At 73.4% G+C, this 56,331-nt stretch carries 57 protein-coding genes (2 of these 57 running past the window's edge); 22 read left to right on the top strand and 35 right to left on the bottom strand.

Annotated features, from left to right (window positions below; all coding sequences use genetic code 11):
• Nucleotides 1-521 carry the 5' portion of a response regulator transcription factor gene (locus AB0D28_RS06010; protein WP_357382684.1) on the bottom strand. Its footprint begins 148 nt before the window's first position, so the window shows 521 of its 669 coding nt (coding positions 1-521); the start codon lies at nt 519-521; its stop codon lies off the left edge, out of view.
• A 439-nt stretch (nt 522-960) separates the two neighbouring features.
• On the opposite strand from AB0D28_RS06010, the gene AB0D28_RS06005 reads away from it, so the two are divergent.
• Nucleotides 961-2,229: a peptidase C39 family protein gene (locus AB0D28_RS06005; RefSeq protein ID WP_357382682.1), complete on the top strand. Its 1,269-nt coding sequence runs from the start codon at nt 961-963 to the stop codon at nt 2,227-2,229.
• On the opposite strand, the gene AB0D28_RS06000 is transcribed toward AB0D28_RS06005, so the two are convergent.
• A complete protein-coding gene (locus AB0D28_RS06000; RefSeq protein ID WP_357382680.1) occupies nt 2,230-3,525 on the bottom strand; it encodes a PQQ-binding-like beta-propeller repeat protein in 1,296 nt (431 codons plus the stop codon).
• Between the two features lie 99 nt (nt 3,526-3,624).
• Here AB0D28_RS06000 and AB0D28_RS05995 point away from each other — a divergent pair, with 99 nt between their 5' ends.
• Nucleotides 3,625-5,478 carry a hypothetical protein gene (locus AB0D28_RS05995; RefSeq protein ID WP_357382789.1) on the top strand — a complete coding sequence of 618 codons (1,854 nt, stop codon included), beginning with the start codon at nt 3,625-3,627 and terminating at the stop codon, nt 5,476-5,478.
• A 9-nt stretch (nt 5,479-5,487) separates the two neighbouring features.
• Here AB0D28_RS05995 and AB0D28_RS05990 read toward each other — a convergent pair whose 3' ends face one another.
• Both AB0D28_RS05990 and AB0D28_RS05985 read right to left on the bottom strand, forming a co-directional pair.
• Nucleotides 5,488-7,272, bottom strand: a complete 1,785-nt coding sequence (locus tag AB0D28_RS05990; RefSeq protein WP_357382678.1) for a hypothetical protein — start codon at nt 7,270-7,272, stop codon at nt 5,488-5,490.
• Nucleotides 7,230-9,146 (bottom strand): hypothetical protein, encoded by a 1,917-nt coding sequence (locus AB0D28_RS05985; RefSeq protein WP_357382676.1) that lies wholly within the window; start codon nt 9,144-9,146, stop codon nt 7,230-7,232. The genes AB0D28_RS05990 and AB0D28_RS05985 overlap by 43 nt, the downstream gene beginning before the upstream one ends.
• 156 nt (nt 9,147-9,302) lie before the next feature.
• Here AB0D28_RS05985 and AB0D28_RS05980 point away from each other — a divergent pair, with 156 nt between their 5' ends.
• A complete protein-coding gene (locus AB0D28_RS05980) occupies nt 9,303-10,493 on the top strand; it encodes a hypothetical protein (RefSeq protein WP_357382674.1) in 1,191 nt (396 codons plus the stop codon).
• Nucleotides 10,494-10,680: 187 nt separating this feature from the next.
• Here AB0D28_RS05980 and dxs read toward each other — a convergent pair whose 3' ends face one another.
• From dxs to AB0D28_RS05960, 4 genes are read right to left on the bottom strand one after another with little or no spacing between them, the layout of a single operon-like run.
• On the bottom strand, nt 10,681-12,624 hold the full coding sequence (dxs, locus tag AB0D28_RS05975) for a 1-deoxy-D-xylulose-5-phosphate synthase (RefSeq protein WP_357382672.1): 1,944 nt from the start codon (nt 12,622-12,624) through the stop codon (nt 10,681-10,683).
• 58 nt (nt 12,625-12,682) lie between these two features.
• Entirely contained in the window at nt 12,683-13,843 is a 1,161-nt protein-coding gene (locus tag AB0D28_RS05970; RefSeq protein WP_357382670.1) for an anhydro-N-acetylmuramic acid kinase, read from the bottom strand.
• Between the two features lie 9 nt (nt 13,844-13,852).
• Nucleotides 13,853-15,154: a TRAM domain-containing protein gene (locus AB0D28_RS05965; RefSeq protein WP_357382668.1), complete on the bottom strand. Its 1,302-nt coding sequence runs from the start codon at nt 15,152-15,154 to the stop codon at nt 13,853-13,855.
• On the bottom strand, nt 15,151-17,202 hold the full coding sequence (locus AB0D28_RS05960; RefSeq protein WP_357382666.1) for an APC family permease: 2,052 nt from the start codon (nt 17,200-17,202) through the stop codon (nt 15,151-15,153). Before AB0D28_RS05960 ends, AB0D28_RS05965 begins: the two co-directional genes overlap by 4 nt.
• A gap of 157 nt (nt 17,203-17,359) precedes the next feature.
• On the opposite strand from AB0D28_RS05960, the gene AB0D28_RS05955 reads away from it, so the two are divergent.
• The gene (locus AB0D28_RS05955) at nt 17,360-18,025 is read left to right on the top strand and encodes a TrkA family potassium uptake protein (RefSeq protein WP_357382663.1); all 666 of its coding nucleotides are present in this window, start codon (nt 17,360-17,362) and stop codon (nt 18,023-18,025) included.
• A gap of 3 nt (nt 18,026-18,028) precedes the next feature.
• Complete coding sequence (locus AB0D28_RS05950; protein ID WP_357382661.1) at nt 18,029-18,718, top strand: TrkA family potassium uptake protein; 690 nt, start codon at nt 18,029-18,031, stop codon at nt 18,716-18,718.
• Nucleotides 18,719-18,728: 10 nt separating this feature from the next.
• Here AB0D28_RS05950 and AB0D28_RS05945 read toward each other — a convergent pair whose 3' ends face one another.
• From AB0D28_RS05945 to dut, 4 genes are all read right to left on the bottom strand, one after another.
• Nucleotides 18,729-19,406, bottom strand: coding sequence for a DUF3159 domain-containing protein (locus AB0D28_RS05945; RefSeq protein ID WP_357382659.1), 678 nt, complete (start codon nt 19,404-19,406; stop codon nt 18,729-18,731).
• Nucleotides 19,403-19,783, bottom strand: a complete 381-nt coding sequence (locus tag AB0D28_RS05940; protein ID WP_030502986.1) for an OB-fold nucleic acid binding domain-containing protein — start codon at nt 19,781-19,783, stop codon at nt 19,403-19,405. The genes AB0D28_RS05945 and AB0D28_RS05940 overlap by 4 nt, the downstream gene beginning before the upstream one ends.
• A gap of 168 nt (nt 19,784-19,951) precedes the next feature.
• On the bottom strand, nt 19,952-20,572 hold the full coding sequence (locus AB0D28_RS05935) for a DUF3710 domain-containing protein (protein WP_357382656.1): 621 nt from the start codon (nt 20,570-20,572) through the stop codon (nt 19,952-19,954).
• A 25-nt stretch (nt 20,573-20,597) separates the two neighbouring features.
• Nucleotides 20,598-21,095, bottom strand: a complete 498-nt coding sequence (gene dut / locus AB0D28_RS05930) for a dUTP diphosphatase (RefSeq protein WP_357382788.1) — start codon at nt 21,093-21,095, stop codon at nt 20,598-20,600.
• 85 nt (nt 21,096-21,180) lie between these two features.
• Here dut and AB0D28_RS05925 point away from each other — a divergent pair, with 85 nt between their 5' ends.
• The gene (locus tag AB0D28_RS05925) at nt 21,181-21,669 is read left to right on the top strand and encodes a DUF3093 domain-containing protein (protein ID WP_357382654.1); all 489 of its coding nucleotides are present in this window, start codon (nt 21,181-21,183) and stop codon (nt 21,667-21,669) included.
• A 20-nt stretch (nt 21,670-21,689) separates the two neighbouring features.
• Here the strand turns inward: AB0D28_RS05925 and AB0D28_RS05920 are convergent, their stop codons facing one another.
• Both AB0D28_RS05920 and AB0D28_RS05915 read right to left on the bottom strand, forming a co-directional pair.
• Nucleotides 21,690-22,418 (bottom strand): hypothetical protein, encoded by a 729-nt coding sequence (locus AB0D28_RS05920; protein WP_357382786.1) that lies wholly within the window; start codon nt 22,416-22,418, stop codon nt 21,690-21,692.
• 307 nt (nt 22,419-22,725) lie between these two features.
• The gene (locus AB0D28_RS05915; protein ID WP_013284790.1) at nt 22,726-23,022 is read right to left on the bottom strand and encodes a DUF4193 domain-containing protein; all 297 of its coding nucleotides are present in this window, start codon (nt 23,020-23,022) and stop codon (nt 22,726-22,728) included.
• A 437-nt stretch (nt 23,023-23,459) separates the two neighbouring features.
• Between AB0D28_RS05915 and AB0D28_RS05910 the strand changes: the two genes are divergently transcribed.
• Nucleotides 23,460-23,975, top strand: coding sequence for a LytR C-terminal domain-containing protein (locus tag AB0D28_RS05910; protein ID WP_357382784.1), 516 nt, complete (start codon nt 23,460-23,462; stop codon nt 23,973-23,975).
• A 71-nt stretch (nt 23,976-24,046) separates the two neighbouring features.
• Here AB0D28_RS05910 and AB0D28_RS05905 read toward each other — a convergent pair whose 3' ends face one another.
• Nucleotides 24,047-24,868: an inositol monophosphatase family protein gene (locus AB0D28_RS05905; protein ID WP_357382652.1), complete on the bottom strand. Its 822-nt coding sequence runs from the start codon at nt 24,866-24,868 to the stop codon at nt 24,047-24,049.
• A 286-nt stretch (nt 24,869-25,154) separates the two neighbouring features.
• Here AB0D28_RS05905 and AB0D28_RS05900 point away from each other — a divergent pair, with 286 nt between their 5' ends.
• Nucleotides 25,155-26,756, top strand: a complete 1,602-nt coding sequence (locus AB0D28_RS05900) for an RNA polymerase sigma factor (protein ID WP_357382650.1) — start codon at nt 25,155-25,157, stop codon at nt 26,754-26,756.
• 244 nt (nt 26,757-27,000) lie between these two features.
• Nucleotides 27,001-27,234 carry a hypothetical protein gene (locus tag AB0D28_RS05895; protein WP_354865457.1) on the top strand — a complete coding sequence of 78 codons (234 nt, stop codon included), beginning with the start codon at nt 27,001-27,003 and terminating at the stop codon, nt 27,232-27,234.
• Between the two features lie 100 nt (nt 27,235-27,334).
• Here the strand turns inward: AB0D28_RS05895 and AB0D28_RS05890 are convergent, their stop codons facing one another.
• The 3 genes from AB0D28_RS05890 to AB0D28_RS05880 form a co-directional block, all read right to left on the bottom strand.
• Nucleotides 27,335-29,056, bottom strand: a complete 1,722-nt coding sequence (locus AB0D28_RS05890; RefSeq protein ID WP_357382782.1) for a DEAD/DEAH box helicase — start codon at nt 29,054-29,056, stop codon at nt 27,335-27,337.
• 190 nt (nt 29,057-29,246) lie between these two features.
• A complete protein-coding gene (locus AB0D28_RS05885) occupies nt 29,247-29,897 on the bottom strand; it encodes a TRIC cation channel family protein (RefSeq protein WP_357382648.1) in 651 nt (216 codons plus the stop codon).
• A 40-nt stretch (nt 29,898-29,937) separates the two neighbouring features.
• Complete coding sequence (locus AB0D28_RS05880; RefSeq protein WP_088946800.1) at nt 29,938-30,156, bottom strand: DUF3039 domain-containing protein; 219 nt, start codon at nt 30,154-30,156, stop codon at nt 29,938-29,940.
• An 88-nt stretch (nt 30,157-30,244) separates the two neighbouring features.
• Here AB0D28_RS05880 and AB0D28_RS05875 point away from each other — a divergent pair, with 88 nt between their 5' ends.
• Together AB0D28_RS05875 and AB0D28_RS05870 are read left to right on the top strand one after the other, a co-directional pair.
• Nucleotides 30,245-31,171: a pseudouridine-5'-phosphate glycosidase gene (locus tag AB0D28_RS05875; protein WP_357382646.1), complete on the top strand. Its 927-nt coding sequence runs from the start codon at nt 30,245-30,247 to the stop codon at nt 31,169-31,171.
• A complete protein-coding gene (locus tag AB0D28_RS05870) occupies nt 31,168-32,064 on the top strand; it encodes a sugar kinase (protein ID WP_357382644.1) in 897 nt (298 codons plus the stop codon). Before AB0D28_RS05875 ends, AB0D28_RS05870 begins: the two co-directional genes overlap by 4 nt.
• Nucleotides 32,065-32,103: 39 nt before the next feature.
• Here the strand turns inward: AB0D28_RS05870 and AB0D28_RS05865 are convergent, their stop codons facing one another.
• Nucleotides 32,104-32,460 (bottom strand): DUF3099 domain-containing protein, encoded by a 357-nt coding sequence (locus AB0D28_RS05865; RefSeq protein WP_357382780.1) that lies wholly within the window; start codon nt 32,458-32,460, stop codon nt 32,104-32,106.
• 106 nt (nt 32,461-32,566) lie between these two features.
• On the opposite strand from AB0D28_RS05865, the gene AB0D28_RS05860 reads away from it, so the two are divergent.
• Nucleotides 32,567-32,878, top strand: coding sequence for a hypothetical protein (locus AB0D28_RS05860; RefSeq protein ID WP_357382642.1), 312 nt, complete (start codon nt 32,567-32,569; stop codon nt 32,876-32,878).
• Nucleotides 32,868-33,179 carry a hypothetical protein gene (locus tag AB0D28_RS05855; RefSeq protein ID WP_013284778.1) on the top strand — a complete coding sequence of 104 codons (312 nt, stop codon included), beginning with the start codon at nt 32,868-32,870 and terminating at the stop codon, nt 33,177-33,179. Before AB0D28_RS05860 ends, AB0D28_RS05855 begins: the two co-directional genes overlap by 11 nt.
• 4 nt (nt 33,180-33,183) lie before the next feature.
• Here the strand turns inward: AB0D28_RS05855 and AB0D28_RS05850 are convergent, their stop codons facing one another.
• The 3 genes from AB0D28_RS05850 to AB0D28_RS05840 all read right to left on the bottom strand — a co-directional run bounded on the left by AB0D28_RS05850 (nt 33,184) and on the right by AB0D28_RS05840 (nt 36,530).
• Nucleotides 33,184-34,416, bottom strand: coding sequence for a low temperature requirement protein A (locus tag AB0D28_RS05850; protein WP_357382640.1), 1,233 nt, complete (start codon nt 34,414-34,416; stop codon nt 33,184-33,186).
• A 67-nt stretch (nt 34,417-34,483) separates the two neighbouring features.
• Nucleotides 34,484-35,059: an HhH-GPD-type base excision DNA repair protein gene (locus tag AB0D28_RS05845; RefSeq protein ID WP_357382638.1), complete on the bottom strand. Its 576-nt coding sequence runs from the start codon at nt 35,057-35,059 to the stop codon at nt 34,484-34,486.
• 250 nt (nt 35,060-35,309) lie between these two features.
• Nucleotides 35,310-36,530, bottom strand: a complete 1,221-nt coding sequence (locus tag AB0D28_RS05840) for a S8 family peptidase (protein WP_357382636.1) — start codon at nt 36,528-36,530, stop codon at nt 35,310-35,312.
• Nucleotides 36,531-36,710: 180 nt separating this feature from the next.
• Between AB0D28_RS05840 and AB0D28_RS05835 the strand changes: the two genes are divergently transcribed.
• Together AB0D28_RS05835 and dtd are read left to right on the top strand one after the other, a co-directional pair.
• A complete protein-coding gene (locus AB0D28_RS05835) occupies nt 36,711-38,195 on the top strand; it encodes a methyltransferase (RefSeq protein WP_357382634.1) in 1,485 nt (494 codons plus the stop codon).
• Nucleotides 38,195-38,617, top strand: a complete 423-nt coding sequence (gene dtd, locus AB0D28_RS05830; protein ID WP_013474500.1) for a D-aminoacyl-tRNA deacylase — start codon at nt 38,195-38,197, stop codon at nt 38,615-38,617. The genes AB0D28_RS05835 and dtd overlap by 1 nt, the downstream gene beginning before the upstream one ends.
• Here dtd and AB0D28_RS05825 read toward each other — a convergent pair.
• Complete coding sequence (locus tag AB0D28_RS05825) at nt 38,614-39,402, bottom strand: sporulation protein (protein ID WP_357382778.1); 789 nt, start codon at nt 39,400-39,402, stop codon at nt 38,614-38,616. The two genes, dtd and AB0D28_RS05825, sit on opposite strands and share 4 nt — an antisense overlap.
• Before the next feature lie 220 nt (nt 39,403-39,622).
• Between AB0D28_RS05825 and sigB the strand changes: the two genes are divergently transcribed.
• Nucleotides 39,623-40,609, top strand: coding sequence for an RNA polymerase sigma factor SigB (gene sigB, locus AB0D28_RS05820; protein WP_357382632.1), 987 nt, complete (start codon nt 39,623-39,625; stop codon nt 40,607-40,609).
• Nucleotides 40,610-40,693: 84 nt separating this feature from the next.
• A complete protein-coding gene (locus tag AB0D28_RS05815) occupies nt 40,694-41,101 on the top strand; it encodes a VOC family protein (RefSeq protein ID WP_357382630.1) in 408 nt (135 codons plus the stop codon).
• 165 nt (nt 41,102-41,266) lie between these two features.
• Here the strand turns inward: AB0D28_RS05815 and AB0D28_RS05810 are convergent, their stop codons facing one another.
• Genes AB0D28_RS05810 through AB0D28_RS05800 form a run of 3 tightly spaced genes read right to left on the bottom strand, consistent with a single transcriptional unit; the run spans nt 41,267 to nt 45,935 of the window.
• Entirely contained in the window at nt 41,267-43,822 is a 2,556-nt protein-coding gene (locus AB0D28_RS05810) for a GNAT family N-acetyltransferase (protein WP_357382628.1), read from the bottom strand.
• Nucleotides 43,823-43,848: 26 nt separating this feature from the next.
• Nucleotides 43,849-45,030, bottom strand: coding sequence for an acetoin utilization protein AcuC (locus AB0D28_RS05805; protein ID WP_357382626.1), 1,182 nt, complete (start codon nt 45,028-45,030; stop codon nt 43,849-43,851).
• A gap of 47 nt (nt 45,031-45,077) precedes the next feature.
• Nucleotides 45,078-45,935: a sulfurtransferase gene (locus AB0D28_RS05800; RefSeq protein WP_357382624.1), complete on the bottom strand. Its 858-nt coding sequence runs from the start codon at nt 45,933-45,935 to the stop codon at nt 45,078-45,080.
• 97 nt (nt 45,936-46,032) lie between these two features.
• On the opposite strand from AB0D28_RS05800, the gene AB0D28_RS05795 reads away from it, so the two are divergent.
• Nucleotides 46,033-46,719: a metal-dependent transcriptional regulator gene (locus AB0D28_RS05795; RefSeq protein WP_269701234.1), complete on the top strand. Its 687-nt coding sequence runs from the start codon at nt 46,033-46,035 to the stop codon at nt 46,717-46,719.
• 74 nt (nt 46,720-46,793) lie between these two features.
• Here AB0D28_RS05795 and AB0D28_RS05790 read toward each other — a convergent pair whose 3' ends face one another.
• Entirely contained in the window at nt 46,794-47,342 is a 549-nt protein-coding gene (locus AB0D28_RS05790; protein WP_357382622.1) for a hypothetical protein, read from the bottom strand.
• Between the two features lie 86 nt (nt 47,343-47,428).
• Nucleotides 47,429-47,662: a DUF5522 domain-containing protein gene (locus AB0D28_RS05785; RefSeq protein WP_357382620.1), complete on the bottom strand. Its 234-nt coding sequence runs from the start codon at nt 47,660-47,662 to the stop codon at nt 47,429-47,431.
• A 164-nt stretch (nt 47,663-47,826) separates the two neighbouring features.
• Between AB0D28_RS05785 and AB0D28_RS05780 the strand changes: the two genes are divergently transcribed.
• The gene (locus tag AB0D28_RS05780) at nt 47,827-48,423 is read left to right on the top strand and encodes an RNA polymerase sigma factor (RefSeq protein ID WP_357382776.1); all 597 of its coding nucleotides are present in this window, start codon (nt 47,827-47,829) and stop codon (nt 48,421-48,423) included.
• On the top strand, nt 48,420-49,373 hold the full coding sequence (locus AB0D28_RS05775; protein WP_357382618.1) for a hypothetical protein: 954 nt from the start codon (nt 48,420-48,422) through the stop codon (nt 49,371-49,373). Before AB0D28_RS05780 ends, AB0D28_RS05775 begins: the two co-directional genes overlap by 4 nt.
• 59 nt (nt 49,374-49,432) lie before the next feature.
• On the opposite strand, the gene AB0D28_RS05770 is transcribed toward AB0D28_RS05775, so the two are convergent.
• From AB0D28_RS05770 to AB0D28_RS05750, 5 genes are all read right to left on the bottom strand, one after another.
• Nucleotides 49,433-50,074 (bottom strand): class I SAM-dependent methyltransferase, encoded by a 642-nt coding sequence (locus AB0D28_RS05770; protein ID WP_357382616.1) that lies wholly within the window; start codon nt 50,072-50,074, stop codon nt 49,433-49,435.
• A gap of 123 nt (nt 50,075-50,197) precedes the next feature.
• Nucleotides 50,198-51,133, bottom strand: a complete 936-nt coding sequence (locus tag AB0D28_RS05765) for a DUF2332 domain-containing protein (RefSeq protein WP_357382614.1) — start codon at nt 51,131-51,133, stop codon at nt 50,198-50,200.
• Nucleotides 51,134-51,182: 49 nt separating this feature from the next.
• Entirely contained in the window at nt 51,183-51,362 is a 180-nt protein-coding gene (locus AB0D28_RS05760; protein WP_357382612.1) for a hypothetical protein, read from the bottom strand.
• A gap of 211 nt (nt 51,363-51,573) precedes the next feature.
• Nucleotides 51,574-51,753 (bottom strand): hypothetical protein, encoded by a 180-nt coding sequence (locus AB0D28_RS05755; protein WP_013284757.1) that lies wholly within the window; start codon nt 51,751-51,753, stop codon nt 51,574-51,576.
• On the bottom strand, nt 51,750-51,938 hold the full coding sequence (locus tag AB0D28_RS05750; protein WP_357382610.1) for a hypothetical protein: 189 nt from the start codon (nt 51,936-51,938) through the stop codon (nt 51,750-51,752). Before AB0D28_RS05750 ends, AB0D28_RS05755 begins: the two co-directional genes overlap by 4 nt.
• A gap of 82 nt (nt 51,939-52,020) precedes the next feature.
• Here AB0D28_RS05750 and AB0D28_RS05745 point away from each other — a divergent pair, with 82 nt between their 5' ends.
• Together AB0D28_RS05745 and AB0D28_RS05740 are read left to right on the top strand one after the other, a co-directional pair.
• Nucleotides 52,021-52,911, top strand: coding sequence for a DUF5753 domain-containing protein (locus tag AB0D28_RS05745; protein ID WP_357382608.1), 891 nt, complete (start codon nt 52,021-52,023; stop codon nt 52,909-52,911).
• A 17-nt stretch (nt 52,912-52,928) separates the two neighbouring features.
• Nucleotides 52,929-53,117: a DUF397 domain-containing protein gene (locus tag AB0D28_RS05740; RefSeq protein ID WP_357382606.1), complete on the top strand. Its 189-nt coding sequence runs from the start codon at nt 52,929-52,931 to the stop codon at nt 53,115-53,117.
• 106 nt (nt 53,118-53,223) lie between these two features.
• Here the strand turns inward: AB0D28_RS05740 and AB0D28_RS05735 are convergent, their stop codons facing one another.
• Nucleotides 53,224-53,460 carry a DUF2188 domain-containing protein gene (locus tag AB0D28_RS05735; RefSeq protein ID WP_357382604.1) on the bottom strand — a complete coding sequence of 79 codons (237 nt, stop codon included), beginning with the start codon at nt 53,458-53,460 and terminating at the stop codon, nt 53,224-53,226.
• Between the two features lie 140 nt (nt 53,461-53,600).
• Nucleotides 53,601-56,331: the 3' portion of a vitamin B12-dependent ribonucleotide reductase gene (locus AB0D28_RS05730; protein WP_269701242.1), read on the bottom strand. The gene runs 167 nt beyond the window's last position; only the last 2,731 of its 2,898 coding nucleotides appear in the window; the start codon falls outside the window, past its right edge — the gene reads right to left on this strand; it ends in the stop codon at nt 53,601-53,603.

Genomic DNA, 56,331 nt, shown 5'->3' with positions numbered 1-56,331 from the left:
AGCTCCTCGCTGGACACCACGGCGCCGCGCGCCTTGAGCAGCTCGGCGAGCACGCCGAACTCCTTGTTCGTGAGGTCGAGCGGCACACCGCGCCGGCTCACCGCCCGGCGGGCCGGGTCGAGCACCAGGTCGGCCACCTCCAGCACCGGCGGCGCCGCCGGGGTGGCGCGGCGGCCGAGCGCCTGCACGCGGGCCACCAGCTCGTCGAACGCGAACGGCTTGGCCAGGTAGTCGTCGGCGCCGAGCTGCAACCCCTCCACCCGGTCGGCGACGGTGCCGCTGGCGGTCAGCATCAGCACCCGGGTCAGCGCGCCGGAGGAGGCCAGGTCGGCGCAGATCCGGTCGCCGTGCACGCCGGGCAGGTCGCGGTCCAGGATCACCACGTCGTAGCGGGTGACGAATGCCGCCTCGTGCCCGGCGTCGCCGTCGTAGGCGACGTCCACGGCCATCCCACGCTTGCGCAGCCCGCGCGCGATCGCGTCGGCGAGGTTGCGCTCGTCCTCGACCACCAGTACCCGCATCCCGGCCTCCCACCTCGTGACCCCTGACAACCTAGTGCGGCAGGCAAAACCGGACCGCCGGGGAGCGCGGTAGTCGCCCCGGACCGGCGCGCGCCGCGCTCCACCTGCTGCCACCGGCCCCGGGTGGTGACTGAACGTCACTCCGTCGCGCCCATCGACACGTCACGCACCGTGATGAGTGCTTGTGGGGGCCGGATGGAACGTCGGCGGAAGCAGAGCGCCGTGAGCAGCAGAAACAGCGAGTCGGCCGGCACCACCAGAGACACCCCAGCGCGCCCTTTGCTCTGCAGCCACCGGCGCAACCGTCGCCCACCGTTACCGCCGCGCATAAGGCTGCAGAGCAAAGGGCGCGCGGGTGATGGTGCCGGGGGCGAGCTCCGGCCACGTTGGGTGACGGCGCGGCGCGACGGTCGGCCGCGCCCGGCGGCACGCGCCGCCGTTGCAGAAAACCTTCGGGTACGCGATGCTCGGCGGCGATGATCGACATGCGCAGCAGCCACAGGTCACGTCCACGCCGGGCGGGTTCCCGGTGACCGGCCGCGACGTCGCGTACCACCGGTTCCGCTTCCCGGCGGACCGGGACCGTGGTCACGCGGACGGGCTGCGTGCCGGGCCGGACGGTCTGACGCTCGACGGCGCGGCGGGCCGGGTCACGCACACCGACCCGCACTCCGGGACCACGGCCGAGTACGCCGCCGGCACCTGGACCTCCCCGGTGGCACCCGCCGGTTTCGCCGTCACCGAGCTGGTGCCCTCCTGGACCGCCGACACCCCGCCCGGCTGCTGGCTGCGCGTCGAGCTGCGCGGCTGGGCCGGCGGCACGGCCGCCACCGGCTGGTACGACCTGGGCCACTGGGCCGCCGACGACAGCGCGGTGCACCGCGCCTCCGTACCCGGGCAGGAGGACGACCGGGCACGGGTCGCCGCCGACACGCTGCGGGTGACCGGCACGACGGTGACCGGCTGGCAGGCCCGCGTGACGATGCACCGCCGGCTCGACGCGCCCGCGGGCCCGGTGCTGCGCACGGTGGGCGTGGTCGCCTCGACCGACCCGCCCCGCGGCGCGGAGGCGGCCGGCGGCGGGGCGGACGGCGCGTGGGGACGGGTGCTGGAGGTGCCGCGCTACGCGCAGCGGCTGCACGCCGCCGGAGAGACCCGCTGGGGTGGCGGCGGCGACTCCTGGTGCAGTCCCACCTGCGTGTCGATGGTGCTCGACTACTGGGGTGCCGGCCCCACCCCGGACCGGTACGCCTGGGTGGCGCCGCCCGGCCCCCGCCCGCAGGTGGTGCACGCCGCCCGGCACTGCTACGACCACGCCTTCGGCGGGCCGGGCAACTGGCCGTTCAACACGGCGTACGCGGCCACGCACGGGGTGGACGCCTTCGTCACCCGGCTGCGCTCGCTGGCCGAGGCGGAACGGTTCGTGGCCGCCGGCATCCCGCTGATCGTCTCGGCCGCGTTCACCGCCGGCCAGGTGCCCGGGCTGGACTACGACACCCGGGGACACCTCATGGTGCTGGCCGGCTTCACCGCCGACGGCGACCCGGTGCTCAACGACCCGTACGCGCCGGACGACGAGCGGGTCCGCCGCACCGTGCCGCGCGAACCGTTCGAGAGCGCCTGGCAGGCGGGCAGCGGCGGGGTCGCGTACGTGCTGCGGCCGGAGTCGACGCCGCTGCCGCCGCCACCGGCACAGGCCAACTGGTGATCAGCGGCCGACCGGCCAGATCACCATGCCACCGGTCGGTCGCAGGCACACCAGCGCGGTACCCGTGTCCGCGCACTCGGACCAGGCACCCGGCAGGATCCCCCGGATCCGCACCTGGCCGGCCGCCACGTCCAGCGCGCCGACGAGCGTCCGGTCCTCGGTGAGCGTGCGCAGTCCGATCAGCGGCGCGGACGGCAGGTCGTTGCCGGAGACGCGCCAGCGGCCCAGCCGGGCCAGCACCCGGCCGGTCGACGGGTCCAGCGCCGACAGTTCCAGCTCCTCCCCCACCCCGCGCTCGGCCGCGATCAGCCGGTCGCCGACCGGGCCCAGCCCGAGCCAGCGCTCGTCCGACCAGGCCGGACGGCCGGTGGCCGGGTCGAGTGCCTGCGCACCGCCCACCTGGTTCCGCAGGCACACCATCCCGGCGCATTCGGCGAACCAGAGCCCGGCGCGGGAGCCGACCGGCACGCTCCACCGCTCGTCGAGCCGGTCCAGCCCGTACGCGGTGACCGAGCCCTGGGCGTCCTCGACCAGCAGGAGATCGGCCACCACCTGCGCGTACCGGTAGGCGGCGCGGTCGGCAACGGACGCCACCCGGCCGGTGTGCGCGACCGCGCCGGAGTCCGCGTCGTACACGGTCACCCGGCCCTGCGGGGTGACCAGGACGAGCTGCGTCACCCCGTGGTCGTCGCGGCGGTAACCCACCTCCTGGCCCGGCACGGGCAGCGTCCACCGCACCGCGCCGGAGGCCGGGTCCACGGCCCGCACGGTGCCCGCGCCCGGTGGGCGCGGATTCTCCAGCAGCAGCCCACCGGACGCGGTCCGCACCGGGTAGCCGGGATGCCGCCAGCGCAGTGTGCCGGTGGCCGGGTCGAGCATGGCCGACACCGAGTCGCCGTCCCCGGCCGGGCTGCTCGTCACCAGCAGCCCTCCGCCCACGGCGGTGAGCCCGAGCACGTGGTCCCCGGCGGTCAGCGCGAACCGCCAGACGGGTTCCCCGCTGGACAGCCGGTGCGCGACGACCACCCGTCCACCGGGGCCGATCGCGGCCGGGCCGTCGGCCACCACCACCCGGTCGGGCAGGATCACGAACGCGGCGCCCTGCGGGGCGGGCACCCGGATCGGCTCGGCCCGGCGCGGCGGCCCGGCGGCGGCGGTCACCACCAGCAGCACCAGGAAGCCGAGGAGCGCCACTCGCGCCGTGGGCCCCGGCGGCCGGCGCGGCGGCGCGACGACCGGCTCGTCGGCGGACTCCCCGTGCCGCATCTCCCCCAGATCGATGACGGTCACGACCATCCTCTCCCGCGCGCCGGGCCGCCGCCCGGCCGTGACCGGACATGTGACGAACCGCCTGTACGATGGCGCGTCGTGGCCGTGCCCGTGGTGGACCCCTCGTTGAACCCCTCGTCCGTCGAGACGGACGCCGTCGTGGCCGATCCGCCGCGCCGCGCCCGTCGCCGGCCGGCCCGCGCCGACATACTGGCCATCGGAGCCTATGTGTTGCTCGGTGTCCTCGTCTGCCTCAACTACTGGGGCGACGTCGAGAACCGGGTCTCCTCGCACCTGCCCACCGACCACAGTTGGTTCGAGTGGCTGTTCGCGCACGGCGCGTACTCCGTGCAGCACCTCGAGAACCCGCTGTTCACCACCCGGCAGAACGCGCCGGACGGGGTGAACATGATGGCGAACACCTCGCTGCTCGGGGTGACGTTGCCGCTGGCGCCGCTGACGCTGCTGCTCGGCCCGCAGGTGATGTACGCGCTCTACCTGGGCGCGGCGCTGTCCGCGACCGCCGCCACGTCGTACTGGGTGCTGTCGCGGCACCTGGTCCGCTCCCGGGCCGGGGCGTTCGTCGGCGGCGCGTTCCTCGGTTTCGCGCCGGGCATCGTGCACCACGCCAACGGGCAGCCCAACTTCGTGTCGAACTTCCTGCTGCCGCTGATCGTGGCCCGGGTGCTGCGGCTGGGCGAGCCGGGCCGCTGGCGGCGCAACGGGCTCGCGCTCGGGCTGCTGGTCACGTACCAGATCTTCATCAACGAGGAGATGCTGCTGCTCACCGCGCTGGCCTGCCTGGTCGTGGTGGTGGTGTACGCGGTGCAGCGGCCCCGCGCGGCCCGGGAGCGGGCCGGGTCGTTCCTGGCCGCACTCGGTCTCGGCGGCGGGCTGGCGCTGCTGCTGACGGCCTACCCGATCTGGTTCCAGTTCAACGGCCCGCAGTCCTACCGGGGGTTGCAGGGCGGTGTCTTCCACAACTGGGGCGAGGACCTGGTCGCGTTCGTCACGTTCGCCCGGGACACGATCGCCGGCGACGAGGCGGTGGAGAAGACCATCGGCCTGACCGAGCAGAACACCTGGTTCGGCTGGCCGCTGGTGCTGGTGGCGCTGGCCGCGCTGGTGCTGCTGGTCCGCCGGTCGGTGCCGGCCCGGATCCTGGCCGTGCTGGTGGTGGTGTTCACGATCGCCTCGATCGGCCCGGTCGTACGGTTCAACGGCGCGGAGACCGACATCGACGGGCCGTGGGCGTACGTGCCGGACGACCTGCCGCTGGTCGAGATGATGATGCCTACCCGGTTGAGCCTGGTCGTGGTGGCCGCCGTTGGCGTGCTGCTCGCCCTGGCGTGGGACACGCTGGCCGGGGCCGGCCGCCCGCCGGTGCCCGCCCCCCGCGCCGCCGCCGACGACGCGGCCGACGGCGACGACGGGACGGCCGCGCGCGACAAGCGTCGCCGGGTGCTTCGCCTGGCCGGGCTCGTCGCCATCGCCGCCGCCGTGGTGCCGCTGATCCCGCGTCCGCTGCCGGCGGAGCGGATCGACCCGCCGCCGCACTTCATCACCGCGGGCGGATGGCGGCCGTACGTGCCGGAGGGCCGCACGCTGGTGCCGGTGCCGATCCCCAGCAACGTGCACGGGCTGCACACGCTGCGCTGGAGCGCGCTGACCGGGCACGAGTTCCCGATCCCGGGTGGCTACTTCATCGGCCCGAACGAACGTGGCGAGGGTGTCTTCGGTGCCCCGAACCGCCCCACCAGCACGCTCATCTACTCCACGATGGACGCCAACGAGGTGCCGGAGATCACCGAGGAGAACCGCCGCCAGGCCGTGGACGACCTGCGTTTCTGGCGTGCCTCGGTGGTGGTGCTCGGTGCCGGCCCGCGCGAGGCGGTGCTGCGTGACCTGATGGCCGAGCTGCTCGGCCCGCCGCAGCGGGTCGACGACGTGTGGATCTGGGACGTGCGCGACCGGTGGTGACCCCGCCGGTCAGCCGGCGAGCGGGCGGACGTCCCACAGGTGCCCGCCCGGCACGTCCCGGCCGGGGCCGACCAGCGCGTCAACAGTGGCGCGGACCGGGTCACCGGGTGTCGAGTCGGCCTGCACCAGCGCCGCCGCCCGCCAGTGCCGCAGGTCGTCGACCGCCTGCCGGCGTTCCGCCTCGCCGACCGGCGGCACCCGGCCGGTCTCGGCGGCCCGGCGCAGCAGCAGCGACGTGGGCCGGTCCGGCGCGCCCCAGCGGGCGGCCTCGTCGGTGGCCGAGCGCGGGCCGATGAAATAGCCTCCGGGCGCGTCGAACGCCAGCCCGGTGCGCGCCGACCAGAACATGGCGGGGCTGACCGCCGCACCGGTCACCGGCGGCACCGGCACCAGCGTCCGGCCCGGTGGCACGTACTCCCGCCAGCCGCCGCCGGACACCACAGCCGGGACCGGCGCGACCGGCACCGTGCGGATCGGCGTCGGCGCCAGCGGCAGCAGCGCGGCGGCGACCGCGCCGGCCCACGGCGCCCAGGTGCGCACGCCGCCACCCCGGACCCGGTCCACTGCGAGCGCCAGCAGAACCCCGAGCACCGGTACGCAGACCAGCGCGAACCGCGCCGGCACCACCAGGTCCAGCAGCGGCACCCCGGCGAGCAGGCGGTACGGGCCGGGCAGCCCGGTGTCGTGCCGGTTCACCACCACGCTCGTGCCGAGCGACAGCAGCGCGAACAGCAGGCCGCACACGGCGAGCGCGCGCACCAGCGGCCGTCGCCACAGCCGCACCACCACGAGTACGGCGAGCAGCGGCAGGAACGGCCCGAAGAACGAGTTCTGCTCGGTCGGGTTCGGCGACAGCAGCCCGGCCCGGTGGGCGTCCCCGGCGACCGTCTGCCGGGCGGTGGCGGCGAACGAGACCACGTCCAGCCGGTAGCCCTCGGTGTGGAACGGCATCCCCCGGTAGTGGCCCGGCCCGGCGAACTGGAACCACAGCGGGTACGCCAGCAGCACGCCCGCGACCAGCGCGCCGATGCCCAGCCGGCGGGCCACCACCGGCGCCAGCCGGCGCGCGGCGGCCCGGTCGGCGAGCGCGTACGCCCCGGCGAACACCCCGGCGGCCAGCGCCAGGAAGACCAGCACCTCCTCGCCGAGGAACACCTGGTACGCGACTGCGAGCCCGAGCAGCACGCCGTCGCGCCGGACCCGGCCGGTGGCGGGCCGGAACACCAGCGCGAGGATCACCGGCACCAGGAACTGTGCGGCCATGTGCAGGTGCGCCCCGGCCTGCGCCACCATGCCCGGGGCGAAGCCGCAGAACAGGCCACCCACCGCGGCTGCGGCCCGGGAGCGGACCAGCCGGCGGGCGAGCAGCGCGTACCAGGCGGTGGCGGTGCCGGCGAGGCTGAGCGTCACGGCGACGAGGAAGGCCGCCTGGGAGCCGAAGACGACGGTGACCGGGGTGAGCGGCACGCCCAGCCCGAGCACCGAGGTGTTCGCCATCAGGTTCACGCCGTCCGGGGCGTTCAGCGCGCCGCTGGCGAGCGGGTTCTCGCCGCCGGTGACCGCGCGGGCGGCCCGGGCCAGCATCCACTCGAACAGCATCTGGTCGCCGGCCTGGTGGAACAGCCGTTCCGGCCGGCGCCACTGGCCGGTGGTGAGCAGCACGGCCAGACCGAGATAGCCGGCCACCACCAGCGCGTCGACCGGGCGGGGCCGGCGACGGCGGGGCGCGAGGGCGGGGAACGCCGGTTCGGTCAGGCGGACCGGCTGGTCAGTTTCCGCACGTCCCACAGCCACACGTCCAGCTCCTGCCGGCCGGGGCCGACCAACTGCTCCACGGTCCGGCGCAGCGGCTCGGCGTTCTGCTCGTCGCGCGGCAGCACCACCAGCGCCGCGTTCCAGTGCCGCAGCTCGTCCAGGTAGCGGCGGCGCTGCCGGTCGTCCAGCTTCGGCGTACGGCCGGTGGAGGACACCTCGCGCAGCATCTCGCCGATGCCGCTGGGCCGGCCGCCGAAGCGCCCGGGGTCGCCGGTGACGCCGTTACGCGGCGCGAGGAAATAGCCGCCGGGGATCTTGAAGTCGAGGTTGGTGCTGGCCGCCCAGCGCATCGGGTCGGTGTTGCCCATCGCGGGCACCGGCACGGAGACGAGCGTCTGGTCGGGTCCGACGTACTTACGCCACCTGTCGGCGGTGATGAACTCCGGCACCGGCTCCCGCGTGGTGACCCGCAACGGCATCGGCGCGATCGGCAGCAGCGCCAGGACCAGGCCGGCGACGGTGAGCTTGCGGGCGGTCCGCCGGTCCACGCCGCGCAGCGCCCACAGGCGCCGGACCGCGTACCCGAGCAGGATCGCCACCGTCACGCCGGTGATCAGGCCGAAGCGGGTCGGCACCACGGCGTCGAGCAGCGGCAGCCGCACCAGCAGCTCCCACGGGCCGGTGGCGATCTCCCGGTCCCACCAGGAGATCCGCTCGCCGAGGGAGAGCACGGCGAAGAACAGCCCGGTGGCGGCGAGCGCGCGGACGATCGCGTCCCGCCGCAGCCACACCACGATGCCCACGACGAGCAGCGACAGGCTCCAGCCGAAGAACGCGTTCTCCTCGGAGTAGTTCGGCGCGAGGTTGACGTTCGCGCGTTCGTTGCCGCCGAAGGTGGGCGAGCCGGGCGCGAAGAACGCGGCGATGTCGTTGCCGTAGTCGCGCACCGCGTCGCTGAGCCCGTGGTACGCCATCGGCCCGGCGAACTGCACCCACAGCGGGTACGCCAGCAGCGCCCCGGCCAGCGCCGCGCAGACCGCCAGCCCGGCGCCGAGCGGCCGCCACGCGGCGGCCCACCGCTCGCGCTGCTGCACCACCACGGCGATCAGGAACACGCCCAGGCCCATCGCGGTGAAGAGCAGGATCTCCTCGTTGATGAACGCCTGCACGGTGACCAGCAGCGCCAGCAGCACGCCGTCGCGGACCGGCCGGGCCGAGCGGATCAGCACCAGCACCCGCCACACGATGAACGGCAGCAGGAACTGGCTGATGATGTTCGGGTGCCAGTTGGCGTGCGACAGCATGGCCGGGGAGAACCCGCAGAACCAGGCCGCCACGGCGGCGGCCGGGCGGTGCCGGATCAGGTGCCGGGACAGCACCCGGTACCAGGCGGCGGCGGTGCCGGCCAGGCCGAGCGTGACCAGCGTGACGAAGGAGACCGCCGGTCCGAACAGGAGGGTCACCGGCACCATCGGGATGCCCAGCGCCAGGATGGCGGTGTTCGCCATCAGGTTGACGCCGTCGGGGTAGTTGAACTGCTCGGTGAAGAACGGGAACTCGCCGTGCAGCACCACCCGCACCGAGTGGGCCAGGAAGAACTGCACCTGCGCCGGGTCGCTGCTGTAGAGCGCGGCGACCCGTCCGGCCGGGTCGACCCAGATGCCGCTGGTCACCCAGATCGCGGCGAGCAGGAATCCGCCGTACACGAGGAGGTCGATCCGGCGGCGCGTCCACCGCCACCGGCGCTCGCGCCGCGCGCCCGGCGTGGCCGGCGCCTCGGGCTCGGTCGCCGCCTCCGGCTCGGCCGGCGCGTCGGCGACGGTCACCGGGCGTGCTTCCAAAGTGACGGCACGGTGGCCCGTCGGGGCGGCGGCGTCCGGCGTCGAGGCGCCGCGGGTCTCGGCAGGCGTCACAGTCGGCGGAGTCTACCGGAGCCGGATATTGATACCCGAATCGCCCGTCACGTTCCGCAGTGGCCGATCGGCCGAAAGGGTGAGCCAGGCGCGGCCGGGTGACCGGCCGTCTCGTACCATGTGGGCTTCCGACCGACGACCGGCGAGGGGATCAGGGTGTTTTCAGCCCGCCGAGGCGCTACGACGGGCACCACGCTGGCAGCTCTGCTGCTGGTCACCGCCGGTTGCGGGCCGGTCGCCGAGCGGCGGCCGACGGACCTGCGGGTCGGCTACGACAGCCTGGACGGCACCCTCGCGGTCTGGCCGCCACGCGGCAGCCTGGCCGGCGACGCCGACGCCACCGCCGCGATCACCACAGCGGTACGTGACTGGCGCTCCCCGGTGGACGACCGGGTGCACGTGCCCACCTCCGGCATCCTCTTCTCCGGTCAGGTGGCCGGGTCGGCGCTCGCGCTGGTCGCCGCCGACGTGCCCGGCGAGGCCGCCTCCTGGCTGCTGCAACTCGACCGGGACGGGCAGCGCTGGCGGGTCGCCCACGCCACCGAGTACACCGACCGCGGCTACCTGGTCTACTCCGACGTGCTGCCGGTGCGGGAGCCGTCCGGCCGCCGTTACCTCACCTCGGCCCGCGTCGAGCGCCTGGCCGGCCCGGACGGCAAGGTGCTCGGCAGCACCGACGGCGTCACCGACCCGGTCGCCGTACCGGAGTGCCGGGCCGTCGAGCTGACCGCGACGCTGCGACCCACGACGTCGCTGCCGCGCGGCCTGGCCGCGGACCGCGTCCTCGACCTGGGTACGGCCACCGAAGCGCCCCGCTACCCCCTGGTACGCGACGAGACGGGCGCCGGCAGGCGCGCGCTGACCGGGTTGGACACCTGCGTGCTCGCCGGCGAACGGGGACCGTTCGGCAGCGTGCCGCGGCGCATCGGCGACCGCGACGCGCCCCGATCCGCGCCGGAGTCCTGGCCGATGGCGAAGATCACCACGCGTTCACTCGGCTCGGTGGCTCTCGGTGAGGGCGAGCCGGGCGAGCTGGAGCAGCTCAGCTGGGAGACCTCGGGCGGGACGATGACGGCTGTGGTCTACCGCCCGGCCGACGGCGGCACCCCGGTGGTCTCCCCCGCCGACCGGTCCACCACGCTTCAGGCGTACCACCTGCCGATGCCGGGCCGCCCGCTGGCGGTGCTGTCCTGGCGTACCCGGGACGTCTCGTTCTCCGCTCCGCCCGGCACGACGCGCCTGGTCGACCGTCCCGGCCTGGTGGTCGTCGAGCACACCGACGCCAGGCAGACGTTCAGCCTGGCCGGCACCGAGAAAACCTGGTACCGCTCCCTCCCCACCCCCTGACCCTCTCCCCCGCCCGCTCCGGTGATCAAGGAGTTCGTGTCCCCCGAAGGACTCCTCGAGCACCCAAACTCCTTGGTCAACAGCGCGAGGTCGACCGGTGCGGCGATCTTGCGGTTGCGGCCCTCCCTTATCGGGCGAAGCCGACATCAGGAGGGCCGCAAGTGCAAGATCAACGCAGCGGGGCGGGTCAGCTCTGGGCTCGGGCTCCGTTGGGGGCGGGGTCGACCGGGGCGGCGTCCAGGCCGGAGATCCAGCCGGTGACGTCGCGGGCCACGTCCTGCGCGGTCAGCCGCAGGTCGGCCAGGATCTGCGCGCGGCTGCCGTGCGGGTGCCAGTCGGCCGGTACGCCCAGGTCCTTGACCGGGACCCGGACGTCGGCGTCGCGCATCGCCTGGGCCAGCGCGGAACCGACGCCGCCGATGCGCACGCCGTCCTCCACTGTCACCACGAGCCGGTGCGCGGACGCCAGCTCGACCAGTTCGGCCGGCACCGGGCGCACCCAGCGCGGGTCGACCACGGTCACGCCGTAGCCCTGCTCGGCGACCCGGGCGGCGACCTCCACGCCGAGGCCGGCGAACGAGCCGACCGCTACCAGCAGCACGTCGGTACGCGCCGACTCGGCCAGCACGTCGACCGGGCCGACCCGGCGTACGGCCGGCAGGTCGGCGGCGACGGTGCCGGTCGGGAAGCGCAGGATGGTCGGGCCGTCGTCGACGGCGACCGCCTCGCGCAGCTCCTCGCGCAGCGTGGCCGAGTCGCGGGGCGCGGCGATGCGCAGGCCGGGCACCACGCCGAAGACCGACATGTCCCAGATGCCGTAGTGGCTGGGCCCGTCCGGGCCGGTGATGCCGGCCCGGTCCAGCACGAACGTGACGGGCAGCTTGTGCATGGCCACGTCCAGCAGGACCTGGTCGAAGGCGCGGTTGAGGAACGTGGCGTAGACCGCGACGACCGGGTGCAGCCCGCCCATCGCGAGGCCGGCGGCGGAGGTGGCCGCGTGCTGCTCGGCGATGCCCACGTCGTACACCCGCTCCGGGTACTTGCGGGCGAGCGTGGCGATGCCGGTGGGCTCGGCCATGGCGGCGGTGATGCCGACCACGTCGGGGCGCTCGTCGGCGATCGCGACCAGCTCGTCGGCGAAGACGTTCGTCCACTTCACCGACGGCACGGCGAGCAGCTTGCCGGTCTCGGCGTCGAACGCGCCGGGGCCGTGCAGGCAGTCGGCCTCGTCATCCTCGGCCGGGCGGTAGCCGTAGCCCTTGCGGGTGACCGCGTGCACGATCACCGGGCCGCCGAAGTTCTTCGCGGCGCGCAGCGCGGCCTCGACGGCCGGCACGTCGTGGCCGTCGACCGGGCCGACGTACTTGATGCCGAGGTCCTCGAACATGGCCTGCGGGGCGACCGCGTCCTTGATGCCCTTCTTGACCGCGTGCAGCACCTCGTACATCGGCTTGCCGACGAACGGGGTGTTGCCCAGCGCGTCCTTGACCGTGTCGAGCACCTTCTCGTAGCCGGGGTTGAGCCGCAGCGACGACAGATGGTCGGCGAGGCCGCCGATGGTCGGCGAGTAGGACCGGCCGTTGTCGTTTACGACGATCACCAGCGGGTTGCCGGCGGTGGCGATGTTGTTCAGCGCCTCCCAGCACATGCCGCCGGTGAGTGCGCCGTCGCCGACCACGGCGACCACCGAGCGCTTCTCGCCGCGCAGCGCGTACGCCTTGGCCAGCCCGTCGGCGTACGACAGGGCGGTGGAGGCGTGCGAGTTCTCGATCAGGTCGTGCTCGCTCTCCGCCTGGCTGGGGTAGCCGGAGAGGCCACCGCGCTGGCGGAGCTTGTCGAAGCCCTCCTGCCGGCCGGTGAGGATCTTGTGCACGTAGGCCTGGTGGCCGGTGTCGAAGAGGAGCCGGTCGCGCGGGGAGTCGAAGACCCGGTGCATCGCCAGGGTCAGCTCGACCACACCGAGGTTGGGGCCGACGTGGCCGCCGGTGCGGGAGACCTTGGCGATCAGGAAGTCACGGATCTCGGCGGCGAGGATGTCCAGCTGCTCGGCGGTCATCCGCTTCACGTCCTGCGGGCCGTGGACGGTGCCCAGCAGCCGACCGTGGTTGGCCGTGCCCTCTTCAACACTCATGACCGGAGAGTCTATCGGCCGCTGAACAGTCCGCAGCTCGGCCGTGCATCGACCCAGGTCAGGCGTCCACCACCAGCCGCCGGGGCGCGGGTGGGCGCGGCGCGGCGGCGGACGGGCCCGCAGGGGTCCAGGAGCCCAGCACGGCGGCCCGCGACGCCCCGGTCACCGAGGGCACCGCGCCGGGTAGCCCGTGCCAGGACAGCCAGCCCAGCAGCGCGAACGCGTACGCCTCCTTGGCCTGCGCCGGCACGCCCAGCTCGTCGGTGGTGCGCAGCCGCCAGCGCCCCGCGCCCAGCGCGGCCAGCCGCGCCCGGAGTGTGGGATTACGCACTCCCCCGCCGGCAGCCACCACCTCGGTGACGCGGTGCCTGTCGCAGGCGTCGGCCACCGTCCGGGCGGTCAGTTCGGTGAGCGTGGCCAGCACGTCGTCGGCACCGACCGGCTCACCGAGCGCGGCCAGGGCGGTGTCCAGGTAGCCGCCGTGGAACAGCTCCTTGCCCGTCGACTTGGGCGGCGGCGCGGCGTAGTACGGCTCGGCGAGCAGCCGGCTCAGCAGCGCCTCGTGCACCCGACCGGCCGCGGCGCGGGCACCGTCGACGTCGCAGGGCCGGTCCAGGAAGCGCCGGGCGGCGGCGTCTAGCAGCGCGTTGGCCGGGCCCACGTCGTACCCGAGGACGGGTGCCCCGGGCGCGACCACAGTGAGGTTCGCGATGCCCCCGAGGTTCAACGCGGCCCTGGCACCGGCCTCCGGGTCGAGCAGCAGCGCGTCGAACGCCGGGACCAGCGGCGCGCCCTGGCCGCCCGCCGCGACGTCCGCCGAGCGCAGGTCGTGCAGCACCGGTACGCCCACCCGGGCGGCCACCCGGGCCGGCGCGCCGAGCTGGAGCGTGCCGCGCACCCGGCCGTCCTCGACCCAGTGGAAGACCGTCTGCCCGGGCGACACGACCGCGTCGGCCGCTCCCCCGGCCAGCTCGACGCCGAGGGCCGCCGCGTCCGCGAACACCTCGCCGAGCCGGTTGTCCAGCCGGCAGACCGCCTCGATGGTGGTGGCCGCCGGGGGCAGCAGCGCGCCGATCTCGGCCCGCAGGTCGTCCGGGTACGCCAGCTCCCGGTGCCCGAGCGGCCGCAGCCGCAGCGTGTCGCCGTCGGCGGTGAACTCGGCCGCGGCCACGTCCACGCCGTCGTAGGACGTGCCCGACATCAGCCCGACGATCTTCATCGGGTCAGGCTAGCCAGGCAGGAACAGCCCGACCAGCTCCACGTGCTGGGTCATCGGGAACAGGTCGAAGCCGCGCAGCGCGGCCAGCCGCCACCCCGCCTCGGTGAACGTGCGCACGTCCCGGGCGAACGCGGCCGGGTCGCAGGCCACGTAGGCGACCGCGCGGGGCCGGGCGGCCACCACACCGCGCACCACGGGCGCGCCCGCGCCGGAGCGCGGCGGGTCGAGCACCACCAGGTCGACCGGTCCGGTGATCCGGCGCCGGGACAGCGCGGCCTCCACCCGGGCCGCCACCACCTCGACGCCGGCCAGGTCGGCCAGGTTCTCCCGTGCCGCGGCCACCCCGTCCGGCGCCGACTCGACGAGCGTCACCCGGGCGCCGCCGACCCGCTCGGCGAGCGCGGCGGCGAACAGCCCGGCCCCGCCGTACAGGTCCCAGGCGGTCTCGCCGGGCCTCGGGTCGAGCAGGTCGAGCACCGCGCCGGTCAGCGCGTCCGCCGCCGCCGGGTGCACCTGCCAGAACCCGGAGGCGGGCAGCGTGAAGGACCGCCCGGCCGCCGTCTCCCGGACCCGCTCCGGCCCGCTCACCGCCGTCGGAACCCCGTCGGCGTACGCGACCACCGCGACGTCACCGCCGGTGCTGGCGACCGTCTCCACCGCGTCGGCGTCCGGCCAGCGGGCGCCGGTGGGCGGGAGCACCGGCAGCTCCTGGATCGCCGGGTGCGCGATCAGGCACCGCTCGATCGGCACGACCTCGTGCGAGCGGTGCTTGAGCAGCCCGGCCCGGCCGGCCGCGTCGACCGCGTAGCGGACCCGGGACCGCCAGCCCAGCTGCCCGCCGGGCAGTGCCTCGACGCGTACGCCGAGCGCGTCGATCTGCTCGGTGGTGAGTCCGCCCAGCCGGGTGAGCTGCTCGCGCACCACTGTGAGCTTCCAGTCGAGCTGGGCGACCGGGGCGACGTGCTGGAGGTCGCAGCCGCCGCACCGCCCCGGCCGGGCGTACGGACACGGCGGTGTCACCCGGTCCGGCGAGGCGTCCAGGATCTCCACCGCGTCGGCGCGGGCGAAACCCCGGTGCAGCTCGGTCACCTCGGCCACCACCCGCTCACCTGGCAGCGCGTGCCGGACGAAGACCACCTGCCCGCCGACCCGGGCCACGCAGTGCCCGCCCGGCGCGACCGCGTCGACGCTCAGCTCGACCCGCTCGGCCTCCTCCAGCCCGGGCCGCTCCGCCGCCGGCACGGAACCGGGTCGCTCCACCGCCGGCGCGGGATCGGCCGGTGCGGGACCGGAACGCTCGCCGTTGATCATGACAGCTCCTCGCGCTCGGCGGACGGCGTGGACGCCACCGGCGGTGGCAGCGTGCTCTGCGGCGCCACCCGGGGGCCGCGCGCCGGGCCCCGGCTGAGCGTCGCGTCCAACCGGTCCAGGTTCTTGCTCGCGGTGGACGCGAGCTGCCACGGCACGCTTGTCACCATCACGCCCGGCTCGAACAGCAGCCGCCCCTTGAGCCGCAGCGCGCTCTGGTTGTGCAGCAGGTTCTCCCACCAGCGGCCCACCACGTACTCGGGGATGAAGACGGTGACCACGTCGCGGGGCGACTCCCGGCGCACCGACGCGACGAAGTTGAGGATCGGGCGGGTGATCTCCCGGTACGGGGAGTCGATCACGGTGAGCGGCACCGGCAGCTCGCGGCGCTCCCAGTCGGCCTGGAGTTCGCGGGTGTCCTGCTCGTCCACGTTGACGGTGACGGCGGTGAGCGTGTCCGGCCGGGTGGCCCGGGCGTACGCGACCGCCCGCAGCGTCGGCTTGTGCAGCTTGCTGACCAGCACGATGGCGTGGTTGCGGGCGGGCAGCACGCCCCGCTGCTCGGTCGGCTCCAGTTCCTCGGCGATCCGGTCGTAGTGCCGGCGGATGCCGAGCATCACCACGTACATCATGGCCATCGCGACGATCGCGATCCACGCCCCGAGCAGGAACTTCGTGGCCAGCACGATGATCAGCACGACGCCGGTCATGACCATGCCGAACGTGTTGATCGCCCGGGAACGGACCATCCGCCGGCGCGCCTCCGGGTCCCGCTCGCGGCGCAGGTGCCGGTTCCAGTGCCGGATCATGCCGGCCTGGGAGAGCGTGAACGAGACGAACACCCCGACGATGTAGAGCTGGATGAGCTTGGTGACCTCGGCCTGGAACCCGATGATCAGCACTACCGCGAAGACGGCCAGGAACACGATGCCGTTGGAGAACGCCAGCCGGTCGCCCCGGGTGTGCAACTGGCGGGGCAGGTAGCGGTCCTGCGCCAGGATCGAGCCGAGCACCGGGAAGCCGTTGAAGGCGGTGTTGGCGGCCAGGAACAGGATCAGCGCGGTCATCCCGGCGACCACGTAGAGCAGGACCGAGCCGCCGCCGAACACCGTCTCGCCGAGCTGCACGGTCACGGTCTTCTGCACGTAGTCGACCGGGCCGGAGACGATCTGCGACCTCGGGTCCTCGACGAACTGGAGGCCGGTGAGCCGGGACAGCCAGATGATGCCGACCAGCATGGCCACCGCGATGCCGCCGAGCAACAGCAGCGTGGTCGCCGCGTTCTTCGACTTCGGGCTCTTGAACGCCGGTACGCCGTTGGAGATCGCCTCCACGCCGGTGAGCGCCGCGCAGCCGGAGGAGAACGTCCGCAGCAGCAGGAACACCAGCGCGAACCCGGTGACACTGTGCTCGGCCTGGATCTCCAGGCCGGCGCTCGGCGCGCGCAGGTCGTCGCCGAGCACGAAGATGCGGATCAGCCCGGTCAGCAGCATGCCGCCGATGACGATCACGAAGCCGTAGGTGGGGATGGCGAAGGCGGTGCCCGACTCGCGCAGGCCGCGCAGGTTGATCGCGGTGAGCAGCACGACCGCGCTGACCGCGATGAGCACCTTGTGGGTGGCCACGAACGGCACCACCGAGCCGAGGTTGGCCACGCCGGAGGAGACCGACACGGCGACGGTCAGCACGTAGTCGACGAGCAGCGCGCTGGCCACGGCGAGGCCGGCCCGGGGACCGAGGTTGACGGTGGCGACCTCGTAGTCGCCGCCGCCGGAGGGGTAGGCGTGCACGTTCTGCCGGTAGCTCGCCACCACGGTGAGCATGACCACGACGACCGCGAGTGCGACCCACGGCGAGAAGAAGAACGCCGAGGCACCGGCGATGGACAGCGTCAGGAGGATCTCGTCCGGGGCGTACGCCACGCTGGAGAGCGCATCCGACGCGAAGACCGGCAGCGCGATGCGCTTCGGCAGCAGGGTGTGCTGGAGGCGGTCGGACCGGAACGGTCGACCGAGGAGGAGTCGCTTCAGCAGCGAGGTGGGTCGGGCCACAACCGCCAAGCGTACGACCACCGGGCGCGGGGCGCGGGGGTGGTCGATCACCGCCGGACGGGCCCGCGCGGTACGGTCGGTCCCCCTGTCCGGGGCGGGACGTGGCAGGCTCGCAGACGACGGGTCGGCGGGCGGCACCGTGGGAGGAGCGGACACCGTGCATGTGGTGATCATGGGCTGCGGCCGGGTCGGGTCGACCCTGGCCCACAGCCTGGAGTCCCGGGGGCACTCGGTGGCGGTGATCGACCAGGACGCGGACGCGTTCCGCCGTCTCGGGCCCGACTTCGCCGGCATCACGGTGACCGGCGCGGGCTTCGACGGCGAGGTGCTGCGTCAGGCCGGCATCGAGCGGGCCGACGCGTTCGCGGCGGTGTCCAGCGGCGACAACTCCAACATCATCTCGGCCCGGCTGGCCCGGGAGACGTTCGGCGTGTCCCGGGTCGCGGCCCGCATCTACGACCAGCGCCGCGCCCAGGTCTACGAGCGGCTCGGCATCCCCACCGTGGCGACCGTCCGGTGGACCGCCGACCGGATGCTGCGCCACCTGGTCCCCGAGGGCAACGTGGAGATCTTCCGCGACCCGACGAGCACGGTCTCGATCATCGAGGTGCCGGTGCACAAGGACTGGATCGGCCGGCCGCTGCGGCAGCTGGAGCAGGCGGTCGGCGCCCGGGTGGCCTACCTGAACCGCTTCGGGATCGGCACCCTGCCCACCGCCTCCACCGTGGTGCAGGAGGGCGACCAGGTCTTCATGCTGGTGACCGACGACATCAACGGCCCGGTCACGTCGGTGGCGGCGGCGCCGCCGGAAGGGGGGCACTGAGCCATGCGGATCGCCATCGCCGGCGCCGGCAACGTGGGCCGCTCGATCGCTCAGGAGCTGATCGACAACGGCCACCAGGTGATGCTGATCGAGCGGCAGCCGAAGATGCTGCGGCCCGACCGGGTGCCGGCCGCCGACTGGGTGCTCGCGGACGCCTGCGAGCTGGCCAGCCTGGAGGAGGCCGACGTGGCCGGGTGCGACGTGGTGGTGGCCGCCACCGGCGACGACAAGGTCAACCTGGTGGTGTCGCTGCTGGCCAAGACCGAGTTCGCGGTGCCCCGCGTGGTGGCCCGGGTCAACCGGGCGGAGAACGAGTGGCTGTTCACCGAGCAGTGGGGCGTGGACGTCGCGGTGAGCAAGCCGAGGGTGATGGCGGCGCTCGTCGAGGAGGCGGTCACCGTCGGCGACCTGGTCCGGCTGATGACGTTCCGGCAGGGCGAGGCGAACCTGGTCGAGATCACCCTGCCGCCGACCGCGCCCTACCTGGGGCAGCCCATCCACGCGGTGCCGATCCCCCGGGACGCGGCGCTGGTGGCGATCGTGCGCGGCAAGCGGGTGCTGGTGCCCACCCCGGACGACCCGATCGAGGCCGGTGACGAGCTGGTCTTCGTCTGCACCGCGGCGGTCGAGGACGACGTGCGCGCGGTGATCCTCGGCCCGGCCCGCACGGACCGTGACCGGGAGCGGTCCTGAGGCGGGGGCCTCAGGCGCCGGGCAGCGGGGTGGGTGCGGTCTCCCGGGTGACCCGGCGCACCACCCAGACCGTGATCAGCAGCAGCAGCGCGTACGGCGGGTAGCCCAGGGCGAGCCGGGCCACGCCCAGCGCGGTGTCCTGGTGGGCCAGGTAAAGCCCGGCCTGCACGCCGACCTTGGCCAGCCACACCACGCCCCAGAGCACGGTGAGCTGGGTGAAGGTGCGTACCAGCCTGGGGTCGTCGCGCCACTCGGAGCGGCCCTTCGCGACCAGCACGGACCAGATCCAGCCGACCAGCGGCTGCCGGATCACGGCCGACAGCAGCAGCGCCAGGCCGTACCCGATGCCGTAGAGGATGCCGGGCAGGTAGAAGTCCCGCTCGTCGCCGGTGCGCAGGGCCAGCAGCGCGCCGATGCCGACGCCGAACAGCCCGTTGACCGCGTGCCGCACCGGCTTGCGCTGGGCCAGCCGCAGCCCGGCGATCAGCAGCGCCACCGCCACCGAGGCGTACACGGCGGGGCGCAGCTCGCCGATCACGTTGGCGATCACGAAGACCATCACCGGGATGCTCGACTCGACCAGGCCGCGCCATCCGCCGAGCTGGTCGGCCATCTGCTCGGCGAGGCTGGGCAGCCGCTCCTCGTCCTGCGGGCCGAGACCCGGCGGGGTGTGCTGTCCGGTCGTCACTTCGGCGACTCCAGCTCGTAGTACGGGTTGTAGATCACCTTGCGGTCGTCGCGCACCGCCACCCGGCCGCGCGCGGTCAGGTGCCGGCCCGGCTCGATCCCGGCGATGTGCCGGCGGCCCAGCCAGACCAGCGTGACGACGTCGGTGCCGTCGTAGAGGTCCGCCTCCAGGGTGGGCAGGTTCGTGCGGGGCGTGTAGACGACGGTACGCAACCGCCCGGCCACCGACACCACCTGACCCCTGTTGCACTGGTGGGCGGGCGTGCCGCCGGACTCGGCGCTCTCCCGGCGCAGCTCCTGCGCCTCGATCTCGGCCTCGCTCGCGGTGAGCCGGTGCAGGAGCCGCCGCAGCGACCCCCGGCTCTCGTCGGTCGTCATGACCTCCGCGTCACCCTCTCCACAGCGGGGCCCCGCATGCCCGGAACCGTCCCGCCAGCGTACGCGCAGTGGCGCGCCGACGGGAGCGCCGTGGCGCGTACCGCCGGCCGGAACCGGACACGCCGCGGGCCCGGCGCCGTGTCGCGCCGGGCCCGTGCACGTTCTGGATCAGACCTCCTGCGCGTCGGCGGCCTGCTGCTCGGCGACCTCGCGGGGCAGCCGCAGCGGCAGCGGCTCGCGCACCGGCTTGGCCTCCTGGCCCCGGTCGACGACCAGGCCGTCCAGGCAGGCCGCGAGCGGGCCGGCGGCGGCCGGGTCGGTGGCGGCCGCGCCCTGGAAGACACCGCGCACCATCCAGCGCGGGCCGTCGATGCCGACGAACCGCAGGTCGGTCGGACCGTCCGGGGTACGCACCCGGGCACGCAGCTCGGGCCCGTGCTCCCCCTCGACCTCCTGGGCGGTGGCGCCGTCGCCGACAAGCGACTGCCGGATCTCCTCGCGCACCTCGTCCCAGATGCCCTCGGAGCGGGGCGCGGCGAAGACGCCGAGCTGGAGGGCGTTCTGGCCGTGCACCAGCACGACCTGCTGGATCACGCCCTGCGGGTCGGCCTGGACCCGCACCTCCACGTCCGGCACCGCCGGGATCCGCAGGCTGCCGAGGTCGAGGCGAGGCGCGTCGGGTGCCTCGCTGACGTCGTACGGGCCGCGGTCCGGCGCCGACGGGGTCTCCTCGGCGTCGAGGACCCCATTGTCACGCGCCTCGTCGGCCCGCTTCCGGGAGAAGATCACTGCGCCCACCCTCCGCTGTTCACACTCACCCTGCCACCTCTTCGCTCTGCCCGCCGGACGGCGCCGGGACCAGCCCGGCGTGCCCGCCGGTGGATCCGTGCCCACCGGCGCCGCGCCGGGAGGCGGGCAGCTCGGCCACCGGCCGGAACTCGGCCCGGGCGACCCGCTGGACCACCAGTTGGGCGATCCGGTCACCCCGGCTGATCCTGGCCGGCGTGTCCCGATCGTGGTTGATCAGGTTGACCAGGATCTCACCCCGGTAGCCGGCGTCGACCGTACCGGGCGCGTTGAGCACCGTCACGCCGAGTCTGGCCGCGAGTCCGGATCGGGGGTGCACCAGCCCGACGTAGCCGTCCGGCAACGCCACCGCCACGCCGGTGGGCACCAGGGCCCGGCCGCCGGGGGGCAGCTCGACGTCCGCGGCGGCCACCAGGTCCGCCCCGGCGTCGCCGGGATGGGCGTACGCCGGCAGTGGCAGCTCCGGGTCGAGCAGCCGTACGGCCACGGGTACGACGTCTGTCACGGTCATCCTCTTCCGTCCGGTCCTGCGGGGTGCCCCTGCCATCCTGCCGGTTGCCGGGCCGCTCGCGCGCCGTACCCTCGTCTGTGTGCGTCAGTCGTCATCTCCCGCCGCCCCGCCGGCCACCGCCGCGTACGCGGAGCGCCTCGGGCTGCCCTGGTGGGCCTGGCCGGCCGGGCTGGCCGTGGCCGGCCTGCTCGCGGTCGAGCTCTGGATGGGTGCGACCGGGGTGCGCGCCTGGCTGCCGTTCGTGCTGCTGATCCCCGCCGCGGTGGCCGGCCTGTGGTGGCTGGGCCGGATCCGGGTCGAGGTGCGCGACGGCGAGCTGCGGGTGGACGACGCCCACCTGCCGGTGCGGTACGTCGCGGACGTGGTGCCGCTGGACGCGGCCGGCCGGCGCGAGGTGCTCGGCGTCGGCTCCGACCCGCTGGCCTTCGTGGTGCAGCGCCCGTGGATCGGCGGCGCGGTGCAGGTGGTGCTGGACGACCCGGCCGACCCGACCCCGTTCTGGGTGGTCAGCACCCGGCGCCCGGTCGAGCTGGCGGCCGTCCTGCTGGCCGCCCGCGACGCGGCCTGACGGTCCGCCCGCGCCGCCGGTCAGGACGGCTTGCCCGGCAGGGCACGCGCGGTACGCCGCAGGTCCTTGCGCAGTTGCTCGCCGAGCGCGCGGGTGGCCCGGCGGTTGAGGTAGCCGGCCACCGCGGCGCCGGTCAGGAACGGCCCGAGCGTGGTGAGGTTGCGCCCGAAACGGCGCATCAGGCTGTCCCGCAGCTCCCGGCGGGCGGCGGTGCCGAGCACCGCGCTCACGCCGACCCCCGGCATCATCGGGTTGACCCCCCGCTGGGTGGCCCAGGACTGCACGAGCGCCACGGCCCGGCCGGTGCCGCCGGCCGGCAGCGGCACCCGGTGGACCTCGTGCAGCTCGCCGATCAGCTTCAGCTCGATCGCCACCACCGCCACCGTCTCGGCGGCCAGCAGGACCGGAGCGGAGAGCAGGGTGGGCGTGACCGCCCACTCGACGGCGGCGACCCCGCCGCCCGCGGCGCCGACCCCGGCGGTGGCGCGGGACGCGTTGCGGACCAGCCGGTCGGCGAGCGCGTCGTCGTCCAGGCCGGGGAAGTGCCGTCGTAGCGTGGCGAGGTCGCGGATGGGCACGTGCGGGGCGACCTCGGCGACCGTGTCGGTCATCCAGCGCACCGCCGCGCGGGGCTTGAACAGGTCGGTGATGCCGCGGGAGCGGGCCTGGCGGACCAGCCGGGCCAGCAGTTGCCGCCGGCGGGCCGGCGCGATGTCGTCGGCGGTCAGTGCCGCGACGGTGGCGCCCAGCTCGGTGCTGTCCGCGCCGGACGCGCCGGACTCACCCGGCGTCGGGGCGGAACCGACCGGCCCGGGTGTCGCGGGTGTCGCGGCCGGGCCGCCCGGTGCCGGTGTCTCGGCCGGGCCGCTCGGTGCCGGGGTCCGGTCCGCGCCGGTCCCCTCGCTGCGCTCGCTCACCCGTCCGCCCTCCTGCTCCGCGCGGCGTGGCAGCCGCCCGTAACGAGTCAAGCAGCATCCGGCCGCCCCCGCACGGCGGCGGCGGCTCGAACAGCGGCGGCCACGTCGAGGCGGCCGCCGCTGGTGTCCCCGGTCGGGATCAGACGCACTCGCGGCAGATGAGGTCGCCGTTGCGCTCGACCGCAAGCTGGCTGCGGTGGTGGACCAGGAAGCAGCGGGCGCACCGGAACTCGTCCTGCTGCATCGGGAGGACCTTGACCGTGAGCTCCTCGTCGGCCAGATCGGCGCCGGGCAGCTCGAAGCTCTCGGCCACCTCGGCCTCGTCGACGTCCACGGCGCCCGACTGTGAGTCGACCCGCCGGGCCTTGAGCTCTTCCAGGCTGTCCTCGCCGAGGTCGACCTCGTCGCGACGCGGGGCGTCGTAGTCGGTGGCCATCGGTTTCACTCTCCAATATCGATATTGTCGCTGCCGGTTGTAACGCCGGACGACGCCGTTTCGGTTCCCCTGACCGGCCACCATCTCTGTCGGGCACCCGACCCGAGGAACGGTGGGCCGGGCTCGCCGGTGCGAAAGCCCCCGGTGAGCGCGGAACCTTACCCCCCTGTGGGCGAGGCATGTATACCGCCCTCGCGGGAGAGATGTACGCCTCCAGGCCCGAAGTTGTTCCCAATGTGACTCAGGCGACACGAAGATAGGGGTAGTCCTACCGGTTCACCGCGTGGCGCGCCGGTATGTCGGACTGTTTCCACGCCTGAGCCGGACAGGCGTTAACCTCAGCGGCGTACTGGACGGCCGACCGGTCGCGGCCCGACCGCGTCGCCCGCCACCACCCAATCACTGTCCGGGGAGCGCCCAGGATGAGTTTTGCGCGAGTGCGGGCACTCGTTGTCGTCGGACTGCTGGCGGTCGTCGCCCTGGTCTTCGTGGTCGTCGCCGTGCTGAAGGACAGTCAGGGCACAGCCGGCACGGCGGCCTCCTGCCCGGACGGCTGGCCGCTGGTCGACCTGCGGCTGCGGGAACAGAAGGACGTCAAGATCAATGTCTACAACGCCACCGACGAGGCCGGCCGGGCCGGCAGCGTCGCGGACGACTTCCGTAACCGCAAGTTCCAGGTCAAGAAGGTCGGCAACGAGAAGAAGGCGTTCGACGGCGTGGCCCAGCTCCGGTTCGGGCCCAAGGCCGTGGGCTCGGCGCACCTGCTGCGTGCGTACTTCCTGAACGAGGCCAACCAGGCCTTCGACGCGAACCGCAAGGACGACGTGGTCGACGTGGTCCTGGGCAACCAGTTCCAGCAGCTCGCCACCACCACCGAGGTCAACCAGTCGCTCGGCGACCTGGGCGCGCCACAGGCGCCGCCGGAGACCTGCCCGATGCCGGTCGAGAAGTAGGCGACAGGCGGCCCGACGACGCGGGGCGGTCTCCCTCGGGGAGGCCGCCCCGTCGCGTGCCCGGCACCCGGTCACGGCCCGCCGGAGGCGTCCAGGTCGACCAGCCGGTCGTGCAGCGGCCCGTGCAGCGCGGGCGGCGCGGCCAGCACCAGGTCCGGGCCGGCCGCCCGCCCGGACAGACCGGTCACCAGCAGCCCGGCCTCCCGGGCGACCAGCCCGCCGGCGGCCAGGTCCCAGTCGGCCAGCCCCTTCTCGAAGTACGCGTCCACCCGCCCCTCGGCGGCCAGGCAGAGGTCGAGCGCGGCGGCGCCCATCCGGCGGATGTCCCGGATGTGCGGGATCAGCTCGGTGACCACGCGCGCCTGGTGCGCCCGGCGGCGGGCGTCGTAGCCGAACCCGGTGGCCACGAGCGCCTGCCCGAGGTCGGTCGCGGTGGAGCCGCTCAGCCGCTGCCCATCGCGCCAGGCGCCGCCGCCGAGCGTCGCGGTCCACTCCTCGCCGGTGACGACGTTGCGCACCACTCCCGCGACCACCTCACCGGCCACCTCGGCGCCCAGCGAGACGGCGTAGTAGGGCAGCCCGTAGAGGTAGTTCACGGTCCCGTCGATCGGGTCGAGGATCCAGCGCACGCCGTCGGCGCCGGCGGGGCCGGTATCGCCCGCGCCGTACTCCTCGCCCAGCACCGCGTCGCCGGGCCGTCGCGCCCGCAGCGCGGCGATCACCTGCCGCTCCACCGCCCGGTCGGCGGCGGTGACCACGTCGGTCACAGTGCTCTTGGTCGCGGCCACCGAGACGCCCTCGACCCGCATCCGGTATGCGGTGGCGGCGGCCTCCCGGGCCACATCGACAGCGATCGCGAGCAACTCCCCCGCCGTGGGCGTCGAGGTGATCATGTTTCTCCCCTTCCGGCGCGATCGGGACCGGCCGTCTCGTGCGCGGGTATCATCCTTACAAAGTCCACATCTGCGCCGAATCTGCGGTCCCGGACCGCAGGTCCGCCGTGCGGCGCGGGATGATCGCGGCAGACGGCGTTACAATTCACCCTGCCCACGCGCCACGGACCGCCAGCGACCGGACGGCCCGGGACACGGGGGTCCTCAACGACTCGCCCGGCGCGGCCGTCCCATGCTGCGCCGGACGACCCGGCCGTGCTCGCTCTTTCGCCTCCGGAAGGTCTTCGTGACAGATCCCCGCCAGACCGGCGCCGACGTTCGCTCGCTCACCGACACCCTGATCGCCCACGCGCAGAGCGCCGGCGGCCAGCTCACGTCGGCCCAGCTCGCGCGCACCGTCGAGTCCGCTGAGGTGACCCCGGCCCAGGCCAAGAAGATCCTCCGCGCGCTCTCCGAGGCGGGTGTGACGGTGGTGGTGGACGGCTCGGCGAGCACCCGCCGCCGCGTCGCCGCCGCCCGGTCCGCCACCCCGGCCTCCCGCGCGACCACCGCCAAGACCACGAAGAAGGCCGCCGCGCCCGCCCCGAAGCAGGCGCCGGCCGCCGAGGAGTCGCCCGCCCCGGCCCCCCGGAAGGCGACCGCGCGCAAGGCCACCACCGCCGACGTGGCGAAGGCCGCGGCCCCGGCGAAGGCCACCAAGGCGACCCGCGCCACCAAGGCCACCGTGGCGGCGAAGACCGCCGCGGCCAAGCCGGCCAAGGCCGGCGGCAAGGCCGAGGGCGCCGAGGGTGAGATCGACCCGGAGGAGCTGGCCGCCGAGATCGAGGACGTGGTGGTCGAGGAGCCGGCCGAGCTGACCCGGGCCGCCGAGGCCGACGCGGCCAGCTCCGCCACCGACAACGACTTCGAGTGGGACGACGAGGAGTCCGAGGCGCTCAAGCAGGCGCGCCGCGACGCCGAGCTGACCGCCTCCGCCGACTCCGTGCGGGCGTACCTGAAGCAGATCGGCAAGGTGCCGCTGCTCAACGCCGAGCAGGAGGTCGAGCTGGCCAAGCGGATCGAGGCCGGCCTCTACGCCGCCGAGCGGCTGCGCGCCGCCGACGAGGGCGAGGAGAAGCTGGTCCGCGACCTCCAGCGCGACCTGATGTGGATCTCCCGGGACGGCGAGCGCGCCAAGAACCACCTGCTGGAGGCCAACCTCCGCCTGGTGGTCTCGCTGGCCAAGCGCTACACCGGTCGCGGCATGGCCTTCCTCGACCTCATCCAGGAGGGCAACCTCGGCCTCATCCGCGCCGTCGAGAAGTTCGACTACACAAAGGGCTACAAGTTCTCCACCTACGCCACCTGGTGGATCCGCCAGGCCATCACCCGCGCCATGGCCGACCAGGCCCGCACCATCCGCATCCCCGTGCACATGGTCGAGGTGATCAACAAGCTCGGCCGGATCCAGCGCGAGCTGCTCCAGGACCTGGGCCGCGAGCCCACCCCGGAGGAGCTGGCAAAGGAGATGGACATCACACCGGAGAAAGTGCTGGAGATCCAGCAGTACGCCCGGGAGCCCATCTCGCTCGACCAGACCATCGGCGACGAGGGCGACAGCCAGCTCGGCGACTTCATCGAGGACTCCGAAGCTGTCGTCGCTGTCGACGCGGTGTCGTTCTCGCTGCTCCAGGACCAGCTCCAGCAGGTCCTCCAGACGTTGTCCGAGCGTGAGGCGGGCGTGGTGCGCCTGCGTTTCGGCCTCACCGACGGCCAGCCGCGCACCCTGGACGAGATCGGCCAGGTGTACGGCGTGACCCGGGAACGCATCCGGCAGATCGAATCCAAGACCATGTCCAAGTTGCGGCACCCCTCGCGTTCCCAGGTGCTCCGCGACTACCTGGACTGACCGCGTACGTCAACAAATCGTGCCGGTTTGATCACCAGCCGTAGAACATTGATCGATGATCGGTCGATTGCCTGTTTGTGATCGTTGACGTGGCACCCTTGGTGCACGGCACACTGTCCTCCACGCCAGGTGTGACCTCGGTCCCCCGCGGGCACACAGGGAAGGCAGGGCCCGAGATGGGTGTTGCACGATAGGTGAGCAACCGAAGAGAGTGTTCATCGGTGACGACCAGAGGAGGAAGGCGATGACCCCGACCCTCACGCCGCCGCCCGAGACGGTGAGCCCCCCGGCCGCCGATGAACGGTGCGACCGCTGCAATGCTGCCGGCAAGCTCCGGATCACCCTCTCGGGTGGGAGTGAGCTGGTGTTCTGTGGGCACCACGCGAACAAGTACGCAGAGGATCTCGTGAAGATCACCGTGCGTTTCGTGGCGGACCCGGAGTTCAGCTGGCGTGGCGCCGATCTGATGGCGAACTGAGGTCCGACAAGAAGTCCACAACCCGACATGACCGGCCGGAGGCACCCGCAAGGGGAGCCTCCGGCCGGTTTTTCGTGTCCGGTCGAGCCCGGTTGACCCGTCAGAGGGTCTGCACGGTGGCGATGCGCTCCTCGAGCTGCTCGATCGTGGCCTGCGCGCTGGGCGGGCCACCGCAGATCCGGCGCAGCTCCGCGTGGATCTTGCCGTGCGGCTGGCCGGTGTGGTGGTGCCGGGCGGCCACCAGAGCGTTCAGCTGCCGCCGTAGCGCCACCCGGCGCTGGGCGGCGCTCATCGGTGGGGGCACCGCCGCCGGGGCCGCAGCGGCCGGCTCAGCGGTCCGCTGGGCGGCCCGGCGCTTCTGCGCGGCGAGCTGCTCGGCCTGCCGCTTGGTCAACAGCAGCGAAACCTGGTCGGCGGTGAGCAGACCGGGCAGCCCGAGGTATTCCTCCTCCTCGGGCGTGCCGGCCTGGGCGGCGGTGCCGAACGAGGCCCCGTCGAAGATCACCTGGTCCAGCTCGGCGGTGGCGGAGAGCGCGGCGAAGCGCTTCTCCAGCTCCCCGCTGGCGCCGTCGTCGCGCTGGGCGCGCTCCAGCAGGTCGTCGTCGAAGCCCTCGCGGTCCTTCGGCTTGCCGAGCACGTGGTCCCGCTCGGCCTCCATCTCGCTGGCCAGCCCGAGCAGGTGCGGCACGCTGGGCAGGAACACCGACGCGGTCTCGCCGGAGCGGCGGGCCCGGACGAACCGGCCGATCGCCTGCGCGAAGTACAGCGGGGTGCTCGCGCTGGTGGCGTACACGCCGACGGCCAGGCGGGGGATGTCGACGCCCTCGGACACCATCCGCACCGCGACCAGCCACCGTTGCTGCGAGGCGGCGAACGTCGCGATCCGCGCGGACGCGCCCTGGTCGTCGGAGAGCACCACTGCGGCCTTCTCACCGGTCACCTGCTCCAGCAGCTTCGCGTACGAGCGTGCCACCTGCTGGTCGCTGGCGATGACCAGGCCGCCCGCGTCCGGCATGCCGTTGGCGCGCAGCACGCTCAGCCGGGCGTCGGCGGCGCGCAGCACCTGCGGCATCCAGTCGCCGGCCGGGTCCAGCGCGGTACGCCACGCCTGGGCGATCAGGTCCTGCGTCATCGGCTCGCCGAGGCGGGCGGCCAGCTCCTCGCCGGCGTTGGTGCGCCACCGGGTCTCCCCCGAGTACGCCAGGAACAGCACCGGCCGGACCACGCCTTCGCGCAGCGCGTCGGAGTAGCCGTAGACCGAGTCGGCGCGGGAGCGCAGCAGCCCGTCGCCGCCGCGCTCGTAGCTGACGAACGGGATCGGGTTGTCGTCGGAGCGGAACGGCGTACCGGTGAGCATCAGCCGGCGTACCGCGGGCTCGAACGCCGCCTTCACGCCGTCGCCCCAGGTACGCGAGTCGCCGGCGTGGTGGATCTCGTCGAGGATGACAAGCGTCCGGCGGGTCATGGTGCGCCGCCGGTGCACCTGCGGTGCCATGCCCACCTGGGCGTAGGTGACCACCGCGCCGTGGAAGTCGGCGGCGGAGTGCAGGTCGGCGTTGCGGAACGCGGCGTCGAGCTGGATGCCGACCCGGGCGGCGGCCTGCGCCCACTGGGTCTTGAGGTGCTCGGTCGGCGCGACCACGGTGACCGCCTCGACGGTGCCGTCGGCGAGCAGTTCGGCGGCGATGCGCAGGGCGAAGGTGGTCTTACCGGCGCCGGGGGTGGCGACAGCGGTGAAGTCCTCGGTCCGGCGGCGCAGGTATTCCACGAGCGCCTTGCGTTGCCAGGCGCGCAGGGGCGGGAACGTGTCGAGCGCCGGCATCCGCGGTGGCACGCGTAGCTCCTCTCCGCCGCGGACGGCGGCGGGCCCGACCGGGGCCACGGGAGCCGCCGCCCATGAAAACGCCCTCGCGCATCCGGTGCCGCGAAGGCCGGTTCAGCATAACCAGCGCCGGCCGTGCGCCCCACTCGACGCCACGCCTGTCACATCCGCCCACCCCGGCGCACGGCGGTCAGGGCAGTGGTCCCCGGGTGCCGGTGCGCGGGGGCCGCAGCGTCGCCACCGGTGCGGACCAGCGGCGGCGCAGCGCGATCAGGCGCAGCCCGAACACGAGCAGGGCGGCGGCGGTGAGCGGCACGGCGGTTGCCTGTCCGGACGCCGACAGCAGCGCCACCGCGACCGACCCGGCGAGTGCGGCGAGGGCGTAGATCTCGCGGCGCAGCACCACCGGGATCTCGCCGGTGAGCAGGTCCCGGCCGAGCCCGCCGCCGATCGCGGTGAGCATGCCGATCATGCAGGCGCCGACCGCCGGCACCGCGGCGTCGAGGGCCTTGAGCGTGCCGATGACGGTGAACAGGCCGAGGCCGGCGGCGTCGAGCACCAGCACCGTCGTACGCAGCCGGGCGAGCTGGGGGTGCAGCCAGAACACGGCGGCGGCGGTGACGGACGCGGTGGCCGTGTACCGCCAGTCGGCGAACGCCAGCGGCGGAACCTCGTCGATCACCAGGTCACGGGCGATTCCCCCGCCGAGCGCGGCGACCACACCGACGAAGACGACCCCGAACAGGTCGAGCCGTTTCGCCACCGCCGCGGAGGCGCCGGAGGCGGCGAAGACCGCCACGCCGGTCAGGTCGGCGAGAAGAAGGGCGGTGGAGGTGGTCACCGCCGCAGGTTACGTGCACGGGCGGCGACGCCGCCCGTGGTCACTCGCGGTACGAGTCGTAGATCTCCTTGCACTTCGGGCAGACCGGGGAGCCCGGCTTGGCCGCCTTGGTGACCGGGAACGTCTCACCGCAGAGCGCGACCACGTAGGTGCCCATGACGGCACTCTCGGCGATCTTCTCCTTGCGGACGTAGTGGAACATCTCCGGACCAGTGTCCGCGTCCTTCAGCTCGGGACGCTCGAGAACCTCTGTGCTCACGACTACACCTCCGGCGTTCCAGTTTTGCAGGTCGGTCCGCCCCGGTCCACCTGGGCCCCGGCCGGAAGCGGCCCGTACGGTAACCGACGTGACCAACTTTCACATCAGTCTCGGTAGTGAGGTGGCCGACGCCCTGCGGGACGGCCACCCGGTCGTGGCGTTGGAGAGCACTATCGTCTCGCACGGGCTGCCCCGGCCGGACAACCTGCGCGTGGCGCGCGAGATCGAGCAGGCGGTACGGGACGCGGGGGCGGTGCCGGCCACCATCGGCATGGTCGCAGGCGAGCTGCGGGTGGGGCTGGACGACGCCCAGCTCACCCGGCTCGCCACTGTCGACGGCGTGAGCAAGCTCTCGGTCCGCGACCTGGCCCCGGCTGCGGCGACGGGCGCGGACGGCGCCACCACCGTGGCGGCCACCAGCGCGGTCGCGGCGGCGGCCGGGATCGGCGTGTTCGCCACCGGTGGGCTCGGCGGCGTGCACCGCGAGGCGGCGCAGACGTTCGACGAGTCGGCCGACCTGGTCACGCTGGCCCGCACGCCGATCGCCGTGGTCTGCGCCGGGGTGAAGTCGATCCTGGACGTGGGCGCCACGCTGGAGCGGCTGGAGACGCTCGGCGTGGGCGTGGTCGGCTACCGCACCCGCCGCTTCCCCGGCTTCTACCTCACCGACGCCGGCTTCGACCTGGACTGGTCGGTCGAGTCGCCGGAGCAGGTGGCGGACGTGCTGGCCGCCCGCGCGGCGCACGGCGTGCACCACAGCGGCCTGGTGGTGGCCAATCCGCTGCCCGCCGACGAGCAGCTCGACCCGGCGCTGCACGACCGCACGCTCGCCGAGGGACTCGCCGCGCTGGCCCGCGAGGGGATCACCGGCAAGGCGGTCACCCCGTTCCTGCTGTCGCACTTCCACTCCGCCACCGAGGGCGCCAGCCTGGCCGTGAACGTGCGGATCATCCTGCGCAACGCCGACCTCGCGGCCCGGATCGCCGTCGCCGCCGCGGCCCTCCCCGCGGCATGAGCACCAGGCCGCGCGTCGTCGTCGTCGGCGACATCATCACCGACGTGCTCGCGGTGCTGTCCGGGCCGCTGGCGACCGGTTCGGACACCGCGGCCGGGATCCGGTTCAGCGGCGGCGGGCAGGCGGCGAACACCGCCGCGTGGCTCGCCGGGCAGGGCACGGCGGTGACGCTGGTCGCCGCCGTCGGCGACGACGAGACCGGCCGGGAGCGGGTGGCCGAGCTGGCCCGGATCGGCGTCGACTGCGCGGTGGAGCGGCACGAGGGCTACCCGACCGGCACCGTCATCGTCCTCACCCACGACGGGGAGCGGACCATGGTCAGCCAGCGGGGCGCGAACCTGCGGCTGACCGCCGCGCACGTGGACGCGGCGCTGGCCGCCGCGCCCGACGCCGGGCATCTGCACCTGTCCGCGTACACCCTGTTGGACGTCGGGTCGCGCGGCGCCGGCCTGCGCGCGCTGGCCACCGCCCGCGAGCGTGGGCTGACCGTCAGCGTCGACGCGGCGTCCGCGGCGCCGTTGCGGCGCGTCGGCGGCGCGTTCCTGACCTGGGTACGCGACGTCGACCTGCTGCTCGTCAACACGGACGAGGCGACTGTGCTGGCCGGTGGGCTGGACCCGGCGGCGCAGGCGCGGGCGCTGACAGCCGTGGCGCACCGGGTGGTGGTCAAACGGGGCGCGGCCGGTGCGGTGTGGGTGGAGCGCGGCGGCGTGGTGGAGTTCGCCCCGGCACCCGGGGTGGACGTGGTGGACGTGACCGGCGCCGGGGACGCGTTCGCGGCCGGGCTGCTCACCGCGTGGCTGGACGGCGCCGATCCGCGCGCCGCGCTGGCCCGCGCGGGTGATCTGGGCGCGCTCGCCGTGACGACGGTGGGCGCCCGCCCGGCGCCCTGACGGCGGTGGCCGGTCCGGGCGGTGCTCCGCCCGGGCCGGTCAGGGCTCGGCGTCGATGATCTTGTGGGGGTTCTCCTCGGCGGTGAGGGCCGTGGGCGCGGGCTCCTCGCGGTGCCGGTTGCGGAAGCGGTTCGCCAGCCGGTGCTCCTCCTTGGGCGGCCGGTCGTTGGCGAGCAGCACGGCGAGCCAGGGCACGAGCACCATGCCGAGCGCGCACAGCGGCAGCCAGAGCCAGAGCAGCGGGGCCTTGGCGCCGACCAGGATCGCGCCCGCCACCAGACACGCGACCCGGATGGCCATCATCAGCACGTATCGCTTCTGCCGGCTGTTGAGCTGGTCGTCCTGGCTGCGCGGGGCGTCGGTGATCAGGATCGGCTGGTACGCCTGACGCTTCACCACGGACCTCCTACGAGGGGATAGGGCCCATCCTGTCACTCCGGACGGATGATCGGCGAAATTCGTGACAGCCGGGTACGTGTTACGTGCGTGGTACGCTTCGCCGGTGGCCAACCGGTTCAGCTTCACCGACGAGGCGCTGGCGAACCTGCGGGTCTACGACGTCACACCCGGGGAAGTCTGGGAGGCCCTGCACAGCAGGCGCCGGGTCATCCGGCACCTCGGCGACGACGTCATGGTGGTCTACGCGACCGACCACCGGGGCCGGCGGCTCGCCGTGCTGCTGGCCGAGGCCGACGGCACCGACAACGATTGGGACATCCTCTCCGCCCGCGAGCTGAGCGACGTCGAGGCCAAGCGCTACGACGAGGCGGTGCGGAGAGCACGCCGACGAGGAGGCGGTCACGATGCACCGTGACGAGGCGACCAAGCGGTTCCACGCCGGAGGCGACGCGTTCGCCGATCTGATCGACGACACGTCACCGGCGCAGCTGCCCACCCCCGACACCGACGTGCCGATGGTCAGCCGGTCGGTGCGGCTGCCGCTGGAGACGTACGAGCGGGTCCGCGCCGCCGCCGACGCGCGCGGCATCGGGGTCACCACGCTGATGCGGCAGTGGATCGAGGCCGGCCTGGCCGACCTGGACGACTCGGCCACTGTCTCGCTGGCCGACGTGCGCCGCGCGCTGGCGTCGCTGTCCCGCCCGACCGCCGCCTGACGGCTCACGCCTCGGGGCCGGCCTCGCCGGGCGCCTCCCGTCCGATCGGTGAGGCGGAGGACTCCGGCGGGTGGTGCCAGGCCCGGCGGGCGTCGGCGAACGCGACGAGCGCCAGCACGACGGCCACCGCGCCCAGCGCCAGCATCGCCGGCAGGGTCGCCAGAGCGGGCACGAGCAGCACCAGGGCCAGCAGGCCGGCCAGCCGGGAGCGGGACACCCGGCCGAAGATCTCGTACTCGAACCGGGACCGGGCGGCCAGGAAGAGCGCCGGACCGCCCGCCACGAAGACCAGCCAGCTCGGCGGGGCCGGATCGTACGGGTGGGCGATGACCAGCTCGTAGCCGACCGCGGCGCTGAGCACGCCGAGCACCATGAACAGATGGGTCTGCGCCGCCGACTCGGCCAGCCGCCCCGGCGCGCCGGCCGTCCGCAACGCCTCCGCCAGCAGGTGACCGGCCCGGTAGAAGTAGATCCGCCACAGCAACGCGGTGATCACGAACGAGATCGCGAACGCCGCGGCCGCCTCGCCGGAGAACTCCTTCCCGCTGTAGGTCAACCCGATGACCAGGATCGACTCGCCGAGCGCGATGAGGAAGATCTGCTGGTAGCGCTCGGCCAGATGCTCCCCGATGATCAGCCACTTCCGGGTGCGCGACGCCCCGATCCGGGGCAGCGGCCAGCCCAGCAACACGCCCAGGTGGTCCACGGCCAGCGCGACCACCCACAGTGCCAGGCGCGGGCCGGGCAGCAGCGCGCCGGCGATCCAGAGCGGGGCGCTGAACCCCGCCCAGGCAGCCAGCCGCAGCGGGACCAGGCGGCGCGGGTGCCCACGCAACGCCACCCCGATCGCCAGCGGCCGGCCGACCATCACCACCACGTACGCGAGCGCGAACGGCAGCGCCCGCTCCTCCAGCGCGCGCGGCAGGGTCACGCCCAGCACCAGGCTGCCGAACATGGTGCCGACCACCACGGCCTGGATGACGGCGCGCTCCGGCTCGTAGCGGCTGGTGACCCAGGTGGTGATCGTCCAGACCTGCCAGAGCACCAGGAACAGCAGCAGCGTCTTGCCCACCTCGGCGGCGACCGCCAGGGCCGAGCCGTCGACGCCGTTGATCAGACGCTCGGAGACCCGGGTCAGCGCGAACACGAAGACCAGGTCGAAGAAGAGCTCCAGGAACGTGGCCCGCCCCGGGCTGGAGGCGCTCCGCAGCAGCGCCCCACCTCGCTGCTCGGTCATCGTCCGCCCCCGCCCCCGTCCTGGCGACCAACGACAAGGGCTGCGACCGGTTGCGGCGGCACGGGGGTCAGCCCTTCGCGGCCTTCGCCTCCGCCTTCATCCGCTGCTTGAACTCGCGTACGCGGCGCAGCGACTCCGGGTCGGTCACGTCGGCCACCGACCGGTGGGCGTCCGCGTCGCCGTAGTCGCCGGCGGCCTCGCGCCAGCCGTCCGGGGTGACGCCGAACCGCTTGCCGAGCAGCGCGACGAAGATCTGCGCCTTCTGCCGGCCGAACCCGGGCAGCTCACCCACCCGGCGCAGCAGTTCCCGGCCGTCGGTCACGTCGGACCAGAGCCGGGCCGGGTCGCCGTCGTAGCGTTCCACGAGCACGCGGCACACCTCCTGCACGCGGGCCGCCATCGCCTTCGGGAAGCGGTGCAGCGCGGGCGGCCGGGCGAAGACCTCCACCAGCGCCTCCGGGTCGTACCCGGCCAGTTCGGCGGCGTCAGGCTCGTGGCCGAGGCGCTGCGCCAGCACGTACGGGGAGGAGAACGCCTTCTCCATCGGCACCTGCTGGTCCAGCACCATGCCGAGGAGCAGGGCCAGCGGGCTGCGCCCCAGCAGCTCGTTGGCCTGCGGGTCGATGGGCAGTGACAGCGTCATGGGGCCATCCTGCCGCCGATCGGGCGGCTCCGTGCACATCCTTGCCGGACGGCGCGTGATGTCCACCGGCCGCGGCTTCGCGATCCGGCTGCCAGTTCGGATCCGTGGGCACCAGGCGGATGTAGTCGTCGCTCACCCGGCTCAGTCTGCCCGGTGAACCGCGGACATCTCCGTGACGTGACGCGGCCCGGTGGATCCCTGGGAGGTCCACCGGGCCGCGGCCCACGGTGCGGTCAGGTCACCGTCGTCGTCAGTTGACGACGAAGAGCAGCCGGTTCGGCGAGCCCGTGCCCGGGCTGGTCACCTTGCCGGTGGTGGCGTTGCTGGTCAGGTAGCTGGCCACCTGAGCCGGGGTGTAGGAGGTGTTCGCGGAGAGCACGAGCGCCGCGGCGCCGGCCACGTGCGGGGACGCCATCGAGGTGCCGCTGATGGAGTTGGTGGCGGTGTCGCTGGTACGCCACGCCGAGGTGATCGACGAGCCCGGCGCGAAGATGTCCACGCAGGAGCCGTAGTTCGAGTACGAGGCACGGGCGTCGGTGCTGGTGGTGGCGCCCACGGTGATCGCCGAGGCGACCCGGGCCGGCGACGAGTTGCAGGCGTTGGCGCTGGAGTTGCCGGCCGCGAGCGCGTACGTGATGCCCGAGTTGATCGAGTTGGCCACCGCGTTGTCCAGCGTGGTGCTGGCGCCGCCGCCGAGGCTCATGTTCGCCACGGCCGGCTTCACCGCGTTCGAGGTGACCCAGTTGACGCCGCTGATCACGCCGGCGGTGGTGCCGCTGCCGGAGCAGTTGAGCACCTTGACGGCCACCAGGCGCACGCCCTTGGCCACGCCGTACTTGGTGCCGCCGACCGTGCCGGCGACGTGCGTGCCGTGGCCGTTGCAGTCGGTGTTGTTGGTGTCCACCGTGTTGGTGCCCCAGGTGGCCCGGCCGCCGAAGTCGCTGTGCGTGGTGCGGATGCCGGTGTCGATGATGTAGGCGCGCACGTTGGTGGCGGTGTTCGGGTAGGTGTAGGTGCTGTTCAGCGGCAGGTTCCGCTGGTCGATCCGGTCCAGGCCCCAGGTGGCCCCGGTCTGGGTGCCCTGGGTGGTCATGACGCGGTCCTGCTCGACGTACGCGACGGCCGGGTCGGCGGCCAGCCGGCGGGCCTGGGCGGGGGTCATCTTGGCGCTGTAGCCGGTGAGAGCGGAGCTCCACACCGTGCCGACGTTGCCGCCGTAGCGCTTGGCCAGGCCGGCGGCCCGGTCCGGCACCGCGGTACGGGCGGCGAGGGTGTTCGCGGTGCCGACCGCGTCGCCCTTGAGCACGACCACGTAGCTGCCGCTGACGGCGTCGGCGGCACCGGCGTACCGGATCTCCCCGGTGGGCGCGGCGAGAGCGGGCGTGGAGGCGGCGGCGGCGAAGGCCGCGGCGGCGGCCGTGACGGCGAGCGCACGCAGCGCGCGCCGCCGGGGAAGGGACACGTCGGGCATCGTCTGGCTCCCTACCGGGGCGGCCCGGTTTGTGTCCGGATCACCCCATCGACGGATGTTGGCAGGAATGCTAACCAGGGATCGACACACATGAAAGAGATAGTTGCCGATAGATACGGTTCACGTTATGGATCGGCGGGTGCGCGTCACGGCGGACGGCGTCCGAGGCAGGATGAGCACGTGGACCGTCACGACATGCTGCTCTCCCCCGCCGGGGTCGACGCGCTGCGCACCGCGCTGACGCTTGCCCGCTTCACCGCCAACGGGATCGCCGACCGCCTGGGCCCGCAGGGCACCGGCGCGGTGGCCCGCAACGACTACCGGGCCGCGCTGCGCGCCACCGAGGACCGGGACCGGCTGGCCACGCTGATCCGGGTCTTCATCTGCGACCAGACCGAGCCGGAGACGGTGGTGGCCGCCGCGCTGGCCCCGCTGACCGTGGACGAGGCGCTGGCGGGGGGCATCGTCGAACGGCACGGCGACGGCCTGCGCGCCGGGGTGGACCTGGAGCCGTACGGGGACGACTGGTGGGTGCTCGCCGACGTGCCCGCCAGCGCCCGGCCCGGACGGCCGCTGCACGCCGAGCACGTGCTGGGCATCGGCGGCGCCACCCAGACGCTGATCTCGGCCACCGTCCGCCCGACCGTGGACACCGCGCTCGACCTCGGCACCGGCTCCGGCGTCCAGGCGCTGCACCTGGGCACCCACGCGCGCCGGGTCACCGCCACCGACGTCTCCGAGCGGGCACTGCGGTTCGCCGCGACCACCGCCGCCCTCAACGGGCAGGACTGGGAGCTGCTGCGCGGCGACATGGTCGCCCCGGTGGCCGGGCGCCGCTTCGACCTGGTGGTCAGCAACCCGCCGTTCGTGGTCGGCCCGGGCACCACCACGCACGTATACCGCGACTCCGGCCGGGTCGGCGACGCGATCGGCGCGGAGCTGGCCGCTGCCGCGCCCGACCTGCTCACCGAGGGCGGCACCATGCAGTACCTGGCGAACTGGGTGCACGTCACCGGCGAGGACTGGGCCGAGCGGGTCACCGGCTGGTTCGCCGGCACCGGCCTGGACGCCTGGGTGATCCAGCGCGAGGTGGCCGACCCGATGGCGTACGTGAACCTCTGGCTCACCGACGTCGGCGAGAGCGCGGACCCGCAGCGGATGGCGGCGTGGCTGGACTGGTTCGACGCGCACAAGGTGGAGGCGATCGGCTTCGGCATCGTCTCGCTGCGCCGCTCCGGCCACGACCAGCCGATCGTCCGGGTGGAGGACCTGCGCCAGCGGGTCGAGCCGCCGCTCGGCGACCGGATCGGCGAGTGGTTCACCAGGCAGGACTGGCTGCGCGCCCAGGGCGCCCAGGGTCTGCTGGCCGCCCGTTACCGCGCTGCCGAAGGGCTCCAGCTGCGGCAGGAGGCCACCATGGGCGACGAGGGCTGGGCGGTCGACCGGCAGGTCCTCGCCATGCCGCGCGGGCTGCGCTGGTCGGAGGAGATCGACCCGCTGGTGCTCGCCCTGGTCGGCGGCGCCGACGGCCGGCTGCCGCTGCGCGACCAGCTCGCCCTGCTCGCCGCCGCGCACGACGTGACCCCGGACGAGCTGGCCGAGGCGGCCGGGCCCATCGTGGCGCACCTGGTCGAGCGCGGCATCGTCGAGCCGGTGACCGACTGATGCGGGCCGTGGTGCAGACCGTCGGCCGGGCCCGGGTGACTGTCGACGACGAGGTGACCGGCGAGATCGCCGACGGGCTGCTGGTGCTGCTCGGCGTCACCCACACCGACACCCCGCAGGTGGCCGCCACGATGGCCCGCAAGCTGCACGAGCTGCGCATCCTCGACGACGAGCGCAGCGCCGCCGACGTCGGGGCGCCGCTGCTCGTGGTCAGCCAGTTCACGCTCTACGGGGACGCCCGCAAGGGCCGGCGGCCGAGCTGGACCGCCGCCGCTCCCGCCGAGGTGGCCGAACCCCTGGTGGACGCCGTGGTCGAGCAGTTGCGCGCCCGGGGCGCGAAGGTGGAGACCGGCCGGTTCCGCGCCCACATGCTGGTGGAGAGCGTCAACGTCGGTCCCCGGACCCTCGTGCTCGACCTCTAGAAGAACAGGCCCCGGCGGGACAGCGACTGCCGCAGCCAGCCGTCGAGCTGGGCGGCCCAGTCCGTGTGGTCCGCGGTCGCGTGATCCACGGTGAACCGGCCGAACGCGTCGCGGCCCTCGGTGAACAGGCCGCCCCGCTTGTCCAGCTCCAGCACCACGTGGACCTGGCGCGGATCGGTCACGAAGGTGACCTCCAGCTGGTTCATCGCGCCCGCGTACTGCGGCGCCGGGTAGAACTCGATCTCCTGGTAGAACGGCAACTGCTGGTGCAGGCCGTAGATGTGTCCGCGCTCGACGTCGGCACGGGCGAAGCGGAAGCCCAGCCGCAGCAGCGCCTCCAGCAGCCGCTCGTGGGCCGGCAGCGGGTGCACCGCCACCGGGTCCAGGTCACCCTTGTCCATCGCCCGCGCCACCTCCAGCTCGGTACGCAGACCCATGGTCATGCCGTGCAGGTGCTGGCCGTACAGGTCGGTCAGCGGGGTCTCCCAGGGCACCTGGAAGCGGAACGGCACGTCGTGACGCTGCCCCGGCTCCAGCCGGAACGCACCCGTCATCTGGGCCCGGCCGAACTCCTGGTTGACGTCGTACTCGCTGTCGGAGCTCTCCACCTCGACCCGCGTGACCAGGCCGAGTGCGATGTAGCTCACGTCCACCGGGTGGTCACCGCCGACCACCTGAATCCGGCCCTCCAGAACGCCGCCCGGGCGGCAGTTCGGGTTGGCCAGCACCGTCTCCACCGACGGTCCGCCCACACCCATCGCCTGCATGAGCCGCTTGAAGACCACCACGTTCTCCGATCGTCAGTGCCGGGCCGGCCCCGACGGCCGGTCGGTGGCACGGTAACCGCGCCGGGCAAGGGAATGCCGGATTCCCACGTGGATTCCTGTCGGGTCCCCGATCGCCTCACTCCCGTCTCACGCCCCGACCGCCAAGCTGTCTGTCATCGGCCCCCACCGCGTGGGCGGCACGGGACCGGTAGGCACGTCGGACACGGGGAGAACAGAGATGACCCAGCAGATGATCGAGCACCAGGACATGGACGTCACCCTCACGGACCTCGACGCCACCGACGAGCGCGGCGTCTCCACCGACCTGGTCCGGGCGTACCTGAACGGCATCGGCCGCACGAAGCTGCTCACCGCGGCGCAGGAGGTCGAGCTGAGCAAGCGGATCGAGGCCGGCCTCTTCGCCGAGGAGAAGCTGGCCACCTGCACCCCCGTCTCCGCCGAGCTGCGCGCGGACCTGGCGCTGATCGCGGCCGAGGGCCGCGCCGCCAAGGACCACCTGCTGGAGGCCAACCTGCGGCTGGTGGTGAGCATCGCCAAGCGCTACACCGGTCGCGGCATGGCCTTCCTCGACCTCATCCAGGAAGGCAACCTCGGCCTCATCCGCGCCGTCGAGAAGTTCGACTACACAAAGGGCTACAAGTTCTCCACCTACGCCACCTGGTGGATCCGCCAGGCCATCACCCGCGCCATGGCCGACCAGGCCCGCACCATCCGCATCCCCGTGCACATGGTCGAGCAGGTCAACCGGATGGTCCGGGTACGCCGGGAGCTGTCGGTGTCGCTGGGCCGCGAGCCCACGGTCAGCGAGGTGGCCACGGCGCTGGAGATCCCCGAGTTCCAGGTGATCGAACTGATCTCCTACGACCGGGAGCCGGTCAGCCTGGACCAGGCCGTCGGCGAGGACGGCGAGAGCGCGCTCGGTGACTTCGTCGCCGCCGTCGACCCGCGTACCGAGCCCGGTGACGCCGCCACCAACGGCGAGCTGCGCAACGAGGTCCGCATCGTGCTGGCCACGCTGTCCCAGCGGGAGCAGGCGGTGATCCGGCTGCGCTTCGGCCTGGACGACGGCCGGCAGCGCACGCTGGACGAGGTCGGCCGCGAGTTCGGCCTGTCCCGGGAGCGGATCCGGCAGATCGAGAAGGTGACGTTGCTGAAGCTGCGCGACCCGGAGCGGGCGAACCGGCTGGAGGCGTACGCCTGCTGAGCCACCCCTACCCCGACAGGCCCCGGCGGTTCGCCGGGGCCTGTCGCGCTTGATACGCCGGCCACGCCCCACCACCCTGAGACGATGAACTGGACGCTGGAAGTGGTGGTCGTACCGGTCTCCGACGTGGACCGGGCCAAGGAGTTCTACGCGCAACGGCTCGGCTTCGCCGTCGACCACGACACCGATCTCGGCGGAATGGGGCGGATCGTGCAACTCACTCCCCCGGGCTCCGGCTGCTCGATCGTCTTCGGCCGAGGCGTCGTACCGGAGATGCCGCCGGGCTCACTCAAGGGCCTGCAACTCGTCGTGGCCGACCTGGAGCAGGCGCGCGCCGAACTGGTCGAGCGGGGCGTCGAGGTGAGCGAGATCCAGGTGATGGGCCAGAACCCGCACCCGGTGCCGCACCCGCTGGACAACGTCGGCTTCGTCTTCTTCCGCGACCCCGACGGCAACGGGTGGTCGGTGCAGCAGATCTCCGCCCGCGGCTGAGCGCTGCGGCGCCCGCGGGCGGGCGCTGCGGGTCGCCCGGGCGGGCGCTGCGGGTCGCCCGGGCGGGCGCTGCGGGTCGCCCGGGCGGGCGCTGCGGGTCGCCCGGGCGGGCGCTGTTAAGAAGGGGCCCTTCCTCTACCGGAGGCGTTAATAAGGGGCCCTTCCTTACAAGCGGCGCGGGCCGGTGTCCGGGCGGGCGGCCTCCACGCCGGTGCGCACAGTGGCGTGCAGCACCGAGATGCCGTCCGGCCGGGCCAGCACCGGGTTGAGCGTGAGCGACCGTACCCGGGGCTGCTCGTCGGCGAGCCGGCCGACCCGCACCAGCAGGTCGACCAGGGCCGCCCGGTCCACCGGCGCCGCGCCCCGGTGCCCGCGCAACAGCGGCGCCGCCCGGGGCTCGTCGACCAGCTCGGCGGCGTCCCGGTCGGTCAGCGGCACCGCACGCCACGCCCGGTCGCCGAGCAGCTCGGTCGCCACGCCACCCAGCCCGAACCCGACCACCGGCCCGAACGCCGGATCCTCCACCAGCTCCACCACGCACGCCACGCCCGGCGCGACCATCGGCTGCACCAGCACCTCCGCGCCGAACACCGGGGCCATCTCCGCGTACGCGCGGCGCAGCGCGGCGGCGTCGGCCAGGTCGAGGCGTACCGCGCCGAGGTCGAGGCGGTGCCGCAGCCCGGGGGCGGCGGCCTTGAGCGCCACCGGCCAGCCGAGCCGGTCCCCCACCGCCGCCGCCTCCTCGGCCGAGCGGGCCGGCACCGAGTCCACCACGTCGATCCCGTACGCGCGCAGCAACGCCGCCGAGTCGGCGCCGTCCGGGCGCAGCGCGGCGTGCCCGGCCGCCCGGTCCACGTCGGCCAGTTCCGGCAGCACACCGGGTGGCCGGCGCAGCCAGTCCGCGTACGCGGTGACCCGGCCAAGCGCGCGTACCGCCTCCTCCACGCTCGGGTACGCCGGCACGCCGGCCGGCACCAGCCCGGCCAGGAACGTCGCCACCACCGGTTTGCCGGTGACCCGCGCGTCGGGCAGCGCCGCCGCGAAGTCGGCCACCGGATCGGCGAGCTGGCCCGGCAGCGGCGGCGCGAACACGGCCACCACGGCGTCCACCCGCTCGTCGGCCACCGCGTCGCGGAGCGCGGCGGCGTACGCGGCGGCCCCGGCGCTCGGCCCCACGTCCCGCGGGTAGCCGTCGGCGACTGTCAGCCGCTGGGCGGCGCACGCGGTCGCGGCGAGCCCGGTCAGCGCCGACGAGTTGCCCACCACCGCCACCCGCCGCCCGGCCGGCAGCGGCTGGTGGGCCAGCAGCACGCCCACGTCGAGCAGCTCGGAGACGGTGTCCACCCGGATCACCCCGGACTGGGCGAACAGCGCGCTCACCGCCGCCGCGTCCAGCGCCGGCGCCTCCCCCACGCCCGGCGATCGGGCCAGCGAGGCGAGCGCCACCACCGGCTTGCGGCGGCCGATGCGCCGGGCCAGCCGGGCGAACTTGCGCGGGTTGCCGAACGTCTCCAGATAGAGCGTGATGACGTCGGTGGCCGGGTCGTCCTGCCAGTACTGGAGCAGGTCGTTGCCGGACACGTCGGCCCGGTTGCCGGCCGAGACGAAACTGGACAGCCCGAGCCCGCGCCGGGACGCCTCTGCCAGCAGCGCCACCCCGAACGCGCCGGACTGGCTGAACACGCCGACCCGGCCCGCCGCGGGCAGCACCGGCGCGAGCGTGGCGTTGAGGCGTACCGCCGGGTCGGTGTTGGCGACACCGAGGCAGTTCGGGCCGACCACGCGCATGCCGGCCAGGTGCGCGGCGCGGACCAGCGCGCGCTGCGCCGCCGCGCCGGCCGGACCGGACTCGGCGAACCCGGCCGAGATCACCACGAGGCCGTGCGCGCCCGCGCGGGCGGCGTCGCGCACCACGTCGGTCACCGCGTCCGGCGGGACCGCCACCACGGCGAGGTCGACGTCCTGACCGGCGTCGGCCGCCGAGGGGTACGCGGGCAGCCCCGCCACCGTCGACGCGCTCGGGTGCACCGGCACGATCGCACCGGCGAAGCCGCCGTCGCGCAGGTGCCCGAGCAGCGCCGCGCCGACGCCCTGGCCGGTGGTGCTGGCGCCGTAGACGGCGATGCCGCGCGGCGCGAGCAGCCGGGCGATCGACCGGGCCTCGGTGCGGTGCTCCCGGCCGCGCTGCACCTCAAGGGTCGCCTCGGTGGGTGCGATCGGGAAGCTCAGGTGCACCACGCCGTCGGCGTACTGGCGCTGTACCTGGTAGCCGAAGTCGGCGAAGACCCGCAGCATCGTCCCGTTGGCCGGGAGCACCTCGGCGACGAAGTGCACGATGCCGTGGCGCCCGGCCGCGTCGGCCAGATGTTCCAGCAGCACCGAGCCGATGCCCCGGCCCTGGTAGGCGTCCTCGACCACGAACGCCACCTCGGCCTCCGGCGAGGCGGGGCCGAGTCGCTCGTACCGGCCGACGGCGACGATCCGCTCGCCGGCGAGCACCACGAACGCCTCCCGGTCGCGGTGGTCGACGTTGACGAAACGCTTCAGGTCGCGTTCCGGGATTCGCGGGTACGGCGAGAAGTAGCGCAGGTATCGGGTGCGCTCCGAGAAGCGGCCGTGCATGGCCACGATCTCGGGTGCGTCCTCCGGTCGGATCGGTCGCAGCTGGACGGTCGTGCCGTCGCTGAGCAGCACGTCCACCGGTTGTTCGACGGTGGTCACCGGTCGGTCCTCCCCCTGCCGCCGGCTCAGTCGCGCGGGTCGTGCGGGTCGAGCCCGAGCAGCGGGAAGACGGCCTTGCGGGTGGCCGCGACGGCCCGGTCCACCGCGTTCGGCTCGCCGCTGGGCTGCCACGGCAGGTACGACGGGTCCACGTCGTCGGTCATCCGCAACGGCACCTCGTGCCCGGGACGCCGCCGCGCGGCCAGGTCCCGCCAGCCGGGCGGGGTCGGCGTGGCCGGGTCGACCGGCTCTCCGGTGGCCACCGCGAGCAGGTGCGTCCAGGCCCGGGGCACCACCTCGACCAGCGCGTACCCGCCGCCGCCGGTGGCGACCCAGCGGCCGTCGCACAGCTCGTCGGCGAGCGCCCGCAGCGTGCGGTACGTGGCCGCCTGCCCGTCCACGGAGAGGTGCAGGTCCGCGAGGGGGTCCTTGCGGTGCCCGTCGGCGCCGCACTGGGTGACGAGCACCTGCGGCCGGTACGCGCGCAGCACCGACGGCACGACCGCGTGGAACGCCCGCTGCCAGCCGGCGTCGCCGACCCCGGGCGGCAGCGGCACGTTGACGGCGGTGCCCTCGGCGCCCGGTCCGCCGGTCTCGTCCGGGAACCCGGTGCCGGGGAACAACGCGAGCGGCGTCTCGTGCAGGCTGATCGTGAGCACCCGCGGGTCGCGGTAGAAGATCTCCTGCACGCCGTCGCCGTGGTGCACGTCGACGTCCACGTACGCGATTCGCTGCGCGCCGAGGTCGAGCAGCCGGGCGATGGCCACCGCCGGGTCGTTGTAGACGCAGAACCCGGCGGCCCGGGCGGGCATCGCGTGGTGCAGGCCGCCTGCGACGCTCACCGCGCGCCGGGCCTCGCCGCGCCACACCGCCTCGACCGCGGCAGTGGTGGCGCCGGCGATCAGCGCGCTCGCCTCGTGCATCCCGTCGAAGACCGGATTGTCCGAAGTGCCGAGACCGAAGCCGGCGAACAGCGGGTCACGCGGCGCGGACCGGACCGCGTCCAGGTAGGCCGGATCGTGGACGCGGGTGAGCAGCGCGTCGTCGGCCGGCTCGGGCTTGACCAGCCGCACGCCGGGCCGGTCCAGCACACCCAGCTCGCGGGCGAGCGCCATGGTCAACTCGACCCGGACCGGGTCGAGGGGATGGTCGCCCATGTCGTAGGCGAGGAGCGCCTCGTCCCACACCACAACCGTGTCGTCGGCCATGCGGCCATCGTCGCACGTGGGCCCGGGTGCGCCCACCTGACGTGCGCTCACCGGCCGGACGTGCCACCGGTCGCGACCGGACGGTCCGGGTCGGCCACCCACTCGCTCCACGAGCCGACGTACAACGCGGCGTCCGGGCGACCGGCCAGGTGCAACGCGAGCACCGCCTGCGCGGCGGTCACCCCGGAGCCGCAGTACGCGCCGACCGGCGCGTCCGCGTCCACCCCGGCGGCGGCGAACCGTTCCCGCAGTTCCCCGGCGTCGGGGAAGCGGCCCTGCGTGACGTACTCCGGGGCGGGCACGTTGACAGCGCCCGGCACGTGCCCGGCGACCGGGTCGACCGGCTCGTGCTCGCCCCGGTAGCGCGGCGCGGCCCGTACGTCCAGCAGCACGCCGGGCTCGGCGGCGGCGAGCCGGGCGGCCTGTGCGGCGTCGAGCACCGGCAACGCGCCGGGTGCCACAGTCACGTCGCCGGGCGCCGGAGCGGGCACGCTCGTGTCGACCGGCAGCCCGGCGGCCGTCCAGGCGGGGAAGCCGCCGTGCAGCACCCGCACCTGCCGGTGCCCGGCCCAGCGCAGCGTCCACCAGGCGCGGGCGGCGGACATGCCGTCGCCGCCGTCGTACACCACCACCGGATGACCCGCGCGGACGCCCGCGGCCCGCAGCGCGGCCTGCAACGCCGCCGGGTCCGGAAGCGGGTGCCGCCCGGCGGCGCCGGGCGGCCCGCACAGCTCGGTGTCCAGGTCGATGAAGACGGCGCCGGGCAGGTGGCCGGCGGTGTAGTCGTCGCGCCCGGGCGGGCCGGCCAGCCGCCAGCGGACGTCGAGCAGGGTCGGCGGGTCGGCGTGATCGAGTTCGGCGACGAGCCGGTCGGGCTCGACCAGCAGGTCTGCGGTGGCGGACATACGGTCCAGTCAACACCATCCGGCGCATCACCTCCGGCTTCGCCTGCGTCGATGGTCGGTGGTAACGGGTACCATCGGAGCCCAGGAGGCCGCAGACGTGAAGCACGACCTTGTTGACACCACCGAGATGTACCTGCGCACCATCCTCGAACTCGAGGAGGAGGGGGTGCCGCCGCTTCGTGCCCGCATCGCCGAGCGGCTGAAGCAGAGTGGCCCGACCGTCAGCCAGACCGTCGCCCGCATGGAGCGCGACGGCCTGCTCACCGTCGAGGGCGACCGGCACCTGACCCTCACGCCGCAGGGCCGCAACACCGCCGTGTCCGTGATGCGCAAGCACCGGCTGGCCGAGCTGCTGCTGGTCAACGTGATCGGGATGCCCTACGAGGAGGCCCACGAGGAGGCCTGCCGGTGGGAGCACGTGATGAGCGACGCGGTGGAGAAGCGGGTTTTCGACCTGCTCAACCGCCCGACCCGCTCGCCGTACGGCAACCCGATCCCGGGCCTGGAGGAGCTGGGTGACCCGGGCCTGGTGCCCGCCGACGCCGTCGAGGGTGAGCGCAACCTGGCCTTCCCCGGCCTGTCCGGCACCGTCGTGGTGCGGCGGATCTGCGAAAGCGTGCAGACCGACTCGGACGTGCTCCGGCAGTTGCACGCCGCCGGCGTCGACCCGGGCGCGACGGTGACTGTGGCGCAGGAACGCGACGCCGTCTCGATCGACCGCTCCGGTGACCGGGTCCGGCTGCCCCGCGAGGTGGCGTCCCGGGTGTTCGTCGCGGCCCGCTGACTCTCCGGCGGCCCTGACGTCCCGTCAGAGCTGCTATGGCGACCTTCGGTCAGAGCTGCTATGGCGACCTCCGGTCAGAGCTGCCTTGTGTCGATCACCTTGGCCAGCGTGACCAGCTTGCCGGCCGTCTTGTCCGCCTCCGCCTTCGCGGTGCCGGGCGGGGCGGTCCAGCGCAGCGTGGCGAGCCGGCCCTCGGTGGCCAGCCAGCCGACCTCGGCGGCCGGTCCGGACTTCGCGGTCTTGGGCAGCGTGCGCCGGTAGGCGGCCTTGCCCAGCTTGCTGATCTTCGCCGCGCCGCTGGGCTGCACGTCCAAGGTGAACGTGGCCGCGTCGATCGACGTCTCCGTCACCGACAGCGTCAGCTCCGGCAGCACCGCCCTCGCCGCGCGGACCACACAGGTGTGGGTGTCGCCCCGCTCCGTGGCCGCCGCCACATCGAACGTGCCGCCGGTGTGCTCGGCGATCACCGCGAAGTCGAGCAGCCGGCACGCCCCGCCCGAGGACGCCGCCGCCACCGGGACCGGCGGGGGCGGAGCGGGCGGTCCGGACCCGGTCGGCGCCTCCTCGGCGCAGCCGGCGGCGAGCAGGACGGCCGGAACGGCCAGCCAGATTCGGGCGCGCACGGGAGACCTCCGCGGTCGGCGGCGGGTCCGACCCGCCGGAGTTCCGTCGGACACCGTACGGGGTGCCCCAGCGGGGACGGAAGCCCCTAATCGGCCACGTACGGACAGTGCCGGCAGCCTCGCCCGCAGCACGTGCCGCGCCTCGCCAGGAAGCCCGCGCTGAGCACGAACAGCCCGGTCTCCGGGTCCAGGTAGCCGGCCTCCCCGGCGGCCAGTGCGGCGGCGTGCGCGGCCAGGATTCGTTCCCGCTCCGGGTGGTCCGGCGACAGCCGCGACGGGTGCGGTTCGGTCAGGGGCCGGTCCGCCAGCTCGTCACGCACCGCTGGAGTCTACGGAGTAGCCTCCTTACCCTCGCGCGACGCCCTGGGTGCTCACGCCGGTACCTCCCGTCGCGCCGGCCGTTCGGGAGGGACACTAGGAGCGGATGCGGTTGCGCCGTGAACCGGTCCGCGCCGACCGGGCATGAACGGGTGTGACGAACAAAATGCGCCGGGCCGAGGCCCACGAGCGGGAATCTCCTGGGGTCGGGCCGCCCGACGAGCCGTCGGACGACGACGTGATCCGCGCGTCCGTCGCCGAGCCGGAGCGGTTCGGTCCGTTGTTCGACCGGCATGCCGTCCCCGTGCACCGCTATCTGGCTCGCCGGATCGGTGCGCCGGCGGACGATCTACTGGCCGAGGCCTTCCTGGTCGCATTCCGGCGGAGGGCGTCGTACACCTCGGACGTCGGCGTACGGCCGTGGCTCTTCGGGATCGCCACCAACCTCGTGCGCCGGCACGTGCGGACCGAGGAACGCCGCTACCGCGCGCTGGCCCGGCTCGCCGCCGGCGAGGTCGCAGCGCCGGTAATCGAGGACGCGGTCGACCGGCTGGACGCCGCCGCCCTGCGCCGGGACCTGGCCCTGGCCCTGGCATCGCTGCACCGGCGGGACCGGGACGTGTTGCTGCTCACCGCGTGGGCGGACCTGTCGTACGAGCAGATCGCCGCCGTGCTCGACATCCCGCTCGGTACCGTCCGCTCCCGCCTGCACCGTGCCCGCCGACTCACCCGACTCGCGCTCGCCCCCGAGGAGCCGACATGAACGAGATCGACCTGCTGCGTACGCACGGGCCGGACGCCCCGGAACCGTCCACCGAGACGCTCCGCCTCGCGCGGGACCGCCTCGCCGGCGAGTTCGCCGCCGCATCCGTACGCCGGACCGTTCCGCCGCTGCGGCGGCGGACGCTCCTGGTGGCAGCCGGGGCCACGATGGCGGCCGGGGCGGGCATTGGCCTCGCGGTACGTCCGCTCGACCGATCGGCGGAGCCGTTGACCCTGGTGGCTGCGACGATCCCGGAGTTTCCGCTGACCCTGCGGTCGCGGCCGGCGACGCTGGACCCACCTCGCTACAGCTACGCTCCGGGCCAGTTTCTCGCCGTATACCTGTCCCGCGGTGCCACCGACGACGTCTACCTCTTCGTCTGGGACAGCCGACCGGCACGGATCGCGACGACGTCGCGTCCGGTGACCGTCGCAGGCCGCCCGGCCGAAATCTACGAGGAGTCGGACCCCGGCGGACCCCGCCGGCTCGACATGTCGTGGGAACGCAGGGCCGGTCAGTGGGTGTCGCTGACCGGCCACGGCATGTTCGCCGACGACGCGGCGCTACTCCGGCTGGCCGAGCACCTCGTCGACGAGCCGCAGCAGGTGCCGCTGCGGGTCCGGCTGGCGCCACGCGGTTGGCGGCTCGCCTTCTTCAAGAACGACACCATCCTGACCCTGCAGGGCGACTCCTCCGACGAGACGCTCACCGTGCAGGTCGTTGCACGCCGTGACCCGGACCTGCTGCGCAACGTGATGGGGGCCCGGGACGAGCGAAAGGTCACGGTGGGCGGCCGGGAAGCCCATCTGATCCGCGCCGACAGTATTTGGTTCCTGCAGGCCGAGGTGCCCGGCGGAGCGGTGGTCAACCTGCAGGCGCCGCTGCGGCTCTCCGTCGACCAGGTCGTCGCGATCGCCGAGCAGATCTCGGTGACTCCGCGGCGGCCCTGACCGTCCCGCTGCCGACCCGTTCCGGCGAGGTCGGCGGCGCGCTTCGCGCAGCGTCCGGTTCAATCGGCCGGACGCTGCGCGAGCAGGAACGCCTGGGGCTGCCGCTCGCCGTCGGCCGGCGCGCGGACCGTCGTCGCCGTCACCGCGAACCCGGCCGCCGCGAGCTGCGCGGCCAGCCGCTGCGGCGACAGCCAGTAGACGTCGTACCCGACCCGGTGGCCGTATGCCTGCTCCCGGCGGTCGAGCCGGTCGCCGGCCTTCACCGCGAGCAGCAGGTGGCCGCCCGGGACGAGCACCCGGTGGAAGCCGGCGAACACCTCCGGCAGCAGGTCCGGTGGCAGGTGGATGACCGAGTACCAGGAGACCAGCCCGGCCAGCGACCCGTCCGGCACGGTCAGCTCGGTCAGCGAGCCGACCTCGAAGCGCAGGTCCGGGTACGTCCGCCGGGCCACCGCCACCATGCCGGGCGAGAGGTCGACCCCGCTGATGTCGAGGCCGAGCCGGTGCAGGTGGTCGGTGACACGACCGGTGCCGCACCCCACCTCCAGCACGGGCCGGCCCGGCCCGACCGTCTCGGCGAACGCGGCCAGCAGGGCCCGGTCCAGCGGTGGTTCCACCACGTCGGGCAGCAGCCGCGCGTAGTCCTCGGCGACGGTGTCGTAGGCGGCGCGCGTCTCGACCAGCCAGGCAGGTTCGGTCACGCCCGCCGACCCTAGTCGCCGCCTGCCCGGCTCGCCCGACCTGATTGATCATGAAGTTGACGGCCGTCGCGCCCGGCGTGTCGCGCCGTCAACTTCATGATCAACGAAGACAGAACGGGTGGGTCAGCGGAACCAGGTGAGGGACTGGCCGTGGCCTGTCGTCCAGGCCACGGGGTGGCCGTCGAGGGCCAGGACGTTGTGGAAGCCGTCGGCGGGTGGCTCGGGCAATGCCGCGTGGGGCAGCACCGACGGATCCTCGTTGGCGATCCAGTGGCCCGGCAGGCTCCGGACCAGCGCGGTGAACGCGTCCCGCCGTGGCGGCGGCACCTGGTAGAGCACCGAACTGTGGAACACCACGAGCGTCGCCCCGGCCGGGGCCTGCGCCGCCAGCGCCGGCAGGTCGTCGACCAGGTCACCGCGTACCAGCAGGGGCGGGTCGGCCGCCGCGATCGCCGCCGCGGCGCGCAGCCGCTCCCGGCGGTGCCGGTGTTCCGGCCAGATCAGCGCGTCCAGCCAGGCCACGTCGGCCGGGGCGGTGACGTCGAGCGGGTTCACGTCCAGCCCGGCCCGCCACACCACCTCCGGGCGCCGCCGCGGCGGCTCGACGCCGGTCAGGTCACAGTCGAGCACCGGCTCACCCCCGCCGAGATGCCGGTCGCCGTACCGGTAGGCGTACCGGTCCGGGTAGAGGCACAGCCCCGCGGACGCGCCGACCTCCAGCAACGCCAGCGGCTGCGGCAACGCGGCGAGCACCGGCAGCAGCACCGCGCAGCGCCCGGCCTCGTTCGTCTGCGTCGCCCGCACCCGCATCTGCGCCGCGACATCCGGCCAGTGCGCGATCACGTACGCGCGGAACGCCGCCGGGTCGTCCACCGGCCCGCCGCGCAACCGCACCACCCCGAACAGCAGGTTCGGCTGACGCTTGGCCGGCGGCAGCGTGTCGAGCAGGGCGAGCAGCTCCGGGTCACCGGCCACCGCCCGCGACAACCGCTCGTACGCCGGGGACACGCCGCGCGTCTCCCGCTCGGCGAAGACCCGATAGATGTCGGTCGTGCTCATCCCCCGAGCATTCCAGCTCGCGTACACGATGGGATGTGACAGTGGGCACCTACGGCCGTTTCGGCCGACGGGGACGAAGTCCCCGGGAGATCTCCTCCAGGTGCCGCTGTTGGTGCTCGCGCACCATGGCCTCCCAGATCTCCTGGTCGAAGTCAGGATCGAGCGGCACCCACCGGTGCGAGCCGTCGCAGTAGTGAAACCGTTCGTCGCCCGGCCGAATGACACTCATCGCACCCACCCGAGGAAGCGCTGATGCAACACCCCGGCCGGCATCCAGGTCAGATCCTCCGCCGCCCACACCAGATAAGACCCCATGTACAAGCCCAACGACACCGGCGCTCCGGCGAACTCGGCCCGCAGCTCACGACGCCGCGTCGGGCAGGGCCACGGAGCGCCACACCCACCGCAGCTCCACACCGGAAGAACCGGCCCGTGGGTGGTCACCGGAGGCCGTCCAGGAAGCGCCGGGTGGCGGTCCGCGCCTGCCGGCGGGCCGCCCATTCGACCTGCTGACAGGGGTACGGAGACAGGCGCGCCCACCATGCCCGACACCCCGTGCAGAAGCCGTCGAGGCCGGGTACGTGCACCGACAGGATCTGCCGGACCTGCGACTCCGTCACGTCTGCTCCTCTCCCGGCCAGTGGCCGCGACGGATCGGGATGCGATGGCGTGCGCGGCACGGCAGTTCCGCACCGCAGCGGCAGATCCGCCGCCACCGCCGCCAGGACCACACCGGCCGGTGCCGCCGAGCGAGGGTCAGCGCGACCGCCACCACGTACTCCTCGTACGACACACGAGTACGCATGCCGCCCTCCCAAATTTAGACTTCCATTTTGGAAGCCCAACTAGACTAAAAGTTGGACTCCTGTTTTGGAACCCTGCCGAGCGTGTCGCGTCATCTCGATGCGGAGGGCGATAATCAGCCGATGGTCAACCCGACAATCCAGCGCAGGCGGCTCGGACTCGCGCTCAAGCGGGCTCGGGAGCACGCCGGCAGGACGCAGGACGAGGCGGCAGCAGTCATCGATGCCGCAGCGAGCAAGATCAGCCGCATCGAGCTGGGCCAGTCGGGCATCAAGCTGACCGACCTGCATCTCCTGCTCGACCTGTACGGCGTTACGGGCGAGGAAGCCGAGCCGTTACGGGAACTCGCTCGTGCCGGGCGCCAGCGAGGGCGGTGGAGCACATACCGCAACGCCGTACCCGATTGGTTCCGCCAGTACCTCGACCTAGAGGGCGACGCGTCGGAGATTCGCTGGTACCAACCGGAGGTCGTTCCCGGCATCCTCCAGACCGAGCCCTACATCCGCGCGATGAACGCCACCGCCCACCCGCGCCCCAACGACGAGGATCTGGACCTGACGGTCGCCATCAGGCTTGAACGGCAGGCGATCTTGCGCCAGGAAAGCGGCCCAGAGCTGAGCTTCATCCTGAGCGAGTCCGCGCTCCGGCGGAACATCGGTGACGTCGACACCATGAGCGACCAACTCCGCCACCTCGTGGAGGTGAGCAACCAGCCGAACGTCTCGCTCCAGGTCTTCCCCTTCGACGCGCAGACCTACGAAACGGCGTCCTTCAACTTCATCATCCTGCGCTTCGGCGACGACGCCGGCTCGGATGTGATCTACGTAGAGACGTTCACGGACGCGGATTACCTCGACCGACCGGACGCGGTGCGGGCCTACACTCGGCTGTGGGACCGGCTCCGTGCCGCCGCGCTCGGGCCGGTAGAGTCGCGCAAGCTCATCCGGCAACTGGCGGATGAGCTGGCACGCTGACGGAACTGGAGGTGGCCGTGACAAGCCCGGATCGCCTCGGCCTCAAGTGGCGCAAGTCGAGTCGCAGCGACAACAACGGCGGCGCGTGCGTAGAGGTTGCCGCCGTCAGCGAGAACATCCTGATCCGCGACAGCAAGGATGCGGCCGGTCCCGTTCTACGCTTCGGGTGTCAGGCATGGCAGGCGTTCCTCCGCACTCTGCGCTAACCCGGACCTGCCGGTACATACACTTCATCGCTGGCCCTTAAGCCAGCCGCGAGGACGAATGATGGCAAGCGGGGCGCACGCCTTCGCGTACGCCCCGGCCCTCTAGTCAGCGTGAGTCACGGGGCGGATTCGGATCGTTCCCATAGCTGTCTCGCTCACGGATTTGACCGTTTCTGCCGTGAAGGTAGAACTCCGTCTGGTCCGCCCGGGCTACTGGCCGCCCAGCCCTCTCGGCTTCCGCCTGAGTCGGGTGCAGCGACGATGCCCGCTGATTTCCCTCCCGGACCACAGCCCACGCGCCGTCGCGAGGGACGACATGAACAGGTTTGGGCTTATCAGCCATGATTTTCTCCACTCCTACTCGATTAACTTGCTTGACCGAGCCGGGAGGAGCGAAGATCTGTCTCTGCAAGGAAACAGGTCGGGGCTCCGTCCCGGCTCACGAGCCCCGGGCGCGCCAACGCCCGGGGCTCGTTGCTTTCGTCAGCTGCAGCCGCTGGTGGAGCCGCAGCCCTCGCAGACGTAGCAGCTACCGGCGGGCCGCATCTTGGTGCCGCAGGTGAAGCAGAGCGGCGCGTCGGCGGCCTTGCCGATCACGGCCTCCAGCAGTTCGGTGCTGGAACCCACAGACGGCGCGGGCTTCACGGCCGCGGCGTCGGCCATCTCCTGCGCCGGCTGGGCGATCGGGCCGGTCTTCGGCTCGGGCGCCTCGACCGGGGCGGAGGCGGCCATCGCGGTGAGGTCCGCACCGCTCGCCTCCGCCTCCGCCTCGGCCGCGAGCTGGGCGGCCCGCTCCTTGGCGGTGAAGATGCCCAGCTCGGCGCGGCGGTCGTACGGCAGGAAGTCCAGCGCCAGGCGACGGAAGATGTAGTCCATCACCGAGGCGGCCATGCGCACGTCCGGGTCGTCGGTCATGCCGGCCGGCTCGAAGCGCATGTTGGTGAACTTGCTGACGTACGTCTCCAGCGGGACGCCGTACTGGAGACCGATGGAGATGGCCACCGAGAAGGCGTCCATCACGCCGGCCAGGGTCGAGCCCTGCTTCGACATCTTGAGGAAGACCTCGCCGAGGCCGTCGTCCGGGTAGGACGAGGCGGTGAGGTAGCCCTCCGCGCCGCCGACCGAGAACGAGATGGTCTCCGACGGGCGCTTCTTCGGCAGCCGCTTGCGCACCGGGCGGTACTCGACGACCTTCTCCACGACCTTCTCCGGCGCGGCGGCCGGGGCCTGGGCCTCGACGGCGCCCTTGCTCGGCTTGGCAGCCGACAGCGGCTGGCCGACCTTGCAGTTGTCCCGGTAGATCGCCAGCGCCTTCAGGCCGAGCTTCCAGCCCTCGAAGTAGATCTTCTCGACGTCCTCGACGGTGGCCTGCTCCGGCATGTTCACCGTCTTGGAGATGGCGCCGGAGATGAACGGCTGGACCGCCGCCATCATCCGCACGTGACCCATCGGCGCGATCGAGCGCTCGCCCATCGCGCAGTCGAAGACCGGGTAGTGCTCCGGCTTGAGGCCCGGGGCGTCCACCACGTGACCGTGGTCGGCGATGTGCTCGACGATCGCCTCGACCTGCTCCTCGGGGTAGCCGAGGCTGCGCAGGGCGCGCGGCACCGTCTGGTTCACGATCTGCATCGAGCCGCCGCCGACCAGCTTCTTGAACTTCACCAGGGCCAGGTCCGGCTCGACACCGGTGGTGTCGCAGTCCATCATCAGGCCGATGGTGCCGGTCGGGGCGAGCACGCTGGCCTGCGAGTTGCGCCAGCCGTGCTTGTCACCCAGCTTGTTGCCCAGCGTCCACTGCTTGGTCGCCTCGCGCTGCACGGCGGTCGCCACGGTGCCGGTCGGCTTGATCGCGTCGTTGGCGGCGGCGTGCTTGCGCATGACCCGCTTGTGCGGCTCGGCGTTGCGGGCGTAGCCGTCGTACGGGCCGACGATGCCGGCCAGCTCGGCGGACCGGCGGTAGGCGGTGCCGGTCATCAGCGAGGTGATCGCGGCGGACACCTCCCGGCCCTGCTCCGAGTCGTACGGCAGGCCGGAGGCCATCAGCAGCGCGCCCAGGTTGGCGTACCCGATGCCGAGCTGCCGGTAGGCGCGGGTGGTCTCACCGATCTTCTCGGTCGGGAAGTCGGCGAAGCAGATCGAGATGTCCATCGCGGTGATGACGAACTCGACCGACTTGACGAACTTCTCCACCTCGAAGCCGCCGTCGGCGCGGAGGAACTTCATCAGGTTCAGCGAGGCCAGGTTGCACGAGGAGTTGTCCAGGTGCAGGTACTCCGAGCACGGGTTCGACGCGGTGATCCGCCCGGTCTCCGGGCAGGTGTGCCAGTCGTTGATGGTGTCGTCGTACTGCAGGCCCGGGTCGGCGCACTCCCACGCGGCCTGGGAGATGGTGTGGAACAGCTTCTTGGCGTCGATCGTCTCGATGGTCTGCCCGTCGAGCCGGCCGCGCAGGTCGAAGCCGCCGCCGTTCTCCACAGCGGACATGAACTCGTCGGAGACGCGGACCGAGTTGTTGGCGTTCTGGTACTGCACGCTGACGATGTCGGCGCCGCCCAGGTCCATGTCGAACCCGGCGTCCCGCAGCGCGCGGATCTTGTCCTCCTCGCGCGCCTTGGTCGCCACGAACTCCTCGATGTCCGGGTGGTCCACGTCGAGGATGACCATCTTGGCCGCACGCCGGGTGGCGCCACCGGACTTGATGGTGCCGGCGGAGGCGTCCGCGCCGCGCATGAAGCTGACCGGGCCGGAGGCGGTGCCGCCGGAGGAGAGCAGTTCCTTCGAGGAACGGATGCGGGACAGGTTGACCCCGGCGCCCGAGCCGCCCTGGAAGATCCGGCCCTCCTCCTTGTACCAGTCGAGGATTGAGTCCATCGAGTCGTCGACGGAGAGGATGAAGCAGGCACTGACCTGCTGCGGCGACGGCGTACCGACGTTGAACCACACCGGCGAGTTGAAGCTGAACACCTGGTGCAGCAGCATCCAGGTCAGCTCGTGCGCGAACACCTCGGCGTCGGCCGGGGTGGCGAAGTAGCCGTACTCCTCACCGGCGGTGCGGTAGGTCTCGACCACCCGGTTGATCAGTTGCTTGAGCGACCACTCCCGCTCCGGGGTCCCCACCGCGCCCCGGAAGTACTTGGTGGTCACGATGTTCGCCGCGTTCACCGACCAGGACTCGGGGAACTCCACCCCGCGCTGCTCGAAGTTGATCGAGCCG

It is taken from the genome of Micromonospora sp. NPDC048169 (assembly GCF_040652815.1).
Taxonomy (GTDB): domain Bacteria; phylum Actinomycetota; class Actinomycetes; order Mycobacteriales; family Micromonosporaceae; genus Micromonospora.
The sequence above is the reverse complement of the archived record's forward strand: the minus strand, read 5'-3'. Positions and strand labels throughout refer to the sequence as shown.

Coding starts and splice junctions, on each gene's coding strand:
- AB0D28_RS06000 (WP_357382680.1), bottom strand. CDS start 3,525: ATGGTCGTGACCGTCATCGATCTGGGGGAGATGCGGCACGGGGAGTCC.
- dxs (WP_357382672.1), bottom strand. CDS start 12,624: ATGAGTGTTGAAGAGGGCACGGCCAACCACGGTCGGCTGCTGGGCACC.
- AB0D28_RS05970 (WP_357382670.1), bottom strand. CDS start 13,843: ATGAAGATCGTCGGGCTGATGTCGGGCACGTCCTACGACGGCGTGGAC.
- AB0D28_RS05965 (WP_357382668.1), bottom strand. CDS start 15,154: ATGATCAACGGCGAGCGTTCCGGTCCCGCACCGGCCGATCCCGCGCCG.
- AB0D28_RS05950 (WP_357382661.1), top strand. CDS start 18,029: ATGCGGATCGCCATCGCCGGCGCCGGCAACGTGGGCCGCTCGATCGCT.
- AB0D28_RS05940 (WP_030502986.1), bottom strand. CDS start 19,783: ATGACGACCGACGAGAGCCGGGGGTCGCTGCGGCGGCTCCTGCACCGG.
- AB0D28_RS05915 (WP_013284790.1), bottom strand. CDS start 23,022: ATGGCCACCGACTACGACGCCCCGCGTCGCGACGAGGTCGACCTCGGC.
- AB0D28_RS05905 (WP_357382652.1), bottom strand. CDS start 24,868: ATGATCACCTCGACGCCCACGGCGGGGGAGTTGCTCGCGATCGCTGTC.
- AB0D28_RS05895 (WP_354865457.1), top strand. CDS start 27,001: ATGACCCCGACCCTCACGCCGCCGCCCGAGACGGTGAGCCCCCCGGCC.
- AB0D28_RS05890 (WP_357382782.1), bottom strand. CDS start 29,056: ATGCCGGCGCTCGACACGTTCCCGCCCCTGCGCGCCTGGCAACGCAAG.
- AB0D28_RS05870 (WP_357382644.1), top strand. CDS start 31,168: ATGAGCACCAGGCCGCGCGTCGTCGTCGTCGGCGACATCATCACCGAC.
- AB0D28_RS05855 (WP_013284778.1), top strand. CDS start 32,868: ATGCACCGTGACGAGGCGACCAAGCGGTTCCACGCCGGAGGCGACGCG.
- AB0D28_RS05850 (WP_357382640.1), bottom strand. CDS start 34,416: ATGACCGAGCAGCGAGGTGGGGCGCTGCTGCGGAGCGCCTCCAGCCCG.
- AB0D28_RS05845 (WP_357382638.1), bottom strand. CDS start 35,059: ATGACGCTGTCACTGCCCATCGACCCGCAGGCCAACGAGCTGCTGGGG.
- AB0D28_RS05840 (WP_357382636.1), bottom strand. CDS start 36,530: ATGCCCGACGTGTCCCTTCCCCGGCGGCGCGCGCTGCGTGCGCTCGCC.
- dtd (WP_013474500.1), top strand. CDS start 38,195: ATGCGGGCCGTGGTGCAGACCGTCGGCCGGGCCCGGGTGACTGTCGAC.
- sigB (WP_357382632.1), top strand. CDS start 39,623: ATGACCCAGCAGATGATCGAGCACCAGGACATGGACGTCACCCTCACG.
- AB0D28_RS05815 (WP_357382630.1), top strand. CDS start 40,694: ATGAACTGGACGCTGGAAGTGGTGGTCGTACCGGTCTCCGACGTGGAC.
- AB0D28_RS05805 (WP_357382626.1), bottom strand. CDS start 45,030: ATGGCCGACGACACGGTTGTGGTGTGGGACGAGGCGCTCCTCGCCTAC.
- AB0D28_RS05800 (WP_357382624.1), bottom strand. CDS start 45,935: ATGTCCGCCACCGCAGACCTGCTGGTCGAGCCCGACCGGCTCGTCGCC.
- AB0D28_RS05780 (WP_357382776.1), top strand. CDS start 47,827: ATGCGCCGGGCCGAGGCCCACGAGCGGGAATCTCCTGGGGTCGGGCCG.
- AB0D28_RS05775 (WP_357382618.1), top strand. CDS start 48,420: ATGAACGAGATCGACCTGCTGCGTACGCACGGGCCGGACGCCCCGGAA.
- AB0D28_RS05765 (WP_357382614.1), bottom strand. CDS start 51,133: ATGAGCACGACCGACATCTATCGGGTCTTCGCCGAGCGGGAGACGCGC.
- AB0D28_RS05760 (WP_357382612.1), bottom strand. CDS start 51,362: ATGAGTGTCATTCGGCCGGGCGACGAACGGTTTCACTACTGCGACGGC.
- AB0D28_RS05750 (WP_357382610.1), bottom strand. CDS start 51,938: ATGCGTACTCGTGTGTCGTACGAGGAGTACGTGGTGGCGGTCGCGCTG.
- AB0D28_RS05735 (WP_357382604.1), bottom strand. CDS start 53,460: ATGGCTGATAAGCCCAAACCTGTTCATGTCGTCCCTCGCGACGGCGCG.